This is a genomic window from Eubacterium sp. SB2 (assembly GCF_001244405.1).
In the GTDB taxonomy this organism is placed as follows: domain Bacteria; phylum Bacillota; class Clostridia; order Lachnospirales; family Lachnospiraceae; genus Faecalicatena; species Faecalicatena contortus_B.
Genome location: NZ_LN865151.1, coordinates 484,867 through 542,537 on the forward strand (window position 1 = coordinate 484,867; position 57,671 = coordinate 542,537).

The 57,671-nt window shown below is 47.5% G+C and carries 54 protein-coding genes (1 of these 54 running past the window's edge); 46 read left to right on the forward strand and 8 right to left on the reverse strand.

The window, feature by feature from the left end; all coding sequences use genetic code 11:
* Positions 1-288: 288 nt before the first annotated feature.
* Entirely contained in the window at positions 289-1,551 is a 1,263-nt protein-coding gene (gene uraA, locus BN1938_RS07010; protein ID WP_050639910.1) for a uracil permease, read from the forward strand.
* Positions 1,552-1,754: 203 nt separating this feature from the next.
* On the opposite strand, the gene BN1938_RS07015 is transcribed toward uraA, so the two are convergent.
* The gene (locus BN1938_RS07015) at positions 1,755-2,975 is read right to left on the reverse strand and encodes an argininosuccinate synthase (protein ID WP_050639911.1); all 1,221 of its coding nucleotides are present in this window, start codon (positions 2,973-2,975) and stop codon (positions 1,755-1,757) included.
* A gap of 322 nt (positions 2,976-3,297) precedes the next feature.
* Between BN1938_RS07015 and BN1938_RS07020 the strand changes: the two genes are divergently transcribed.
* The 32 genes from BN1938_RS07020 to BN1938_RS07185 all read left to right on the forward strand — a co-directional run bounded on the left by BN1938_RS07020 (position 3,298) and on the right by BN1938_RS07185 (position 33,475).
* Complete coding sequence (locus BN1938_RS07020) at positions 3,298-3,840, forward strand: sigma-70 family RNA polymerase sigma factor (RefSeq protein ID WP_050639912.1); 543 nt, start codon at positions 3,298-3,300, stop codon at positions 3,838-3,840.
* Positions 3,824-4,903 (forward strand): DUF4179 domain-containing protein, encoded by a 1,080-nt coding sequence (locus BN1938_RS07025; protein WP_050639913.1) that lies wholly within the window; start codon positions 3,824-3,826, stop codon positions 4,901-4,903. Before BN1938_RS07020 ends, BN1938_RS07025 begins: the two co-directional genes overlap by 17 nt.
* A 350-nt stretch (positions 4,904-5,253) precedes the next feature.
* Positions 5,254-6,351, forward strand: coding sequence for a helix-turn-helix domain-containing protein (locus BN1938_RS07030; protein ID WP_050639914.1), 1,098 nt, complete (start codon positions 5,254-5,256; stop codon positions 6,349-6,351).
* 85 nt (positions 6,352-6,436) lie between these two features.
* A complete protein-coding gene (locus BN1938_RS07035) occupies positions 6,437-6,640 on the forward strand; it encodes a PLDc N-terminal domain-containing protein (protein ID WP_050639915.1) in 204 nt (67 codons plus the stop codon).
* On the forward strand, positions 6,637-7,554 hold the full coding sequence (locus BN1938_RS07040; protein WP_050639916.1) for an ABC transporter ATP-binding protein: 918 nt from the start codon (positions 6,637-6,639) through the stop codon (positions 7,552-7,554). Before BN1938_RS07035 ends, BN1938_RS07040 begins: the two co-directional genes overlap by 4 nt.
* Entirely contained in the window at positions 7,551-8,318 is a 768-nt protein-coding gene (locus BN1938_RS07045) for an ABC transporter permease (protein ID WP_050639917.1), read from the forward strand. The genes BN1938_RS07040 and BN1938_RS07045 overlap by 4 nt, the downstream gene beginning before the upstream one ends.
* 436 nt (positions 8,319-8,754) lie before the next feature.
* Entirely contained in the window at positions 8,755-9,801 is a 1,047-nt protein-coding gene (locus BN1938_RS07055) for a threonine aldolase family protein (RefSeq protein ID WP_050639919.1), read from the forward strand.
* On the forward strand, positions 9,798-10,346 hold the full coding sequence (gene lepB / locus BN1938_RS07060; protein WP_050639920.1) for a signal peptidase I: 549 nt from the start codon (positions 9,798-9,800) through the stop codon (positions 10,344-10,346). Before BN1938_RS07055 ends, lepB begins: the two co-directional genes overlap by 4 nt.
* 30 nt (positions 10,347-10,376) lie before the next feature.
* Positions 10,377-11,435, forward strand: coding sequence for a hypothetical protein (locus BN1938_RS07065; RefSeq protein WP_148487141.1), 1,059 nt, complete (start codon positions 10,377-10,379; stop codon positions 11,433-11,435).
* Complete coding sequence (locus tag BN1938_RS07070; protein WP_050639922.1) at positions 11,432-11,956, forward strand: cysteine hydrolase family protein; 525 nt, start codon at positions 11,432-11,434, stop codon at positions 11,954-11,956. Before BN1938_RS07065 ends, BN1938_RS07070 begins: the two co-directional genes overlap by 4 nt.
* A 37-nt stretch (positions 11,957-11,993) precedes the next feature.
* Positions 11,994-13,181, forward strand: coding sequence for an iron-containing alcohol dehydrogenase (locus BN1938_RS07075; protein ID WP_050639923.1), 1,188 nt, complete (start codon positions 11,994-11,996; stop codon positions 13,179-13,181).
* A 27-nt stretch (positions 13,182-13,208) separates the two neighbouring features.
* The gene (locus BN1938_RS07080; RefSeq protein WP_050639924.1) at positions 13,209-13,484 is read left to right on the forward strand and encodes a hypothetical protein; all 276 of its coding nucleotides are present in this window, start codon (positions 13,209-13,211) and stop codon (positions 13,482-13,484) included.
* Positions 13,485-14,102, forward strand: coding sequence for a pentapeptide repeat-containing protein (locus BN1938_RS07085; protein WP_082202864.1), 618 nt, complete (start codon positions 13,485-13,487; stop codon positions 14,100-14,102).
* 132 nt (positions 14,103-14,234) lie between these two features.
* Positions 14,235-15,143: a helix-turn-helix transcriptional regulator gene (locus tag BN1938_RS07090; protein ID WP_050639925.1), complete on the forward strand. Its 909-nt coding sequence runs from the start codon at positions 14,235-14,237 to the stop codon at positions 15,141-15,143.
* 82 nt (positions 15,144-15,225) lie between these two features.
* On the forward strand, positions 15,226-15,681 hold the full coding sequence (locus BN1938_RS07095; protein ID WP_050639926.1) for a GyrI-like domain-containing protein: 456 nt from the start codon (positions 15,226-15,228) through the stop codon (positions 15,679-15,681).
* Between the two features lies 1 nt (position 15,682).
* Positions 15,683-16,024, forward strand: a complete 342-nt coding sequence (locus tag BN1938_RS07100; protein ID WP_050639927.1) for a TfoX/Sxy family protein — start codon at positions 15,683-15,685, stop codon at positions 16,022-16,024.
* Entirely contained in the window at positions 16,017-16,658 is a 642-nt protein-coding gene (locus BN1938_RS07105; protein WP_050639928.1) for a GyrI-like domain-containing protein, read from the forward strand. Before BN1938_RS07100 ends, BN1938_RS07105 begins: the two co-directional genes overlap by 8 nt.
* A gap of 936 nt (positions 16,659-17,594) precedes the next feature.
* Entirely contained in the window at positions 17,595-18,593 is a 999-nt protein-coding gene (gene proB / locus BN1938_RS07110) for a glutamate 5-kinase (protein WP_025657214.1), read from the forward strand.
* The gene (locus BN1938_RS07115; RefSeq protein ID WP_050639929.1) at positions 18,565-19,815 is read left to right on the forward strand and encodes a glutamate-5-semialdehyde dehydrogenase; all 1,251 of its coding nucleotides are present in this window, start codon (positions 18,565-18,567) and stop codon (positions 19,813-19,815) included. Before proB ends, BN1938_RS07115 begins: the two co-directional genes overlap by 29 nt.
* A gap of 1,126 nt (positions 19,816-20,941) precedes the next feature.
* The gene (argC, locus tag BN1938_RS07125; protein ID WP_050639931.1) at positions 20,942-21,982 is read left to right on the forward strand and encodes an N-acetyl-gamma-glutamyl-phosphate reductase; all 1,041 of its coding nucleotides are present in this window, start codon (positions 20,942-20,944) and stop codon (positions 21,980-21,982) included.
* Between the two features lie 110 nt (positions 21,983-22,092).
* Positions 22,093-22,539, forward strand: a complete 447-nt coding sequence (locus tag BN1938_RS07130) for a GNAT family N-acetyltransferase (protein ID WP_050639932.1) — start codon at positions 22,093-22,095, stop codon at positions 22,537-22,539.
* Positions 22,540-22,702: 163 nt separating this feature from the next.
* Positions 22,703-23,926: a bifunctional glutamate N-acetyltransferase/amino-acid acetyltransferase ArgJ gene (argJ, locus tag BN1938_RS07135; protein ID WP_050639933.1), complete on the forward strand. Its 1,224-nt coding sequence runs from the start codon at positions 22,703-22,705 to the stop codon at positions 23,924-23,926.
* Positions 23,927-23,958: 32 nt separating this feature from the next.
* Positions 23,959-24,861 (forward strand): acetylglutamate kinase, encoded by a 903-nt coding sequence (argB, locus tag BN1938_RS07140; protein ID WP_050640030.1) that lies wholly within the window; start codon positions 23,959-23,961, stop codon positions 24,859-24,861.
* A complete protein-coding gene (locus tag BN1938_RS07145; RefSeq protein ID WP_050639934.1) occupies positions 24,848-26,038 on the forward strand; it encodes an aspartate aminotransferase family protein in 1,191 nt (396 codons plus the stop codon). Before argB ends, BN1938_RS07145 begins: the two co-directional genes overlap by 14 nt.
* A 105-nt stretch (positions 26,039-26,143) precedes the next feature.
* Complete coding sequence (locus BN1938_RS07150; protein WP_050639935.1) at positions 26,144-26,575, forward strand: DMT family transporter; 432 nt, start codon at positions 26,144-26,146, stop codon at positions 26,573-26,575.
* 126 nt (positions 26,576-26,701) lie between these two features.
* A complete protein-coding gene (locus BN1938_RS07155; protein ID WP_050639936.1) occupies positions 26,702-27,316 on the forward strand; it encodes a helix-hairpin-helix domain-containing protein in 615 nt (204 codons plus the stop codon).
* 94 nt (positions 27,317-27,410) lie between these two features.
* Complete coding sequence (locus BN1938_RS07160) at positions 27,411-28,100, forward strand: response regulator transcription factor (RefSeq protein ID WP_025657222.1); 690 nt, start codon at positions 27,411-27,413, stop codon at positions 28,098-28,100.
* Complete coding sequence (locus tag BN1938_RS07165; RefSeq protein ID WP_167702516.1) at positions 28,057-29,529, forward strand: sensor histidine kinase; 1,473 nt, start codon at positions 28,057-28,059, stop codon at positions 29,527-29,529. Before BN1938_RS07160 ends, BN1938_RS07165 begins: the two co-directional genes overlap by 44 nt.
* 16 nt (positions 29,530-29,545) lie before the next feature.
* The gene (locus BN1938_RS07170; RefSeq protein WP_050639937.1) at positions 29,546-30,478 is read left to right on the forward strand and encodes a GerMN domain-containing protein; all 933 of its coding nucleotides are present in this window, start codon (positions 29,546-29,548) and stop codon (positions 30,476-30,478) included.
* Positions 30,475-32,742 (forward strand): DNA internalization-related competence protein ComEC/Rec2, encoded by a 2,268-nt coding sequence (locus BN1938_RS07175; protein WP_050639938.1) that lies wholly within the window; start codon positions 30,475-30,477, stop codon positions 32,740-32,742. The genes BN1938_RS07170 and BN1938_RS07175 overlap by 4 nt, the downstream gene beginning before the upstream one ends.
* Positions 32,743-32,873: 131 nt before the next feature.
* Positions 32,874-33,128 carry a type II toxin-antitoxin system HicA family toxin gene (locus BN1938_RS07180; RefSeq protein WP_050639939.1) on the forward strand — a complete coding sequence of 85 codons (255 nt, stop codon included), beginning with the start codon at positions 32,874-32,876 and terminating at the stop codon, positions 33,126-33,128.
* The gene (locus BN1938_RS07185) at positions 33,128-33,475 is read left to right on the forward strand and encodes a type II toxin-antitoxin system HicB family antitoxin (RefSeq protein ID WP_050639940.1); all 348 of its coding nucleotides are present in this window, start codon (positions 33,128-33,130) and stop codon (positions 33,473-33,475) included. The genes BN1938_RS07180 and BN1938_RS07185 overlap by 1 nt, the downstream gene beginning before the upstream one ends.
* A 111-nt stretch (positions 33,476-33,586) precedes the next feature.
* Here the strand turns inward: BN1938_RS07185 and BN1938_RS07190 are convergent, their stop codons facing one another.
* Positions 33,587-34,438: an arginase family protein gene (locus BN1938_RS07190; RefSeq protein WP_050639941.1), complete on the reverse strand. Its 852-nt coding sequence runs from the start codon at positions 34,436-34,438 to the stop codon at positions 33,587-33,589.
* 204 nt (positions 34,439-34,642) lie between these two features.
* Here BN1938_RS07190 and holA point away from each other — a divergent pair, with 204 nt between their 5' ends.
* From holA to hemW, 3 genes are read left to right on the forward strand one after another with little or no spacing between them, the layout of a single operon-like run.
* Positions 34,643-35,632 carry a DNA polymerase III subunit delta gene (gene holA, locus BN1938_RS07195; RefSeq protein WP_050639942.1) on the forward strand — a complete coding sequence of 330 codons (990 nt, stop codon included), beginning with the start codon at positions 34,643-34,645 and terminating at the stop codon, positions 35,630-35,632.
* A 21-nt stretch (positions 35,633-35,653) separates the two neighbouring features.
* Positions 35,654-37,468, forward strand: a complete 1,815-nt coding sequence (lepA, locus tag BN1938_RS07200; protein ID WP_025657228.1) for a translation elongation factor 4 — start codon at positions 35,654-35,656, stop codon at positions 37,466-37,468.
* A gap of 1 nt (position 37,469) precedes the next feature.
* Positions 37,470-38,666 (forward strand): radical SAM family heme chaperone HemW, encoded by a 1,197-nt coding sequence (hemW, locus tag BN1938_RS07205; RefSeq protein ID WP_050639943.1) that lies wholly within the window; start codon positions 37,470-37,472, stop codon positions 38,664-38,666.
* Positions 38,667-38,773: 107 nt separating this feature from the next.
* On the opposite strand, the gene BN1938_RS07210 is transcribed toward hemW, so the two are convergent.
* Together BN1938_RS07210 and BN1938_RS07215 are read right to left on the reverse strand one after the other, a co-directional pair.
* Entirely contained in the window at positions 38,774-39,328 is a 555-nt protein-coding gene (locus tag BN1938_RS07210) for a chromate transporter (protein WP_050639944.1), read from the reverse strand.
* Positions 39,325-39,870 (reverse strand): chromate transporter, encoded by a 546-nt coding sequence (locus BN1938_RS07215; protein ID WP_050639945.1) that lies wholly within the window; start codon positions 39,868-39,870, stop codon positions 39,325-39,327. The genes BN1938_RS07210 and BN1938_RS07215 overlap by 4 nt, the downstream gene beginning before the upstream one ends.
* A 1,179-nt stretch (positions 39,871-41,049) precedes the next feature.
* Here BN1938_RS07215 and hrcA point away from each other — a divergent pair.
* From hrcA to dnaJ, 4 genes are all read left to right on the forward strand, one after another.
* On the forward strand, positions 41,050-42,099 hold the full coding sequence (hrcA, locus tag BN1938_RS07225; RefSeq protein ID WP_050639946.1) for a heat-inducible transcriptional repressor HrcA: 1,050 nt from the start codon (positions 41,050-41,052) through the stop codon (positions 42,097-42,099).
* Positions 42,100-42,114: 15 nt separating this feature from the next.
* The gene (gene grpE, locus BN1938_RS07230; RefSeq protein WP_330581547.1) at positions 42,115-42,828 is read left to right on the forward strand and encodes a nucleotide exchange factor GrpE; all 714 of its coding nucleotides are present in this window, start codon (positions 42,115-42,117) and stop codon (positions 42,826-42,828) included.
* A gap of 40 nt (positions 42,829-42,868) precedes the next feature.
* Positions 42,869-44,746, forward strand: a complete 1,878-nt coding sequence (gene dnaK, locus BN1938_RS07235; RefSeq protein WP_050639947.1) for a molecular chaperone DnaK — start codon at positions 42,869-42,871, stop codon at positions 44,744-44,746.
* Between the two features lie 98 nt (positions 44,747-44,844).
* A complete protein-coding gene (gene dnaJ / locus BN1938_RS07240; protein ID WP_050639948.1) occupies positions 44,845-46,041 on the forward strand; it encodes a molecular chaperone DnaJ in 1,197 nt (398 codons plus the stop codon).
* A 323-nt stretch (positions 46,042-46,364) separates the two neighbouring features.
* Here dnaJ and glgX read toward each other — a convergent pair whose 3' ends face one another.
* The 3 genes from glgX to BN1938_RS07255 form a co-directional block, all read right to left on the reverse strand.
* Entirely contained in the window at positions 46,365-48,512 is a 2,148-nt protein-coding gene (glgX, locus tag BN1938_RS07245) for a glycogen debranching protein GlgX (protein WP_050640033.1), read from the reverse strand.
* A 62-nt stretch (positions 48,513-48,574) separates the two neighbouring features.
* Positions 48,575-49,195, reverse strand: coding sequence for a response regulator (locus BN1938_RS07250; protein ID WP_050639949.1), 621 nt, complete (start codon positions 49,193-49,195; stop codon positions 48,575-48,577).
* 3 nt (positions 49,196-49,198) lie between these two features.
* On the reverse strand, positions 49,199-50,266 hold the full coding sequence (locus BN1938_RS07255) for a sensor histidine kinase (RefSeq protein WP_050639950.1): 1,068 nt from the start codon (positions 50,264-50,266) through the stop codon (positions 49,199-49,201).
* 406 nt (positions 50,267-50,672) lie between these two features.
* Between BN1938_RS07255 and BN1938_RS07260 the strand changes: the two genes are divergently transcribed.
* The 5 genes from BN1938_RS07260 to BN1938_RS07280 all read left to right on the forward strand — a co-directional run bounded on the left by BN1938_RS07260 (position 50,673) and on the right by BN1938_RS07280 (position 56,396).
* Positions 50,673-51,602, forward strand: a complete 930-nt coding sequence (locus BN1938_RS07260) for an ABC transporter ATP-binding protein (protein ID WP_050639951.1) — start codon at positions 50,673-50,675, stop codon at positions 51,600-51,602.
* Between the two features lie 11 nt (positions 51,603-51,613).
* Positions 51,614-52,744 (forward strand): ABC transporter permease, encoded by a 1,131-nt coding sequence (locus tag BN1938_RS07265; protein ID WP_050639952.1) that lies wholly within the window; start codon positions 51,614-51,616, stop codon positions 52,742-52,744.
* The gene (locus BN1938_RS07270) at positions 52,731-53,882 is read left to right on the forward strand and encodes an ABC transporter permease (protein WP_050639953.1); all 1,152 of its coding nucleotides are present in this window, start codon (positions 52,731-52,733) and stop codon (positions 53,880-53,882) included. The genes BN1938_RS07265 and BN1938_RS07270 overlap by 14 nt, the downstream gene beginning before the upstream one ends.
* A 177-nt stretch (positions 53,883-54,059) precedes the next feature.
* Entirely contained in the window at positions 54,060-55,454 is a 1,395-nt protein-coding gene (locus BN1938_RS07275; RefSeq protein WP_050639954.1) for an MATE family efflux transporter, read from the forward strand.
* Between the two features lie 114 nt (positions 55,455-55,568).
* The gene (locus BN1938_RS07280; RefSeq protein WP_050639955.1) at positions 55,569-56,396 is read left to right on the forward strand and encodes an Mrp/NBP35 family ATP-binding protein; all 828 of its coding nucleotides are present in this window, start codon (positions 55,569-55,571) and stop codon (positions 56,394-56,396) included.
* Positions 56,397-56,469: 73 nt separating this feature from the next.
* Here the strand turns inward: BN1938_RS07280 and BN1938_RS07285 are convergent, their stop codons facing one another.
* Positions 56,470-57,165, reverse strand: a complete 696-nt coding sequence (locus tag BN1938_RS07285) for a S1 RNA-binding domain-containing protein (RefSeq protein WP_050639956.1) — start codon at positions 57,163-57,165, stop codon at positions 56,470-56,472.
* A 377-nt stretch (positions 57,166-57,542) separates the two neighbouring features.
* Here BN1938_RS07285 and BN1938_RS07290 point away from each other — a divergent pair, with 377 nt between their 5' ends.
* Positions 57,543-57,671, forward strand: the 5' portion of a protein-coding gene (locus BN1938_RS07290; RefSeq protein WP_050639957.1) for a putative manganese-dependent inorganic diphosphatase. Its footprint extends 1,524 nt past the window's final position; 129 of the gene's 1,653 nt are visible here — the first part of the coding sequence; the start codon lies at positions 57,543-57,545; its stop codon lies beyond the right edge, outside the window.

Consider the following 57,671-nt stretch of genomic DNA (forward strand, 5'->3'; position numbering starts at 1 on the left):
TTGCTGAACCCAGCGCGGGAAATCATCAGATTTCCCGTGATGTGTTCAGCGTACCCGCCTATCCGGCATCGGGTGTTCTAGAATCACTTAGCAGCATGGGTGCATATCGCAACGGCATATACAGCCCCAGCACCTCCCCGGCCTCCCTGTCATAAAGCGTCCCCATCCGTCGACTAGGCTAAAGCTAGCCGACTAAATCCCAATTTGTTGTTTTTGTATACAGAATTTTGTGGTACAATAGTAAAGATAAAAAATTTTAAAAGGAACAAGAGAGAAATGGAGGGCTATATGGAAAGTAAGAAAATTATTCAGGTAGAAGAAAAAGTACCGATTAAGATGCTGGTGCCCCTGAGCATTCAGCATATGTTTGCGATGTTCGGGGCATCAGTTCTGGTTCCATTTATATTTGGAATCAATCCGGCAATTGTACTATTTATGAACGGTATCGGAACACTGTTATTTATCTTAATTACAAAGGGGAAAGCACCGGCTTATCTTGGCTCCAGCTTTGCATTCCTGGCACCGGCGGGAATTGTTATCAGCAAATGGGGCTATAATTATGCGCTGGGCGGCTTTGTAGTCGTGGGCTTCTTTGGCTGTATCCTGGCTTTGATTATTTATAAATTCGGTTCGGACTGGATCGACGTTGTGCTGCCCCCGGCTGCTATGGGCCCTGTTGTGGCCCTGATCGGACTGGAACTGGCAGGAACGGCGGCCTCAAACGCGGGACTGCAGGATGAGGTCATTAATCCGAAAAATGTAATCGTATTCCTGGCAACGCTGCTGACGGCAGTGATCGGATCTGTGGTATTTAGAAAATTCCTGTCCGTTATACCGATTCTGGTTGCAATCATTGTGGGCTATGTGGCCGCCCTGCTCTGCGGCATCGTGGACTTTACCGAGGTGGGCGCCGCGACTTGGCTGGCCATCCCTAATTTTGCGGCTCCAAAATTCAAATGGGAGGCAATTGTGATTATTCTGCCCGTGCTTCTGGTCATTGCATCGGAGCATATCGGGCATCAGATTGTAACGAGTAAGGTTGTGGGCAGAGATCTCTTAAAGGATCCCGGACTTCACCGCTCTCTTTTTGCGGATAACTTTTCAACTATGATTTCCGGATTTATCGGTTCCGTGCCTACCACAACATACGGGGAAAATATCGGCGTTATGGCAATCACCAAAGTATACAGTGTTTATGTCATAGGAGGAGCGGCAGTGCTCTCCATCGTGTGTTCCTTCATTGGGAAAATGACCACACTCATCAGTACCATCCCGGGTCCGGTAATCGGAGGGATTTCCTTCCTGCTGTATGGAATGATCGGCGCATCCGGTATCCGTATTCTGGTAGAGGCACAGGTGGATTACGGCAAATCCAGAAACATGGCAATGACATCCGTAATTTTCGTAACAGGACTTTCCGGTATATCCGTTCAGTTTGGAAGCATCCAGCTGTCCGGAATGGTTCTTGCCTGCGTCGTGGGGATGCTGATGGGGCTGATGTTCTTTATCCTGGACAAGCTGAAACTGACAAACGACAGAGAGGAAGCATAGAGCGTGTCTGAAAAGTCATTGTCATGATATGGACTCACTCTGGCGTGTCTGAAAGGTCTTTGCCCAATATGCCTGACATCTTAGCAGTAAGTTAATAATAAAAATGATCTATAGAGAAAAAGAAGTTCTGATATGCGGGCATGCCGCCGTATCAGAACTTCTTTTCTTTTTATGTACCATAAGCTCCCGTAGGATGCCATTCTCTACAGTTTTTGCTCCTGCATCTTCATAGCGCGTACTTTAAGCGGTAGTCCAAACAGGTTAATGAATCCTTCTGCATCGTGATGGTCATATAATTCTCCGGTTGTAAAGCTTGCCAGTGATTCGCTGTACAGTGAATATGGAGAAGTCGTGCCTGCTTTGATGATATTTCCTTTATACAGTTTAAACTTCACTTCGCCGGTTACATACTGCTGTGTCACATCCACAAAAGCCTGGATTGCTTCGCGCAGAGGAGTAAACCATTTTCCTTCATATACGATCTGGGCAAATTTGTTGCCCATGTCTTTCTTAACCTCATAGGTGGCGCGATCCAGTACAAGTTCTTCCAGCTGGTCATGAGCCTCCATCAGGATCGTTCCGCCGGGAGTCTCATAAACACCGCGGGACTTCATGCCGACTACACGGTTCTCTACGATATCTACAATGCCGATACCATGCTTTCCGCCGAGAACGTTAAGCTCTGTAATAATGTCGGACACCTTCATGTCTTTTCCATTCAGGCTCTTCGGTACGCCTGCCTCAAATGTCATTGTCACATATTCCCCTTCATCCGGAGCTTTTTCCGGGGAAACTCCCAATACTAAAAGATCGTCATAATTTGGCTCGTTGGCCGGGTCCTCCAGTTCCAGTCCTTCATGGCTGATGTGCCATAAGTTCCTGTCACGGCTGTAGCTGTGCTTTGCATCGAACGGAAGATCAATTCCATGCTGATGGCAGTATTCGATCTCATCTTCACGGGACTGCATGGTCCAGACGTCTGTCATACGCCATGGTGCGATGATCTTAAGATCCGGTGCAAGTGCCTTGATGCCAAGTTCAAAACGAATCTGGTCGTTGCCTTTTCCGGTTGCGCCGTGGCAGATAGCAGTAGCTCCTTCCTTACGCGCGATTTCGACAAGTCTTTTTGCGATAACAGGACGTGCCATGGAAGTACCAAGCAAATACTTATTCTCGTATACGGCGCCCGCCTTAACGCACGGCATAATATATTCGTCACAGAATTCATCAATAATGTTCTCTATGTATAATTTAGAAGCGCCTGATAACTTAGATCTTTCTTCCAGTCCGTCCAGTTCTTCTCCCTGCCCGCAGTCGATACAGCAGCAGATAACCTCATAATCAAAATTCTCTTTTAACCAAGGTATGATCGCGGTAGTGTCGAGCCCGCCTGAATACGCTAATACAACTTTTTCTTTACTCATTTCATTTGCCTCCTAATGTATCTTGTTATATTATTGTTCACTTAATTTTTGTGATGCCCTTGTTTAAGCTAAAACATACTATACACCATATTTTATAATTATGCAATAGAAAACGTAAAAAAATTAAATATATACATTAAATACAAATAAATATGCATAAAATTGCTGTGAATATGCATGTTTTATGCATAACAGGCCCTTCTGGAGCATGAAAATGAATATATTTATTTGTAACCTTTTTCAGCACCTAAAGGTCTAACTAATGTAAAATAAAAAAGAATGCGGGAAGCTTCTTCTTTGCCGGAAAGGAAAAGGTGAACAGATGGATGAAGAGATGAGGAACACAAAGCTTGCGAAAAAGGCAGTGCGGGGAAATGCCGATGCCTATGGGCAGCTGATAACGAAATATCAGGAATATCTGTATAAAATGGCGTTTCTCTACATGAAAAATCAGCAGGATGCGCTTGATGTGGTGGGAACTACTATATTAAAGGGGTTTCAGAATATTAAAACTCTGAAGAACCCGGAATGGTTCAAAACATGGATAACCAGAATTTTAATTAATACAGCAAACGATGAATTGAAAAAGATTGTATATTTCACCGATATAGAGGACGTCAGGATATTAAAGCAGAATAAAGGTGTATCACTGGAAGAAAAGTGCGACTTGGAAAATGCCGTGAACCGTCTGCCAGAAAAATACAGGGTAGTTATAATCCTGAAATATTTTAGCGGATTGTCTGTAAATGAAATCGCATACGCCATAGAGGCGCCGGTTGGAACAGTTAAGGCATATCTGAGCAGAGGCCGTGATGAACTGAAAAAATATTTAAAGGAGGATTATTTGCATGCAGATCATATTTAACAACATAAAAGTTCCAAAAGAAGAACTAAACGCTGTAGTAGAGAAAAATATGGAGCAGATTCAGAGACAGTGCCACAGAAAAAAAGTACGAACAATCCTGGCAGGATGCAGTGCAGCAGTGATTCTGGCCGCGGCCGGCATAGGCTTTTGTGCAATGAATCCGGTCCTGGCGGAACAGATTCCATTGATTGGACATTTATTTGAAAGAGTGGAAGATAAGCAGAGATACCCCGGAGAACTCAGCAAGGATGCGGAGCCGGTCCATGAGGGTAATGTCAGTGAGTCCGGCGGGATCAAGATGACTCTGTCGGAAATATACTGCAATACAGAAGCAATCAACATATCGGTGCTGGTCGAATCAAAAGAGCCGTTTCCGGAGATCAAGCATGATGCAGACCAGACCGCCGGGGACAAGACAATCAGTTATCAGTATCTGGATCTGGAAGAGCATTTTGACTTCATGCCTGAGAGCCTGCAGGAATCCGTACAAGTGAACGGGGAGTATCTGGACGACCATACTTTTGCCGGCGGTTTCAGGATTGAATTTAATCTGGGTGAACTGAGCCAGGTGGAAATCCCCGATAACTTTCATCTGGATCTATCAGTAAACGCGATTCATATACTGAGCAATTCTCTCGAAAAAGAGGCCAGCCAACTGTCCGGGGACACACCTTGGGAATTCTCCGTAGACGTATCTAAGGACAGTGAACAGACCGTCACAAAAGAAATCAATCAATACGCACCGAATGGTTCGGGTGTCGGAACGGTTTCCAAAACACCATACGAAATCATTCTCAATGGCACCTTTAGTGAAGAACATAAAGTAACTGACGAACCGTTACAGATGGTCATTTTGGACGCGGATGGAAAATATATGCCGGACAAAGGCGGAATTATGCTGCCGATTAAGGATCATAACGTATCAAAAATAACATTATATTACTATCCAGTGGCATCAGAAGAAGAGTTTATAGCAATCCAGGAGCGGTACCGCGATGATGACTTCGAACAATTTATAAAAAGCAAAGCAACCTTCCAAATTCAAGTTGATTTTCAGGAGTGAGTGTATGTAATTGGAAGGGCGCCGCCGTCTCCGGACACAGGGGTGACTGGAGGCGGCGGATGGCTGTAAGCTGGAGTATGGCAAAAAAGAAAGAGAACAGGGGTAGCCCTGGACACATCACCTGAAGCTTTGATGGTTTGAGGTGCTGAGTCCGGGGCTGTCCCTGTTTTCCTTCTTATTTACCGTACTCCATTTAGGCAGGGGGGAATCTTCTTAACAAAATTAACTGTTGGTTAATTTTGTTCATAGAATTTAACGAGCGGTCTGTTGTGGGAGTTTGGTTGTTCTGCTATGCTATAGGAGAAATAGGAAATACTATATTATTTAAAATTTATTTGTAGGAGGCGGATATGAAAATACACGATGTGATCCGGAGTAAGAGAAAGGAAATGGGGCTGACCCAGGAGGAACTGGCCAGGTATATTGGGGTATCGGCTCCGGCGGTGAATAAATGGGAAAAGGGGCTGAGCTATCCGGATATTACGCTGCTTCCTGTTCTGGCGGCATACTTTAATCTTAGTATTGACGATCTGATTGGGTATGAGCCGCAAATGGTGAAGGAAGACATCAAGAAGCTGTACCGCAGGCTTGCGGACAGATTTGTGAAAGATCCATTTGAGGAGGTTAAGGCAGAGTGCGATGGATATATTAAAAAGTATTACTCCTGTTTTCCATTGCTTTTGCAGATGGCGCTTCTTTTAATGAATCATTATCATCTGGCGGAAAAACCACAGGAAGTTATGGATGAGATCACAGAACTGCTGGACCGTATCACTGAGGAGAGTAAAGATATACATCTCGCCAAGAATGCGGCAATGCTAAAATGTGGCTGCCATCTTATGGAGAGACAGCCCGAGGAGATTCTGGATATACTGGGGGAAGAGATTCTGCCGGTCTCACAGGAAGCGGAAATGCAGGCCCAGGCATATCAGCTGAGGGGAAACCGGGATAAAGCTTTACAGGCAGTACAGATCTCGATGTACCAGCATTTGCTCTATCTGATCGGCGATGCATCTATGCATATCGCATGGCAGCAGGAAGAATCTGCGAAGACGGAAGAGATCATAAGGCGGACACTGGCAGTAGCAGACATATTTCATATGGATCATCTGCATTTTAACACCATTGTCCAGGTATACCTTGCATCCGCCCAGTATTACTGTATTACAGCAAACTCGGAAGAAGCCATAAAAATGCTGGAACGCTACACCGACTGTGTGTATATGCAGGAAACACCGATCAAATTACACGGAGATGACTATTTTGATAAAGTGGACGGCTGGCTGTCGGAACTTGCGCTTGGAAAAGATGCTCCCCGCGGTGATGCGGCCATTCGGCAGAGCATTTATCAGGCGGTAGAGGCAAACCCATTGTTTGCATGCCTTAGGGATAACCCACTTTATAAACGGATTATGAAAAGGCTGGAGGAGTACAGCAGGGGAGATTAAGACGGTTCATGAGTACCACGGTGTTTTGGTTCCGTGGCGGCATGAATTGGAAAAACGAAGAATAACAACAAAAAGGAGTAAGAAGATGAATACTTTATATGAATATTTTCCGATTTTGCTTCCGGTGATTATTATAGAACTGATATTAATGGTGACGGCTCTGATTCATGTGCTGCGCCATCCTAATTACCGGTTTGGCAACCGGGTGGTCTGGATCGTGATCGTGGTGTTTATTCAGATTGCAGGTCCTATTGTTTATTTCTTATTTGGAAGAGGGGAAGACGAATGAATGTACTGGAAATTACCGGCTTGAAGAAAAAATTTGGTTCCCATCAGGTTTTGGATGGATTATCAATAGCAGTGCCGGAACACTCGGTTTTTGGATTTCTGGGCAAAAACGGAGCGGGAAAAACGACTACGATGAAGATCGTGCTTGGCCTGCTGCAATCCGATGGCGGAGAGGTCCGTGTGCTTGGAGAAAAGTCTGAATACGGGGAAAACGCGGCAAACCGTTTTATCGGGTATCTGCCGGATGTTCCGGAATTCTACAGCTACATGACGCCGGTGGAATACCTAAGACTGTGTGGACAAATTACCGGGATGAAAGAAAAACAGATCCGGCTCAAGACAGAAGAACTACTGGAGCTTGTAGGTCTGAAGGGCGTCAAAAAAAGAATCGGCGGATTTTCCAGGGGCATGAAGCAGCGTCTTGGAATCGCCCAGGCGTTGTTCAACGAGCCGAAGCTGCTGATCTGTGATGAACCGACCTCCGCACTGGATCCGGTTGGACGGCGGGAAGTGCTGGATATAATGGAGCAGGTCAAAGACAAGACGACCGTGATCTTTTCTACCCATGTACTGACGGATGTCGAAAGAATCTGTGACAGGGTAGCGGTATTGAACAACGGAAAGACAGTCATGGAAGGCAGACTGGATGAAATACGGGAAATGCACCGTAAAAATGCGCTGCTGATCGAATTTGAGAGAAAAGAGAGTCTGCAGAGGTTTACACATGAGCCGGCCTTCAACAAACTGCTGGCATCGTCAAGGCAGGAGGGCAGCCAGATTATCATAGAGGCGGCGGACATTGAGCAGGCCGAGTCCGAACTCATCCGGGGACTGAATGAGACCCAGATCATGCCCTCCAGACTGGAAATATTGGAGCCGTCACTGGAAGGACTGTTTATGGAGGCAATACAATGAGAGCATATACGGCATTTACAAAAAAAGAATTTACAGAGTTTACAAGAACATATAAACTGATGATTCTGGGCCTGGTATTTTTATTTTTTGGAGTCATGAGCCCTTTGGCAGCAAAGTACATGCCCGAAATCATTAGCGAGTTCATGCCTGCCGGGATGGAGATTGCACTTACCACCCCAACGGCGCTGGATGCCTGGATGCAGTTCTTCAAAAACGTATCACAGATGGGTCTGTTTGTGGCAGTCATTCTCTTTGGCGGCATCATGTCCTCAGAGTATTCCAGGGGCACACTGGTCCACATGCTGACAAAAGGACTGCCCAGAAGGACTGTAGTCCTGGCAAAGTTCACGGCCGCGTCCCTGCTCTGGACCGCAGCCTATCTGCTGTGTTTTGGAACAGCTTATGGGTACACATGGTATTTCTGGAGGGCTGATGCCGGCATGGAAGGCCTTTATGTGGCTATTGCAGCGACATGGCTGTACGGAATCTTCCTGCTGTCCATAACAATCCTGGGCAGTGTCCTGTTCAGAAATTCCTACGGATGCCTTTTGTTCACCGGAATAGCAGTTGTTCTCCAGATCCTGCTGAACATGATCCCAAAGATAAAAGAATTCAACCCTATGGAACTCATCACAGAAGGGACTCCGCTGCTGCAGGGCCAGGTCGAGTCCACCTTCTTTCTGAAACCCACGATCGTGGGATGTATAGGAATCCTCATCTGTGTCATACTGTCCTGTATCATATTTAATAAGAAGAAGCTTTAGGCGGAATTGCATTTGAATGGATGGGGGCGCTGTCCGGAATCGTAATAGGGCTCTTCTGGATGCGGAATTGTGGTGTAACAGCACTGCGAAAGACGCATCCAGAAGAGCCCTATTACGATTCCGGACAGCGCCCTCATCCAATCGGGAAAAATAACGTTCCTTACCGGCTGGAATACAGGCCGGTAACAGCGGGGCCGAACAGGCTTTCCAGCCATTTTCATCCTCCTTTTCTATTTTAAAGGATGGAAAAAGGGAATGAGGCGTAGTATAATCTATTTATCTAATTTTTTTCATGAATAAATCAAAATTAGAGGCAGCGTCGGGCGGGAAAAAATCGGTATCCCACATTGACATGGGGCCAATTTACACATCTGTATAAGATGCCTCCGTACTCTGTGAAATAACCGAGCGTAGATTGAAACAAGGAGACTGGAAGATGATTTTTTTTAATTGTGACTACACGGAAGGTGCTCATCCAAAGGTGATGGACAGGCTTTTAGAGACAAATTTGGTACAGACGGATGGGTATGGGGAAGATCCGTACTGCATGCGGGCAAGGGAGATAATACGGGGACTTTGTGGGAATCATTCACTGGATGTACATTTTCTGGTTGGAGGGACACAGACGAATCTTACCGTTATATCGGCTGCACTGCGGCCGCATCAGGGGGTTCTGGCAGCGGAATCCGGGCACGTTAATGTGCATGAGACGGGGGCAATTGAATCCTGCGGGCATAAGGTGCTGACGCTTCCCTCAGCGGACGGGAAGATTACGGCACAGCAGGTGGAGAAGTCCTATAAAGGGCATATGGAGGATGAAAGTTTCGAACATTGTGTCCAGCCGAAGTTGGTATATATCTCTAATCCAACGGAAATGGGTACGTTGTATACAAGAGCAGAGCTGGAAAGCCTGGCCGGTGTATGCAGGGAGAATGGACTGTATTTGTTTATGGATGGGGCAAGATTGGGATACGGGCTTTCTGCAGCAGGCAATGACTTGGATCTGAAAACGATTGCCGGACTGTGCGATGTATTTTACATTGGAGGAACAAAAGTGGGCGCTCTGTTCGGGGAAGCCGTGGTGATTGCAAATCCGGGCCTGAAGGAGGATTTCCGCTATATTATGAAACAGAAGGGGGCGATGCTGGCAAAGGGCAGGCTTTTGGGGCTGCAGTTCCAGGCGCTCCTGGAAGACGGGCTTTATTTTGCAATCGGAAAGCGGGCCAATGAACTGGCGGACGAGATTCGCAATGCCTGCAGGAGGGCAGGGTATCCGTTTCTGGTTGAAAATACAACCAATCAGGTGTTTGCGGTTATGCCGGATGAGAAGCTGGAACAATTGAAAGAGAAGTATGTCTTTTGTTATCAGCAGAGAATAGACGATACGCACAGTGCCGTCCGGTTCTGCACCAGCTGGGCGACAATACCGGAAAACGTGAGAGCGCTTGCGGATGACATTTCAGGAAAAGGAGAATTAGGATGAAAGAGACAGATAACAAAAAAGTATGGACCCGGAAGGAGATTATTCATGAGGTGCTGGAATACTCGAAGGTGATTATTTTTGCCGTCGCTTTTTCTTTTCTGCTGAATAAGACACTGATTACCAACGCGCAGGTTACATCTGGATCTATGGAGAATACGGTGATGACAGGAAGCCGTGTGTTAGTCAACCGTCAGGCCTATCTGTTCCAGGATCCGCAGAGAGGTGACATCATTTCTTTTTATTATCCGGATGATGGGGAAACGGAGTATATGAAGCGGATTGTCGGTTTGCCGGGAGAAACGATCGAGGGCAGAGACGGCGCCGTTTATATCGATGGAGTTATGCTGGAAGAACCCTATATACGGGAAGTATCTTATGAGGATTTTGGCCCCTATGAGATCCCGGAGGACGCTTATTTTATGATGGGGGATAACCGCACCAATTCCTGGGATTCCAGATACTGGCTGAACAAGTTCCTTCACAGAGAGGCAATTATTGGAAAGGCGGAATTTGAATACTACCCTGAGATAAAATCTTTTCACTGATTACGACTACAAAGGAGGAGTTAACGATGTTTGAATCGGAAAGGAAATGGTATGCAAGTATACTTTGATACATCTCTTTGGCTGTCAAAGAAGGGAAGACCATGTAAGGTCCGGCAGGATACGGATGCTGTATTTACAGAGGGGGGACTGACGCGCTGTGTCCCTACAGTATACTGCTTTAAACAGGGAATTGTCTTTGACATTCTCACTGTGGTAGAAGAGAAGGAAATCGCTGAATATTTTGAAAAATATAAAGGCTGGGAGAAAAAAGCTGATTCGCTCTCCGATACGCAGGTACAGCAGATCATGCAGGAAAATCCGTATCAGAACGTGGCCTTAAAGGGAATCTGGCTGAATGGAGAAAAGGAACAGGATATATCCTTCAGCAGTACGGGATATCTGCCTTTGGTCCGGGAGGAAGAGTCCCGCAGCATGATCCGGGAAATCATAGAGGCTTATTCCGATTATCTGGGGGAGGCGGCATGTTTTTTCTGTCAGCGTGTTTGTGTAAAGACAAAGCAGGATTTTACTGTCTGTACGCTAAACAGTATCAGGCTGGAAGTGGACAGGAAGCATAAGATCTATGTTCTGGACGAGGAGACCTCGGCGGCTCCGGGAGAGGAGGGATGTATGCAGTTCATCCACCCTCTTACCCATATCAGACACAGGGTCTATATTTATGATGCGAAGAAACTGGATGCTCCGGGAGTATTCGACGGCAGGCTGGAATATTCCCTTGCGACGGCGGAGATCGTGCCCGGATTGGGAAAAGACGAGCAGCTGAAGTTTGGATCATCAATGTCCTGTACGGCTTCTGATAAGAAGAAAGGGGCGGTGTCCATTGTCGGCGGCCAGTCGTCCGGGCCGGTATCCGTATTTTTTGCCGGCAGGAAGTCGGAACAGAAGAGCCGGTACGGTGGAGATATGCAGCCTTGCTTTTCCAAGCCTTACTGGAAAGACGAACGGGATTCCATGTCTGGGAAGTTCTGCTTAACAGGGCTGGAATGCCTTGTGGAAGAAGAACAGATTATAGATCTGTTTCCGGACGAGCAGCCAGGCGGGCAGGAGAGAAGAGGAGGAAGAGTATGAAAGTATTAGTGGTTATCGACATGCAGAATGATTTTATAGACGGCGCACTGGGAACGGCGGAGGCGCAGGCCATCGTGCCCAAAGCGGCAGAGAAGATCAGGGGATTTGAAGGCAGGGTTCTGGCAACCAGGGACACCCACGGGGAGGGATATCTGAACACGCAGGAAGGGGAAAAGCTTCCGGTGACACATTGTGTCCGGAATACACCAGGCTGGCAGATCCATCCGGAGATCGCCGCACTGCTCAAGGAACAGCCGGTTGATAAGCCGACATTCGGCAGCATAGGGCTGGGCCAGCTGCTGTCAGCTTATCATAAATACCAGGAACCCATAGAGAACATTACACTGATCGGTGTCTGCACAGACATCTGCGTGATATCCAATGCACTCCTCTTAAAGGCATATATGCCCGAGGTTCCGGTGATCGTGGACGCATCGTGTTGTGCCGGGGTGACGCCGGATACGCACAGGCAGGCGCTGGAGGCTATGAAAGTGTGCCAGATTGATATCGTCAATGAATAGATGATAAATGAAAAGAAATGAGAAGGAGAACCTGAATATGAACAATTTTCAATATTATACCCCAACCAAGGTTGTGTTTGGCCGGGGGACGGAGGAAGAGACGGGAAATCTGGTCCAGGCCTATGGATGCAGAAAGGTTCTGGTGCATTACGGCAGCGGGAGCGTGAAAAGGACAGGGCTGCTGGAACGGATCTGCAGGTCTCTTAAGGAGGCTGGGATCGCATATACTACGCTGGGAGGCGTCGTACCCAATCCACACTTATCCCTTGTATATGAGGGGATCGAACTGTGTAAAAAGGAAGGGGTTGACTTTATCCTGGCCGTAGGAGGCGGGAGCGCAATTGATTCGGCAAAGGCGATCGGATATGGAGTAGCGAATGAGGGCGATGTATGGGATTTTTATGACAGGAAAAGACAGGCGGCAGCGTGTCTGCCGATCGGAGCCGTTCTCACCATTGCAGCGGCCGGATCGGAGATGAGCGATTCTTCCGTCATAACAAATGAAGAAGGCTGGATAAAACGAGGGTACAGCAGCCCGTACAGCAGGCCCCGTTTTGCAGTGATGAACCCGGAACTGACAATGACGCTGCCCGAATACCAGACCATGAGCGGCTGCGTGGATATCATGATGCATACGATGGAGCGCTATCTGAACCGTGCGGAGAATATGGATCTGACGGACGGCATCAGCGAACATTTGCTGCGCACGGTTATGAAGCATGCAGCTATACTTCTGAAGGATCCGGAGAATTATGAGTCAAGGGCGGAAGTCATGTGGGCGGGAAGCCTTTCTCACAATGGGCTGACCGGCTGCGGTACGGACGGCGGTGACTGGGCCTCCCACCAGATCGAGCATGAACTGGGCGGCATGTTTGACGTTGCACATGGCGCAGGACTGGCAGCAGTGTGGGGCAGCTGGGCAAGGTACGTTGTATCGGAAAGGCCCGGGCGGTTTGCGAAGCTCGCCGTAAATGTTATGGGAGTGGCTGACTGCGGAGACGATATGCAGACGGCTTTAAAGGGAATTGAGGCTATGGAAGCATTTTACCGTTCTATAAATATGCCTGCCTCTCTGAAGGAACTGGGGATAGACCCGACCGACGCACAGATGAAGGAGATGGCGGAAAAGTGTTGTTTTTGGGGGCGGCGGACCGTGGGATGCATAAAGGCGCTGCAAGCAGAAGATGTTTATAAGATATATCAGGAGGCACGGGTAGGAAAATAATACAATAAAGAAGGCAGGAGGAATGAGATGGGCAGAACAAGAAAATTCATACCCATATGGGACAGAACCGAAGTCTTTTTTACGATGGATATGGGGGAGTTTGCAAAGGCAGAAAGGATTCTGAGCAGTCATAAGATCCCCTACCGGTCAAAGATTGTGCGCCACACCACCAGGAATAATCAGATGCTGGGGAGAATCGGAGAAAATGAAAACTGCAACGCGACTTATGCAGTGTACACAGAAAAAAAGAATGCGGAGGAGGCAAAATACCATTTGTGTCAGGAAATGGGCCGTCAGAAGTAAATGGGAACCAGTCATATTTTATCAGAAGAGATAGCCTGTGCGAGACAGGATGAGATGCCGGTTGAAAACCGGAGTTATACAGATGAGACAGTGACAGGAGCGGATATACACAAAGTAGAATTCGTGGCAGTAAAATTTGAAAGGTGCAGGTTTGTGGAATGCGACTTTACGGGGGCGGGCTTTTACCAGGCCCGCCTGGAAAAATGTGATTTTTCCAACTGTATATTCACCGGGAGTTATTGGAAAGATACGAATATCATCGAGTGCAAAGGAAACGGCAGCAGGTTTGACCGCGCCGTCTTTAAGAAAACGGGCCTGCAGGATACACAGCTGAATATGGTTAATTTCGGGCAGAGCCTTTGGGAGAACTGCTGTGCTCAGTTGTGCAGTTTTCGGGAGGCGTTTTTTTCGGAGGTCAAACTAAAGAAGACCGGTTTTTGCAAATGTGATTTCACAAAGGTAGATTTTTTCAGAACCGGGCTCAAGGGGATTGACTTCTCCGACAGTACGATTGAGGGCATCATGGTATCGGACAGTTACCGGGAAGTGGCAGGTATGAAGATCAACATGTTCCAGGCGGCGGAGATGGCAAAGCTACTGGGCGTAAAGATTGTATAAACAATGGCATTCCGTGTAACAGTTCAGGCAGGCCAGAACTGTTACGCATCCAGCCCATAGAAATTCGCCTGCGGCATAACTGATGAATAAGAAATAGCTGCAGATTAATATATAACAGAGGAGCAAAGAGAGATGAAGATAGACCGACTAATTGGAATATTATCCATCCTGCTCCAGCAGGAGAAGGTAACGGCCCCTTATCTGGCGGAAAAGTTTGAGGTATCCAGGCGGACGATCAACCGGGATATTGAGGCGCTGTGCCAGGCGGGCATTCCGCTTGTGACGACACAGGGAAGCGGGGGCGGTATCTCCATTATGGATGGGTACCGGATTGACAGGACGCTGCTTACTTCCTCGGATATGCAGGCCATCCTGGCCGGACTGAGAAGCCTGGACAGTGTGGCCGGAAGCAGCCGGTACCAGCAGCTGATGGAGAAACTGTCCGTGGGCAATTCAAGCGTGCTGAAGTCAAATCAGCATATCGTGATTGATCTGTCCTCCTGGTATAAGGTGTCTCTGGCTCCGAAGATCGAACTGATCCAGTCTGCGATTGACAGAAAAGAGAAGATTCGATTTGATTATTATGGCCCGGGCGGCGACAGCACCAGAGAGATTGAACCGTATCTGCTCGTCTTCCAGTGGGCTTCCTGGTATGTCTGGGGATACTGCCTCGACAGGGAGGATTACCGGATGTTTAAGTTGAATCGGATCCTGGAATTAAGAACCACAGGAGAGCGGTTCGAAGGGCGCACCCTGCCTGAGTTCAGGATTGAGAATGAGGCGGTTTTTCCGGCACAGCTTAAGGTAAAGGCACTGTTTGACCCGTCCATGAAGTGGCGCCTGATTGAAGAATATGGGATCGACAGCTTTCAGGTGCAGCCCGACGGAATGCTGCTTTTTCAGTTTGGCTTTATGGATCAGGAAAGCGTGTTCGGCTGGCTTTTGAGCTTCGGAGACAGGGCGCAGCTTCTGGAACCGGCCGGACTTCGCAGGAAAATGCAGGAAATGCTTGGGAGAATGTCTGAAAAATATCGGGATTAAATGAAAATCAAATATGACATATAGGTGTCATGTTCCCTGTGGTAAACTCTTATTATCAATAAAAGGAAAGAGGAAGACTAACATGGAATATGAAATCTTAGATATGAAAGAAAAGATAGCAGCAGGACTGGCTGCCAGAACGAACAATGCGTCTCCAGATATGGGAGCCGTGATCGGCGGGCTCTGGCAGCGTTTTTATGGGGAAGGGATTTATGACCTGATTCCGGGAAAAACGAATGGTAAGGCACTGGGGATTTATTCGGAATATGCGGCTGATGAAAAAGGGGACTATACGATTACGGTGGCCTGTGAAACCGACGGGACAGGGGAATTGCCGGAGGGGACATCTGTAACTGTGATTCCGGCCGGGAAGTACGCCAGATTCATTGTAAAAGGAGAAATGCACGAGGCAGTGGCAAAGTTCTGGCAGAAGCTCTGGGAAATAGATCTGCCCAGGACCTATGTCTGTGATTATGAGGAATACCAGAATAGTGATATGGAGCAGGCTGAAATTCATATGTATATAGGAGTAAAATAAAATGGCATCCAGTTTGGAATACGTAGAATATGTGGCCGGACAGATTGGCCAGGCAGGAAATATAAGTTATAAAAAGCTATTTGGAGAGTATGGGCTTTGGTGCGACGGCAAATTTTTCGGGACAGTGGAGGACAACCAGTTTTATGTCAAGATGACGCAGGCGGGGCACGAAATGCTGCCGGACGCAGAGCCTGCTGCTCCGCACGGCGGAACTCCGGGGATGTACCTGGTGGAAGATCTGGAGGATACACTGTTTTTAAAAGAGCTGGTCAGTAGAACCTGTGAGGAGCTGCCCGAACCAAGGAAAAAGACGGCAGGAAAGAAGGCGAAGAATCATGGATAAAGTAGATTATAAGAAATCCGAGAAAGAATTGTATTATCCGAAGAAAACCCCTTCTGTTATAGAGATACCTGAGATGGTATTTATTATGACGGATGGAAAAGGAAATCCGAACACATCGGAGAGTTATGCGCAGGCAATGGAGATTCTGTACGGCCTTTCCTATACGATCAAGATGAGCAAAATGAAGGGAAATCAGCCGGCAGGTTATTTTGAATATGTGGTGCCGCCGCTGGAAGGCCTGTGGAGTGTGGAAGGAGCAGAATTCGACGGATTGAATATCACGGACAAAGACAAGTTCTGCTGGACCTCCATGATACGACAGCCTGAATTTGTGACGGAAGAAGTCTTTGAATGGGCCAGGGGAGAGCTTCAAAAAAAGAAGCCGGAACTGGACTTTTCCAACACCAGGCTGGAACGGTACCGGGAAGGGCTGTGCTGTCAGGTCATGCATCTTGGGCCCTATGATGATGAGCCTGCAACGATCGTAAAGATGGAAGAATATATCCGGGATAACGGATATATTACCGACATTACGGATCAGAGACGTCATCATGAAATCTATCTGGGTGACCCGAGAAAAACAAAACCGGAAAATTTAAAGACAGTAATCCGTCACCCGGTGAGGAAAAACTAGGAAAAATGTTTGGAATTTATAACCAGTTAATAATTTTTGTGTTCACCTTGAAAACAGAATAGAGACGGCGATAGACTGGCGTTCATTTAGACTGCCTTCTAGTTTTGGGGACATGAGAAAATCCCCCAAATTCCTTGACAAATCAGGAAATGTGAGTAAAATAAAACAAAACAGGAGTAACTAACATACACACGAATGATTGGAGTTGTAGTGATGAAAGCAAAACATAACAGTCTTGACATCATGAATCAGTTTAATCAGACTCTGCCGCTTGCTGACAGCGTTGTTTTTATGCCGTGCGTTCCAAGTCCCCTTGGGGTATGCGCATAGTATAAAAATGAATAATGACAGTTAAGAGGATATCGTTGTGCTGATCGTTTGATATGGATAGAATGCAAAGGATGGGAGTATGGCAATATGCTTCCATCCTTTTTCTGTAGAGTGCCTTAGGAGAACCGAATGAGGTTTCAGGTGCGGAAAAACCTTACAGAAAAGCCATTGAACGGGAGAGACGGAAGATATATCCGGCTCTCCTTTTTTATATAATAGGAAAATGCTCTGCACTTTCCTATTATATAAAAAGCCCTCCGGGCGGGATGCACACGCCGCGATAAGGTAAATAGCCGCAAGGCGGCATCGCGGCGGCGCCAAAGCGTGCAAGCCCCTCATGAGTGAGGGGTTGGGGAGCCCCTGTGGGCTTGCCCACTTTGTTCTGATATAGGAAATTCCTCTGGAATTTCCTATATCAGAAAACCCTCAGGGGGATGCACACGCCGCGATAAGGTAAATAGCCGCAAGGCGGCATCGCGGCGGCGCCAAAGTGTGCAAGCCCCTCATGAGTGAGGGGTGGGAAGCCCCTGTGGGCTTGCCCACTTTGTTCTGATATAGGAAAATGAATAGCACTCTCAAAAAGGAAAATGAGGAAGGTTAAACGCTATGGATAGAAAAGAAATTCTGCAAAATAAGAAAAGAATCGTAATAAAAGTAGGAACGACTACGATTACGTATGATGAAACTGGTAATATTAATCTGGATAAACTGGAGAAGTTTGTGAGGATACTGATTAATCTGCGCAACAAAGGAAGGGAGGTTATCGTGGTATCTTCCGGTGCGGTTGGAATCGGAAGAAATGTGCTGGGGCTGCAGCAGAAGCCGGAGAGCGAGGCTGCCAAGCAGGCATGCGCGGCGGTCGGGCAGGGAAGACTTATGATGATTTATGAAAAACTGTTTAATGAATACAGCCAGCTGACTGCACAGGTGCTTCTGACAAAGGAATCCATTACCAATGAGGAGTGCCGCAAGAACGCCCGCCAGACATTTGACGAACTGTTCCGCATGAAGGTTGTTCCTATTGTAAATGAAAATGATGCCATATCTGTGGATGAACTTTCATATGGTAACTTTGGAGACAATGACACACTTGCGGCATATGTGGCGAAGCTGGTGGATGCAGATCTGCTCATTCTGATGTCCGATATCGATGGACTTTATACCGATGACCCCAAGAAGAACCCGAATGCAAGATTTATCCATACGGTGGTGGGCATTGATGAGGAACTGGAGAAAATGGCAAAGGGCGCCTCCAATGATATGGGTACCGGTGGAATGGCAACGAAGATCGGAGCCGCAAAGATCGCTACCGCATCCGGTGCGGACATGGTGATCGCCAACGGCAGGAATATTTATACGATCAATGACATTATGGCCGGTAAGAAGATCGGCACCTTATTTTTATCCAGAGAGCACGGGATCGAACTAAAGAATGAATTGGCCCCGGAACGGGCACAATACCGCAGGCAGGCAAAAAAACAAAAGAAAGAGAATCAGAAAGAAGACGAAACAAAATCCATGTATCATATGGAACAGGAGACTATGGGAGTATCAATGAATCTGATAGGAGGCAGTTATGGGCAGTTATATGGAAACATTGGGTAACAGGGCAAAAGCAGCATCCCGGGAGGCAGCAGCGCTGGGAACGGAGGAAAAAACCCGCGGGCTTCTGTCCGTAGCCGAGGAACTATGCCAGGAGACAGAACGGCTTTTAGAGGAAAATGAAAAAGATGTCAAAGCGGCAGAAGAGAACGGAATGAAAAGTTCTCTGGTTGACCGTCTGCGTCTGACAGAACAGAGAATTATGGATATGGCAGAAGGGCTGAGACAGATTGCGGCGCTGGAAGATCCGGTTGGTGAGGTTCTTTCTATGAAAAACAGGCCAAACGGCCTGCGCATCGGGAAAAAGAGAGTTCCGCTCGGTGTAATCGGGATTATATATGAATCCCGTCCAAATGTAACAGCAGACGCATTTGGCCTGTGTTTTAAAACAGGGAATGCGGTCATACTACGGGGCGGCAGTGATGCGATTAACTCGAATAAAGCAATCGTGCATGCCGTAAAAGAGGGTCTCAGAAAAGAGAAGCTTCCCCAGGACCTGATCCTGTTGGTGGAGGATACAGGACGGGAGACCGTCTATGAGATGATGAAGCTCCACGGATACATTGACGTGCTGATACCGAGAGGCGGCGCCGGGCTGATTGCCAGCGTTGTGCAGAACAGCACCGTGCCGGTGATAGAGACAGGCACCGGGAACTGTCATATTTATGTAGATGAGTGTGCAGATCTGAACATGGCCACAGACATTATCGAAAATGCAAAGACACAGCGCATGGGTGTATGCAATGCCTGCGAATCGCTGGTGGTCCATGACCATGTGGCAGCCCAGGTGATCCCCATGATCGTAAGCCGCTTAAAAATGCACAACGTGGAGATCAGAGGGGATGAGAAAGCATGCGGTTACAGTGCGGATATTATCCCCGCAGATGAGGAAGATTGGGGAACCGAATATCTGGACGCAGTGATTTCCATAAAAGTGGTAAACTCACTGGATGCTGCCATCCGGCATATCAATACTTATAACACAGGTCATTCCGAGTCTATTATCACCGATTGCTATGACCACGCACTTAAATTCCAGGATGAAATCGACGCAGCGGCTGTCTATGTAAATGCATCCACCAGATTTACCGATGGATTTGAATTTGGCTTTGGGGCGGAGATAGGAATCAGTACACAGAAACTGCATGCGAGAGGGCCGATGGGGCTTGAGGCGCTGACAACAACAAAATATATCATATTTGGGAACGGACAGATTCGAAACTGAATCGGATTTAGCGACGAGCTTTAGCCTCGGCGCGGATGGGGACGCTCCATAAAGGGATAGCCGAAAACCTCCCGGAGAACATCCATGTCCTTTCAAAAACGCGGCCGCGGACCTAAGAAATTCTAGGCGGGAAACAGCCCTGAAAATGGAGCACCACTGACACATCACGAGAAATCCGATGATTTCTCGCGCTGGGTCAGCTGATTTTTGGATTCGGAATCCAAAAATCTCTCCATTTTCAGGGCTGTTTCCCACCAAGAATTTCTAAGGCCCGCTTAGAGCGTTTTTGAAAGGACATGGATGTTCTCCGGGAGGCTTTCAGCTATCCCTTCATGGAGCTGGTGCATCCAACCGGCAGGAAAAGGACTCGTACCTAAGGTAGGGCCTCAAACGGGGGCAGCGTATGGATATTGAATTGGCGGGACTTTTATGTCCCCAGTAGGTGTACATAAGCAAGGGGATACGGTTCCAGTATCAAGATAATTCAATACACATCTTGAAGATGAAAAGACATGCATAGCCCATCCACATCCGCTGTCCTGGTCGGGGATCCCAACCGGTTGGCGAGCTTTCCTGCCGATTGGATGAGCCAGCTTTATGACAGGGAGGCCGGGGAGGTGCTGGGGCTGTATATGCCGCTGAGAAATGCTGGAGTGCGCTTAGTGCTTCTTGAACAGCCGATGCCGGATAGACGGGGAAAAACTTGATCTCCAAATCAAGTTTTTACTGAACCCAGCGCGGGAAATCATCAGATTTCCCGTGATGTGTTCAGTGTACCCGCCTATCCGGCATCGGGTGTTCTAGAAGCACTTTGCAGCATGGGTGCATATCTCAGCGGCATATACAGCCCCAGCACCTCCCCGGCCTCCCTGTCATGAAGCGTCCCCGTCCGTCGACAAGGCTAAAGCTTGCCGACTATATCCCAATTTGAAAATATTTCTGGATGGGGGTTGCATAATATACAATATAGATGTATAATTATGCAAGTGTTATTTTTGTTTATGCATAAGATATATACAATTTTGCAGTCGTTACGTATTTCTGATGAGAAAACGGGCAAACACTTTACTTCATTGAAAAAGTGGTATATGATTATGAACTAGAAGCGTGAAAGGAAGAGATAGATATGATTAAAGTAGGAATTATTGGATCTACCGGGTATGCGGGCGGTGAGCTTGTCAGGATTTTAACGGCACATAAAGATGCAGAAATTGTTTGGTATGGGTCCAGAAGTTATATAGACAAAAAATATGCAGATGTTTATCAGAATATGTTTCAGATTGTGGATGCGGTCTGCATGGATGATAATATGGATGAGCTTGCGGAGCAGGTGGATGTTATCTTTACCGCCACACCCCAGGGGCTGTGTGCATCGCTGGTCAGTGAGGATGTACTGTCTAAAGTGAAGATCATTGATCTGAGCGCAGATTTTAGGATTAAAGATGTATCCGTATATGAGAAGTGGTATGGGATACAGCATAAAAGCCCTCGTTTTATTGAGGAAGCGGTATACGGGCTTTGTGAGATTAACAGGGAAGATGTAAGAAAGGCCAGGCTGGTGGCAAATCCGGGGTGTTATACAACTTGTTCCATACTGACGGCCTATCCTCTGGCAAAAGAGGGGCTGATCGATATGAGTACTCTGATTATAGATGCTAAATCCGGAACCTCCGGGGCCGGAAGGGGGGCAAAGCTTCCTAATCTATACTGCGAAGTGAATGAGAACATCAAGGCTTACGGTGTGGCTGCGCACAGACATACGCCGGAGATTGAGGAGCAGCTGGGTTATGCTGCGGGAGAACAGGTGGTTCTGAACTTTACGCCTCACCTTGTACCCATGAACAGAGGGATTCTGGCTACAGAGTATGCAAAGCTTGTAAAAAATGTAACATATCAGGAGATAAAAGCTGTTTATGATACATATTATGCGGACGAGAAATTTGTCCGGGTACTCGACGAGGGGATCTATCCGGAAACGAAGTGGGTGGAAGGAAGCAATTATGTGGATATCAACTTTAAGATTGACGACAGGACAGGACGCATCATTATGATGGGGGCTATAGACAATCTCGTGAAGGGCGCAGCAGGGCAGGCGGTTCAGAATATGAATCTGATGTTCGGTCTGAAGGAATCCGAAGGACTGGAACTGGTGCCGATGTTCCCATAGGCGCATGAACGGAAGATATCCTGGATGCAAGCGATTCAGGGGGCGAAAAATGGCAGGGACAGCCAGATGATAACAGGGATGGCTCTAATAGAGATCGAGAGGAAGAAGAAATGGTACGGACAATGACAATAGAGGATTATGACGGCGTGTATGCCCTTTGGAAAAGGATCAGGGGTTTTGGACTGCGGAGCATTGACGATTCCAGAGAGGGGGTTGCCAGGTTTCTGAAGAGAAATCCCACAACAAGCGTGGTGGCTGAAGTGGACGGCCTGATCGTAGGAAGTATCCTGTGCGGGCACGACGGACGGCGGGGGTGTCTTTATCATGTATGTGTAGATGCTGCATACCGGAGGCGCGGTATTGGAAAGGCTATGGTTGTTAAGGCAATGGAAGAACTGCGCAGAGAAGAGATCAGCAAGGTTTCTTTGATTGCATTTACCAAAAACGACGTGGGGAATGCATTCTGGAACACAATTGGGTGGACAGAGCGGCTGGATTTGAATTATTATGATTTTGTGTTAAATGAGAAGAACATTACCGCATTTAATGAACAATAGAAGTACACAGTTTAATGAATAATAGACGTACACATATCAGGGTATTCGATTCATTTGACATGCCTGTTGAGCAGCAAAAGGATAAATAGCGGATTAAATAAGATAATGAATAAAAAATGAGCAGATTGTGTAACAACAAGATTACGCAGGAAAGGAAAACAGAATGGAAATAATCAAAGGCGGAGTCACCGCGGCAAAAGGATTCGAAGCAGCATCGGCTGCAGCCGGTATCAAGTATCAGGATAGGACGGATATGGCGCTGATATATAGTGAGAAGCCATGCAAGACAGCGGGGACATTTACAACGAATGTGGTAAAAGCAGCACCTGTAAAATGGGATAAAGCTATTGTGGAAAGCGGCATTAAGTCCCAGGCAGTGATCGTCAATTCCGGTATTGCCAATGCCTGCACCGGAGAAGAGGGATATGGGTACTGCAGGGAGACCGCGAACGCCGCAGCGAAGGCGCTGGGAGTGAAGGCAGATGGTGTGCTGGTAGGATCCACTGGCGTCATTGGAATGCAGCTTCCCATAGAAAAGCTCAAAGATGGGATTGTAAAGCTTGCGTCTGATAAGAATCCCGGAATCGACAGCGGGACTCTGGCAGCAAAGGCAATTATGACAACTGACACAATCGAGAAGGAAATAGCAGTTACGATCCAGGCAGGCGGAAAGACCGTCACAATTGGCGGTATGGCGAAGGGATCCGGAATGATCCATCCCAATATGTGCACCATGCTCTCCTTTATCACAACGGATGCGGCCATTTCCAGAAAGGCACTGCAGAAGGCGCTGAGCGCCGATGTGGAGGATACTTATAATATGATCTCCGTGGACGGAGATACGTCTACAAATGACACGGTTCTGCTTCTGGCTAACGGGATGGCGGAAAACGATAAGATTAAATATGGAACAAAAGACTATGAAAAATTTGCAGAAGCGCTTCATATGGTAAATGAATGTCTGGCCAAAAAGATTGCCGGAGACGGGGAAGGGGCAACCGCGCTGTTTGAAGCAAGGGTAACGGGCGCATCCACGAAGGAGCAGGCAAAGCTGCTTGCCAAATCGATCGTATGTTCAAACCTGACAAAGGCGGCCATTGCAGGGCATGATGCCAACTGGGGACGAATTCTATGTGCAATGGGGTATTCAGGGGCTCAGTTTGATCCGGAAAAGGTGGATCTGTATTTTGAGAGCAAAGCGGGAAGAATCCAGATTATAGAGAATGGAACGGCAGTCGCATACAGTGAAGAAAAAGCGACCGAGATTCTGTCCCAGCCTGAGGTTACAGCAACTGCAGATATAAAGGAAGGGGAAGAGAGCGCTGCGGCATGGGGCTGTGATCTGACCCATGGGTATATTGATATCAATGCAGATTACAGGAGTTAAGACTATGCCGTATCTGCAGTAAGGAGGAAATTATGAACGAGAATATGCAGCAGTATCTGGAAAAAGCACAGGTGTTAATCGAAGCGCTCCCTTATATACAGCGCTTTAACCGTAAGATAATTGTGGTAAAATACGGCGGAAGCGCGATGGTGGACGAGGCGCTGAAAAGACAGGTGATTGAAGATGTTACGCTCTTGAAGCTGGTTGGATTTAAGCCCATTATTGTACACGGCGGAGGAAAAGAGATCAGCAGATGGGTCGGCAAGGTGGGAATGGAGCCGCATTTTGTCAATGGCCTGCGTGTGACGGATGAGGAAACAATGGAAGTGGCGGAGATGGTGCTCGGCAAGGTGAATAAAAGCCTGGTACAGCTTGTGGAGGAGCTGGGCGTGCGCGCAATCGGTATCAGCGGCAAGGACGGCGGACTCCTGAAAGTAGATAAAAAGCTTTCCAACGGAGAGGATATCGGTTTCGTGGGAGAAGTTAAAAAGGTGAATGCAGAGATTCTCTATGACCTTTTGGAAAAAGATTTTCTCCCAATCGTCTGCCCGGTGGGAATGGACGATGAATACAATACATACAATATCAATGCAGATGATGCGGCCTGTGCGATCGCAAGAGCGATGAAAGCGGAAAAGCTGGCGTTTCTGACGGATATTGAGGGAGTGTACAAAGATCCTGATGATCCCAAGACGCTGATCTCCGAACTCCGGGTGGATGAGGCACAGCAGCTGATGAATGATGGCTATATCGGGGGCGGCATGCTGCCTAAGTTGCAGAACTGTATTGATGCTATAGAAAACGGGGTTTCCAGGGTACATATTTTGGACGGGCGGATTCCGCATTGTCTGCTGCTGGAGATCTTTACGAACAAAGGAATTGGAACCGCAATATTAAACGGAGAGGAAAGCAGGTATTATCATGGTGAACAGTAAGATACAGGCAGGGGAGGAGAACCTGCTGCATGTTTACAATCGTTTCCCTATAGCTCTGGACCATGGGGAGGGAATGTATGTTTATGACACGGAAGGCAGAAAGTTTTTGGATTTTGCCGCGGGATTTGCCGTTACAGGCCTGGGTTACAGCCACAAAAAGCTGAATGAGGCGCTGAAGGCGCAGATTGATAAGATCTACCACATTTCGAATCTTTATTACCATGAGAATTGCGGAGAGGCAGCAAGGGAGCTTAACCGCATATCAGGCATGGACCGAGTCTTCTTTACCAACAGCGGCAGTGAGGCCAACGAAGGGGCATTAAAGGCGGCGAGACGCTATGCATATACGAAAAAGACCGGCAGATACGAATTTATTGCAATGGAGAATTCGTTTCACGGTAGGAGTTTCGGGGCAGTCTCTGTTACCGGACATGATTCTTACAGAGAGCCATTTGAGCCGGTGGTTCCTGGCGTACGATTTGCAAAATTCAACGACCTGGACAGTGTGGAAGCGCTGGTAAATGAAAAGACCTGTGCCATTATCCTGGAGCCGCTGCAGGGAGAGGGCGGCATCAACCTTGCCACGCAAGAGTTTGTGGAAGGCATCCGGCGGCTCTGCGATGAGAACGGCATCCTGATGATCTTTGACGAAGTCCAGTGCGGCATGGGTCGTACGGGTAACATGTTTACCTGGCAGGGGTTTGGTGTGAAGCCGGATATTCTTACCATGGCAAAGGCAATTGGCAACGGAATACCGGTAGGCGCATTTGCGATGACACAAGAAGTTGCGGATTACTCTTTGAAACCGGGAGACCACGGAGCTACCTATGGCGGAAACCCGCTGGCATGCACCGCGGTGAAGACGGTCATAGAGATCTTTGAACAGGAGCAGATTCTGGAACACGTAAATGACATTTCCCCATATCTGATCAAACGCCTGGACGAACTAACTGATAAATGGGATTGTATTCTTCAGAGAAAAGGAAAAGGACTGATGCAGGGGCTTGCATTTGACAGACCTGTGGCAGAAGTCAATCAGAAAGCGATCGAAGAGGGGCTACTGGTGATACAGGCGGCGGGCAATGTGATCCGTCTGCTTCCCCCGCTGATCGTGGAAGAAAAGCACATTGATGAGATGGTGGAGCGGTTTGAACGGGTTCTTGCCGGACTATCCTAGAGCCCGCCATAAACCACGGAAAATAATAACATACTCGAAATAAAAACCAGTCATTGAGGACATACTATAGAAAAGCAGAAGAAAAACTGCAGGAGGTATGAGGATATGATTGGTTTTTTTATTGCACTGCTGTCAGGTGCATTGATGAGCGTTCAGGGGGTTTTTAACACACAGGTAACAAAGACGACGGGAATGTGGGTCGGCAATGCCTGGGTACAGCTGTCCGCTTTTTTGGTATGTGCGGTTGCATGGTTTATCACAGGCCGCGACAGCATTACTGCGATCGCAAAAGTAGAGCCTAAATATATGCTGCTGGGCGGCGTGATCGGCGCCGGTATTACATGGACGGTTATAAAAAGTATGTCTGCACTGGGCCCTGCAAAAGCGGCCCTTTTGATTGTCATTGCGCAGCTGATTGTTGCATATGTGATTGAGCTGATGGGATTGTTTGGGGTGGATAAGGAGCCGCTGGACTGGAGAAAAATCGGCGGGCTTGCCCTTGCGCTGATCGGAATTGCGATCTTCCAGTGGGAATAACTGCATCGGCTTAATAAAGATGTAACAAAAACGTAAAAATATGTATTGTAATTTAAACTATTATTCGTTACAATATTAATGTCCGGCGAGGGGATTCTCAAACAGTAAGAAGACTGTGAGGGAATTATGAAGGACAGATTGGTTAAAAAGTTCTGTGTATTCTTCTTAGCGGCCTGTACCGCAGGAGTGCTGGCGTCAGGATGCACAAGAGAAAGAACAGATACTTTATCGGAGTTGGAACTGGAGCAGGAGAAAATTGAAGCAGAAGAGGCGTCAGAAGAGGCCGTGCAGCGGGAAGAACCCGGTACGGTATTCGTCTATGTCTGTGGTGCTGTGAATGCTCCGGGGGTATATGAATTAGCCGGTGATGCGCGGGTATATGAGGCGATTGCACTGGCAGGCGGCTTGAATGATGCAGCTGCAGGGGAAGCTTTAAACCAGGCCAGTACAGTAACGGATGGGGAGCGCATTTATATACCGACGGCGGAGGAACTGGAAAAAGGGATTGTAGACGGCCAGACGGCAGAAGTAACAGGAACGGACAATCAGGGAAAGATAAATATTAATACGGCTGCAAAAGAGGAACTCAAGACACTGCCCGGCATCGGAGATGCCAAAGCTGACAGTATTATTTCCTACCGGGAAGCAAACGGCGGATTTCAGACCGTGGAAGAGCTGATGCAGGTTGAGGGAATCAAAGAGGGAGTATTTAATAAAATAAAAGACAGAGTAGTAAGCTGAGGTATTTGTCCACTCGGTCCGTGAGGTTTTCATGATCTTCGGGCCGTGGTGGATGAACGGATCTTCAGCATGCGGGAGTTAGGGAAAGAGGAGTATGAGCGAAAAGAAGATCTTAGTAGTGGATGATGAAAAATTAATAGTTAAGGGGATCCGTTTCAGCCTGGAACAGGACGGTATGGAGGTGGACTGCGCCTATGACGGTGAGGAGGCTCTGGAGTATGCCAGAAACTGCGAGTACGATCTTGTTCTCCTGGATGTCATGCTTCCGAAGCTGGACGGATTTCAGGTCTGCCAGCAGATCCGAGAGTTTTCCGACATGCCGGTTGTCATGCTGACAGCTAAGAGCGAGGACATGGACAAGATTCTCGGCCTGGAATACGGGGCGGATGATTATATTACAAAGCCTTTCAACATTCTGGAAGTGAAGGCGCGCATAAAGGCCATTATGAGAAGAACAGCGAAGCGGGAAGAGCCTGCAGGCAGTACGGTCATTATAAAAGGGGCCATGCGGATTGATTGTGAGAGCCGGAGAGTTTTCATCGGTGAGCGGGAGATCAATCTGACGGCAAAGGAATTCGATGTGCTGGAACTGCTGGCGATGAATCCGAATAAAGTATACAGCAGGGAGAATCTGCTGAATCTGATATGGGGATACGATTATCCGGGAGATGCAAGAACAGTGGATGTGCATATCAGGCGCCTGCGTGAGAAGATCGAGAAGAATCCGAGCGAGCCAAAATATGTACATACAAAGTGGGGAGTTGGTTATTATTTCCAGGGGTGATTTTCATTTTAATCTGAACAGTAAATTTCTAAAAAGCCTGCGGTTCTGTATTATACTGCTGCTTCTTGTCGTGTCCACTGTGCCCTGTGCTGCGGCATACAGGGGTATCATCAAGGCATACGAGGCGCGCGCAGTATCCCTTAGAACCGCGGATATACAAAATCAATGTACAATTCTAAGCAATCAGCTAAACAGCTATAATTATCTGGCGGATACTTCATCCGAGGTTATCAATGCAAGTTTGACGCAGTTAACGAATATATATAATGGGCGGGTAATGATTGTAGATAAAGAGCTGCGTGTCGTAAAGGACACATACAGCCTGGATGAAGGGAAAACAATCGTATCCGAAGATGTCATCCGCTGTATGAAAGGCAGCAGTACGAATTATTATGATAAAGCGAACCGGTACATAGAAGTGACCTCGCCGATTATGACGGGGGATACGGAAGAGATATCGGGTGTCATGCTGGCCAGCGTATCTACGGATACGATCGAAGACAGCCTGAAGATTCTGAGCACAAAAGGAAGCGCTATTCTGGGAATTGTTTTCATACTGATGCTGGGACTGAGCCTGTTTATTGCGGACCGGATTGTAAAACCGCTGCGCAGAATTACAGAATCCATTGCGGATGTATCCGAAGGGTATGATGATGAAGTGCTCCATGTGAATACATTTACCGAGACAAAGCAGCTTTCCGAAGCTTTTAACAAGATGCTGGGGAGGCTGAAGCAGCTGGATGAATCCAGGGAAGAGTTTGTATCCAACGTATCACATGAGCTGCGTACGCCGCTGACATCCATGAAAGTACTGGCAGATTCCCTTCTGGCGCAAGAAGATGTTCCAATCGAACTGTACCAGGAGTTCATGGGGGACATTGCGAAAGAGATTGACAGAGAGAATGATATTATTGCTGACCTTTTGTCTCTGGTAAAGATGGACAAGACTGCCAAGAATCTGAATATTAATACGGTTAATATCAACGAACTGATGGAACTGATCCTGAAGAGGCTCAAGCCGATTGCCGAAAAGAAGAATGTTGAGGTGGTTCTGGAAAGTTTCCGTCCGGTTACGGCAGAGATTGACGAGGTAAAGCTTACACTGGCATTCTCCAATCTGGTGGAGAATGCAATTAAATACAACCATGAAGAGGGATGGGTTCATGTCTCTATTAACGCTGACCACAAATATTTTTATATAAAAGTTGCGGATTCGGGGATCGGTATTCCGGAACAGGATCAGCAGCATATATTCGAACGTTTTTACCGGGTGGACAAGTCCCATTCCAGGGAGATGGGCGGTACCGGCCTGGGACTTGCTATAACAAGGAACGCAATCATTATGCACCGGGGATCCATCAAAGTATACAGCAGCGAGGGTGAGGGGACCACATTCACGGTACGGATCCCGCTGACCTATGTTGCTTAGAAGGAGGCAGTACAATATGAAAAGAAGAATTGCAGGCCTGTTAACTGTCTGTTTTTGTCTGCTTCTCCTTCTGTCTGCATGTTCAAAGCGGACGGCAGTGAAAGATGACAGCCCCTTTATCTATTGTCTGAATGGGGAGCGGACAGGCCTGATAAAAGTGAATTATGAGGTTAAAAACAATGACCCGCTTCAGGCGGCAGAAGCAATGCTGAAAGAACTGGCGAAGCCGTCCGAGGATATTGATTATACCGCGCCGATACCAAAAGGGGTAAAAGTGAATACCTGCAAGCTGGAAGGGGAGCTTCTGTATCTCGATTTCAACGGGCGTTATATGGATATTCCGCCGCTTGAGGAAAAGCTGGTGAGGGCAGCAGTGGTCCAGTCTCTGATCCGGATTGATGGAATCAGCGTACTCTGGATTTCGGTGGACGGCGAGGATCTTAGGGACAGTGAAGGACGTATTCTGGGATATCAGAATGAAGATGATTTTGTACAGAATACCGGATCCTCACTGAACTCCTATCAGACGGGCACGCTGACGTTATATTTTGCAAATGAGACAGGCGATAAACTGACAGAGCAGCATATGGACGTAAAATACAGCAGCAATATGTCGAAAGAGAAGCTGATCGTTGAAAAGCTGATGAAGGGACCGAAAAAGAATGCCGGATATCCCACAATCAATCCGGCCGTCAGCCTTCTCGGGGTGACAATAAAAGACGGGATCTGCTATGTGAATCTGGATGACGAATTCCTGACAGGGGGCGTGGATGTCAAACCGGAGATCACGATTTATTCCATTGTAAACTCGCTTGTAGAGGGGACAACAGCGAGTAAAGTGCAGATTACGGTAAACGGAGAGAAGAACATTTCTTACAAGGATACGGTCGATTTAACCCAGCCGCTGCAGCGGGATATGAGCTGGGTAGAAAATGCGGAGGAAGAATGATAAAAAGGCCACTTTGTGCAGCGGCAGTTCTTTTTCTCGGAATACAGACTGTCCTGGCGGGCGGGTTTCATATAGCACCTGACTGGAAACCCACCCGGCTGGAGACCGGAATCGGCGGTAAAGAAGACGTCGTGCTGGAGGGGACAATCTATCACAGGGAAGAGAAACCAAACTGCAGAGTATTATATCTTAAGGACAATCTTGTCCATCTGAAGAATCAAATCTTTCAGGAATCAAAAATTCTTGTTTATATCCAAACAGAACATTACACAGCAATCGGGAACCGAATACAGATCACAGGGACGGCGGAGGGCTTCCAGGAAGCCAGAAATCCGGGAAATTTTGATCAGAAATTCTATTACCGCAAGCAGGGGATCCATGTATCCGTATGGGCGGATGACGTAAAAATACTGGATGCAGAAGAAGATCCGATACGGGAAAATCTGGCGGTGCTCAGGGAGCGATGGAAGACGCTCCTGATAAAATGCATGGGAGAATACTACGGGAACACTATGAGCGCGATACTTCTAGGCGACAAAAGCGGACTGGACAGTGAGCTGAAAGAACTATATCAGAAAAGCGGGATTGGGCACGCGCTCGCAATTTCAGGTTTGCACATGTCCTTTTTAGGCATTGGGCTGTATAAATTATTGCGCAGGGCCGGTCTGCCCTTTTGCATAGCCGGGGGGATTGGAATCTGTTTCTTACTGGCCTATACTATGATGATTGGCTGCGGGGTATCCAGTATCCGGGCGTTTGTCATGTATTTTGTCAGAATGGGTGCAGATATAACCGGAAGAGACTACGATATGCCGACCAGCCTGGCGCTTGCGGCTGCAGTGATCGTGGCATGGCAGCCTCTTTTTCTTCTGGACGCAGGTTTTCTGCTTTCCTTCGGCGCGCTGTTGGGAATTACCGCCGTCAATCCGTGTCTTGAATATTGTTTTTTGCAGGAAAAGAAAGGCCGGAAAATCTTCAGCAGCTTCCTTGCAAGTCTATCTGTCAATCTGATATTGCTGCCGGTTATGTTGTATTTCTATTTTGAATTCCCAGTGTATTCTATTATTCTGAATCTCCTTGTAATCCCTCTGATGTCCCTGGTACTGGGGAGCGGCGTGATCGGCTCCCTGACGGCCATTGTATCCGGACAGGCAGGCGCAGTACTGCTGCAGGTCTGTAAGGGAGTCTTGTTTTTGTACGAAAAGGCCTGTTCAGCCAGTATGGAATTACCGGTAAGCAGAATTGTATCGGGGCAGCCGGAAAAAGGGGGGATTGCTATTTACTACATTCTCTTATTTTTGTTCTGTCTGGCGGCATACCGGCTGAAAAGAGAAAAAGAAAAGAATCCATCCCGCGCGACTTTATCTTTGGTGATATCAGCCCGTAAAAAGCTGCTGGGAGGAACAGCAGTCTTATTCCTTTGCGGCACGTTATTTATAACGTGTATGCTGCCCTATCATACCAGAGGAACCATTCGGATTACTATGCTTGATGTAGGGCAGGGGGACGGCTTGTACATAAAAGGACCGCAGGGAATGCGGTATTTTATAGATGGTGGGAGCAGCGATGTTTCCGCTGTAGGAAAATATCGGATCGAGCCCTTTTTAAAATCCCAGGGCGCAAAAACGCTGGACTATGTCTTTATCTCTCATGGAGATGCAGACCATATGAACGGAATCGAGGAACTGTTGGAGAACCAGCGTCTGGGAATCCGTATCCGAAATCTGGTTCTGCCGCCGGATCGAGTACAGGACGATGCGCTGAAAAAGCTGGCAGTAAAAGCATTGGAAAACAATACGAGAGTCGTTGTGATGGATGCGGGCGACAGGATGACAGAAGGAAATTTCCGGTTGTCCTGCAAAGCACCGGCAGCAGCGTACAAGGGTGAGGCCGGGAATGCTGCATCCATGGTGCTGGAGGCAGAATACGGGGAGTTTAATATGCTGTTTACCGGAGACGTGGAGGGGGAAGGAGAAAAACTTCTGGAACAAGGAGGACTCCGCCGGTATGATGTGCTGAAAGTGGCGCACCATGGGTCTAAAAATTCCAGTTCCAGGAAATTTCTTGAGCAGACACTGCCCGTTACCGCCTGGATATCATCAGGGGTTGATAACCGGTATGGGCATCCTCACAAAGAGACGATAGAAAAGCTGGGAGAAACAGGGAGCAGAATATACGGTACACAGGAATGCGGTGCGGTGACGCTGGTGACCGATGGAGAAAGCGCAGAGATTGAGGCCTATTTGAGAACGTTTCGCCGGTGAATATAGAAACGTGAGAACATCTATAAGCTATATCAAAAAAATGATAAGGTTTTCATAATTAATTCATAATTAATGCAACTAAAAAACAGTTGCAAAAACAGCTGTATTATTATATAATAAAGGAGGAAATAATGAGTAAGAGAGATAAATTAATAAAGCGGCTATATACGGTTCCCAGTGATTTTACATACGATGAGCTAAGACAGCTCCTAAAATATCTTGGGTTCCGGGAAGTAGAAACCGGGAAAACCAGCGGCTCTGCTGTAAAGTATTATAACCGGGAGTTAGGGATCCCCATCTATATACACAGGCCGCATCCGGGTAACATCGTTAAAAAATATGTTTTAAGAGAGCTAATTCGCTTATTAAGCAAGGAGGATTTGTGATGGGTAACTGCATGAAATATAAAGACTATTATGGTACGATTGAATATTCAGATGAGGATCAATGCTTTCATGGGAAGGTGCTTGGCATCAATGGACTGGTTACCTTTGAGGGCGAGAGTGTGCAGGAACTAAGAGCGTCTTTTCAGGAAATGGTAGATGAATATCTGAAAGACTGTGAAAGTAAACACATTGCTCCGGATAAGCGCTATAAGGGGAGTTTTAACATACGGATCGCCCCGGAGCTTCACAGGGAAGCGTCTTTGCGCGCAGCAAACGAAGGGATTTCCCTGAATGCATTAGTAGAGAAGGCAATTTCATTATATGCCAGCACGTCGTTTCATAAATGAAGTGCTTCCAGCCCTATCTGCTCCTGCGGATACTTGCGGACAGCATAACAAAGACTCCGGTGCGCCTTCAAAGATGCGGAGATTTCCTCTTCCTGTTTTAGTCTTTATTTGTCATTCTGTAAAAAGAGGAATTCCGGAAAACATTTTTTGCAGATTATGTTCATCAAATGGAAGATATTCAGCAACCGTAAAACCGACTACATCAGAATTTTCAGTAATAAGTTTTAGTACCTCAAATAGCTTCTCCATTGTCATCTTCCCACCGCCTGAACCGTCTCCGGATAATTCAGGGTTAGCAAAATAGGTTGAGTGAAAAAAATGTTCATCTAATACATCAATATCAAAATGAATCAATATTTGATCGAAACGCTTCATAAACGCTTTAATTTCATTGTCAGAAATAAATGCGTTCTCTTGCACCTGATACTCTACACCGACATCATTTAAAAACTTTCGCTGATAACTGTGGAGACCTTGCAAACCAATATACAGAATTTCGTCTGGCCTGAACGTTTGGTTTTGCATTAGCGCTGAAAGCTGCGGCGCTCCATACCCAAGAAGAGAACCGAGAACCATTGCGTGGGCATTTGGATAACCGTCATTTACAGTTGATATATCAGGGTGGGCATCAATCCAAATAATTCCGATATTTTCATAAAGTCCGTGAAGATAATCAAACGGTGCTAAGGACACGATACAGTTTCCACCAATAGTAATAATTCGGTCCGGTTTTTCTTCTGCGATTTTATTCTGAGCATTATTGATACCCTCTAACACTTCACTTTCAGCAAACAGCCCATTTCTGATCGTTTTTTCTTTGTTATCCGGCGGAGCAATCTCTACTTTTACAAGCTTCTGTTTATCGTTTACAGGAAGAATGTGCTGTAAAAGATTTGCTCCTAAATAATATGTTGGCAAACCGCCACTTATATAATCTGGATATAATAATCTTATCGTTTTCATATTGTCTGCTCCTTTTAAATTCTTTGTACTTATCTATTTTTACACAACAGTATTATAACATGACTCCAATTTTAAATCAGTTCTTTTCCGCCGCCCTATAATATTTTTGCCACGGATACTGATATTGTTATGCAACAAGTTATTTTACGATATGATGGAAAATATTTTGCATAATAGAGAACTTTCCTATATAATAGATACGTTATGAAGAGTTTAAATGAAGATTTAAAAACAGGACAATTCAGGCAGATATATCTTCTCTATGGGGAAGAGAATTATCTGAAGAAGCAGTATAAGGATCGGTTTACGAAGGCAATGCTCCCGGATGGGGATACGATGAACTACGCTTATTATGAAGGGAAGGGCGTAGATGTCAGGGAGGTCATTGATCTGGCGGAAACCCTGCCGTTCTTTGCCGAGCGCCGACTGCTGGTATTCGAAAACACCGGATTCTTTAAGAGCGCGGGGGCGGATCTGGCCGATTATATTAAGGATATGCCGGATACTACATTTTTTATTTTCATAGAAAATGAAGTGGACAAGCGCAGCAAGATGTTTAAAGCAGTGAAGGCGAAAGGGCATATTGCAGAGCTGCCGTTCCAGGATGAGCCAACACTGAAAAAGTGGATTCTGGGGATGGTGCGCAAGGAGAATAAGCAGATATCCGAGTCTACGGTGACCTATCTGTTGAATAAAGTCGGTACAGATATGGGGAATATACAGAAGGAGCTGGAAAAGTTATTCTGCTATACACTGGATAAAGACAGCATTCTGCCGGAAGATGTGGACGCGGTATGTGTGACGCAGATTTCCAACCATATTTTCGATATGGTCAATGCAGTGGCGGATAAGAGGCAGGAGCGGGCGCTGGAGCTTTACTATGAATTGGTGGCTCTGAAAGAACCGCCAATGCGGATTCTGTATCTGATGACCCGGCAGTATCGGATTCTGCACCAGGTTAAGGACCTGCTTAAGAAGGGATATGGCAGAAAAGAAATCGCATCCAAGGCAGGCCTGCATCCTTTTGCTGCGGGCAAATACATGGATCAGGCAAAGCACTTCAGAAGCAGCGAACTCCGCGCAATTATGGAGGACAGTGCGGATATAGAAGAACGCGTGAAAACAGGGCGTCTGACGGATGTACTGGCGGTTGAGCTGTTTATTGTAAAATACTCTTCCGTGTCAAAGAGATAAAGAAAGGTTGGAGAAATAAAAGTGTCAGTAATAGATCAGAGTAAAATTCGTAATTTTTGTATCATAGCACATATCGATCATGGAAAATCTACTTTGGCAGACCGGATCATCGAGATGACAGGACTGCTGACAAGCCGTGAGATGCAATCCCAGGTTCTTGATAATATGGATCTGGAGAGGGAACGGGGGATTACCATCAAGGCCCAGACCGTGCGTACTGTCTATAAGGCAAAGGATGGGGAGGAGTATATCCTCAACCTGATAGACACGCCGGGGCATGTGGATTTTAACTACGAGGTATCCAGAAGCCTTGCAGCGTGCGATGGAGCGATTCTGGTAGTGGATGCCGCACAGGGCGTAGAAGCCCAGACGCTGGCCAATGTATACCTCGCGCTGGATCATGACCTGGATGTTATGCCGGTCATCAACAAGATCGACCTTCCAAGTGCGGATGCGGAGCGGGTAAAAGAAGAAATAGAAGATGTAATCGGTATTGACGCCGAGGACGCGCCACTGATTTCGGCAAAGACCGGGTTGAATGTGGAAGAGGTGCTGGAGCAGATCGTGGAAAAGATTCCGGCGCCGGAGGGAGATGCTTCGGCGCCCCTGCAGGCACTGATATTTGACTCTCTTTACGATTCTTATAAGGGAGTGATCGTATTCTGCCGGGTAAAAGAGGGAAGCGTAAGAAAAGGTACACCGATCCGTATGATGGCTACCGGAGCTACGGCAGAAGTTGTGGAGGTTGGATATTTTGGTGCAGGCCAGTTTATTCCCTGTGAAGAACTGAGCGCCGGGATGGTAGGCTATATTACGGCCAGCTTGAAAAATGTGAAAGATACCCGTGTGGGAGATACGGTGACCAATGCAGAAAGGCCCTGCGAAGAGCCGCTGCCGGGATATAAAAAAGTAAATCCTATGGTTTACTGCGGTATGTATCCGGCGGACGGAGCGAAGTACCCGGATCTGCGGGATGCGTTGGAAAAGCTTCAACTCAATGATGCGGCCCTGCAGTTCGAGGCGGAGACCTCTGTTGCGCTGGGATTTGGTTTCCGCTGTGGATTCCTGGGCTTACTGCATCTGGAGATTATTCAGGAGCGCCTCGAGAGAGAATACAACCTGGATCTGGTGACCACGGCCCCCAGCGTTATTTACAAGGTGCATAAGACCAACGGAGATATCATTGACCTGACGAATCCGACAAACCTTCCGGATCCTGCCGAGATCGAATACATGGAGGAGCCAATCGTAAAAGCGGAGATCATGGTGACTTCCGAATTTATCGGCGCAATCATGGATTTATGCCAGGAACGCCGCGGAGAATACCAGGGGATGGAATACATCGAAGAGAAACGTGCGGTTCTGCATTATCATCTGCCGCTCAATGAGATCATCTATGACTTTTTCGATGCCTTAAAGTCACGATCCAGAGGATATGCGTCCTTTGATTACGAGATGCTGGGATACGTGCAGTCAGAACTTGTGAAACTGGATATCCTGATTAATAAAGAAGAGGTAGATGCCCTTTCTTTCATCGTACATGGAAGCACAGCTTACGAGAGAGGCAGAAAGATGTGCGAGAAGCTGAAAGAAGAGATACCGCGCCAGCTGTTTGAGATTCCGATCCAGGCAGCCGTTGGCAGCAAGATTATCGCCCGTGAGACTGTCAGGGCAATGCGTAAGGATGTGCTCGCTAAATGTTACGGCGGCGATATTTCCCGTAAGAAAAAACTTCTGGAAAAGCAGAAGGAAGGAAAGAAGCGCATGCGTCAGGTAGGCAGCGTCGAGATACCGCAGAAGGCATTCATGAGCGTGCTGAAATTGGATGATAAGTAATATGAAGAAAGAACTGGAGCTGTACCTGCATATCCCTTTCTGCGTGAAAAAATGCGCATACTGCGACTTCCTCTCTGCGCCTGCGAACGAGGACGCAAGGCAGGAGTATGTGGATGCGCTGCTTTGCGAAATACAGAGATATGAAGAAGCATACCACGAGCCGTACCAGGTCACGACGATATTTCTTGGAGGCGGTACGCCCTCCATGCTGACGGGAGATCAGGTTACAGCAATATTTGCCGCCCTGCATCAAAGTTTCCGGATCTCAGAGAATGCGGAAGTCACAATAGAGGCCAATCCAGGAACTGTAACAAAAGAGAAGCTAAAAGCTTGGAAAGCGGCCGGTATTAACCGTCTGAGCATCGGACTTCAGTCCGCGGATAACGAAGAGCTGAAGATGCTTGGAAGAATCCATACATGGGAAGAGTTTCTCGCAACCTACGATTTGGCTAGAAAACAGGGCTTTGATAACATTAATATCGACCTGATCTCGGCCATTCCCGGACAGACAGAGGCGAGCTGGAAAAAGACGCTTACCAAAGCCGCAAGCCTGGATCCGGAGCATATCTCCGCCTACAGCCTGATTATAGAGGAGGGAACCCCTTTTTATGAAAGGTATGGGGAAAATGCCGGACAAGGTCTGCCGGAAGGTCATGCAGCAGAGAATACATCAGATAGCATAGCGCCGCAGCTGCCAGATGAGGACGCAGAAAGAACGATCTACGAAATGACAGCAGAGATTCTGTTAGAGTACGGCTATCAGAGATACGAAATCTCCAACTATGCAAAAGAAGGATATGCCTGCCGCCATAATCTGGGCTACTGGGAGAGAAAAGAATACCTGGGAATCGGTCTGGGCGCCTCCTCTCTTATCGGCAGGAGCAGATATCACAATACAGGGGATATTCGCTCCTATATACAAAAGGTACAGGACCAAACGGACATAAAAGAGGACGTGGAACACCTGTCACTTAGAGACGAGATAGAAGAATTTATGTTTCTTGGATTAAGAGAGACAAAAGGAATTTCAATTTCCGGATTTGAAGAACTCTATAGACAGAGTATATTCGATGTTTATGGGACACAAATAAGAAAATTGATGGATGGCGGGCTGCTGGAAATGTCGGGAGATCGTATCCGGCTGACAGAAAGAGGGATCGATGTCAGTAATTTGGTGTTTTTGGAATTTATGGGGTGATTTTTTTGTGGCTGAGGGGCGCCATCGAGGAGCGAGATGCACCAGCGGCGTACGGGAAGGCTTATGCTGATTTTGGAAGCCTTCCCGTACGCCGCTGGTGCATCTCGCTATCTCAATACAATAACCCCGGCCACTGCTCCTGCGATTATCCATATGAGGGGATGGATATTTTTGAGTGGTTTGACCTGCAGCAGTATGAAGATGACTATTCCGATCAGGATGGCGGGATAGTTGAGTGAGAGGGTTTCTTTGCTGGCGTCGGCGAATGTTATTCGGACAATCTGCCATACGGCGTATCCGATCAGTGCGGCTATCATGGGACGGATCCCGTAGAAGGCGGATTTGACGTATTTGTTTTCGCTGAAGTTGGACATGAATTTGGCTATGATGATTATAATAATGAGGGCAGGACAGACCAGGCCGATGGTTGCAGTAAGCGCTCCGGGGATTCCACCTGCATGAAAGCCTGCATAGGTTGCCATGTTAATACCGATCGGGCCGGGGGTACTTTCACTAATTGCTATCATATTTGCCAGTTCTGTTGTGGTAAACCATGAATATTTTTGGGTCAGTTCCATCAAAAAAGGTACGGTTGCCATTCCTCCGCCAATAGAAAAAAGCCCGATTTTAAAGAATTCTATAAATAAGGTAAGATAGATCATGCTCTTTTTTTCTCCTTCAGTATATTTACAATGATGCCGGTTCCAGCGGCACAGATGACCAGTATAATAGTAGGAATCGGAGAGAATGTGGCGAGTAGAAAACCGGCGAGGAAGATAAGCAGTCCCAGCTTATCACGGATGCCCGATCTGGCCAGCGAGATAACGGTATTGATCATTAGGGCGCAAACCGCAATCCGAATGCCGGCCAGTGCATGCAAAACGGCCGGGATGTCCATAAAACGGCTCAAAATACTGGCTATCAGACAGATAATAATAACAGAAGGGCTTACCATCCCCAAAGTACCAAAAACAGCTCCCGGAACACCAGCCTGTTGATATCCGATATAAGTAGAGGTATTAACCGCAATAATACCCGGAGTACACTGTCCGATAGCATAGATATCCAGAATCTCCTCATCTGTAGCCCATTTCTTTTTCAGCACAACCTCACGCTTTAACATAGGCAGCATAGCCATGCCGCCTCCAAAAGTAAGTCCACCTACACGAAAAAAGGTCACATACAATTCCCATAATTTCTTCATCAGAATCCTCCTATACAAATATAACACTCCGGTACTTCATGCATTTCTTCCTATAGAAAATCATATCATTCTATATATTCTACGACTTTTCATAAAAAGATTCAATCAAACCTATGTAAAATCGGGATTCAGTTGACAGGCTTCAGTCCTGTCGACGGATGGGGACGCTTCATGACAGGGAGGCCGGGGAGGCGCTGGGGCTGTATATGCCGTTGCGATATGCACCCATGCTGCTAAGTGATTCTAGAACACCCGATGCCGGATAGGCGGGTACGCTGAACACATCACGGGAAATCTGATGATTTCCCGCGCTGGGTTCAGCAAAAACTTGATTTGGTGATCAAGTTTTTCCCCGCCTATCCGGCATCGGCTGTTCAAGAATCACTAAGCGCATTCCAGCATTTCGCAACGGCATATACAGCCCCAGCACCTCCCCGGCCTCCCTGTCATAAAGCTGGCTCATCCAATCGGCAGGAAAGCTCGCCAACCGGGTGGGATCCCGGACCAGGGCAGCGGATGTGGATTGGCTATGCGTGTCTTTTCATCTTCAAGATGCGTATTGAATTATTTTGATACCGGAAGCGTATCCCCTTGCTTTTTACACCTACTGGGGACATAAAAGTGCCACCAATTCTATATCCATACGCTGCCCCCGTTTGAGGCCCCTCCTTAGAAACGAGCTTTTTCCTACCGGTTGGATGCGCCAGCTCCATGAAGGGATAGCCGAAAACCTCCCGGAGAACATCCATGTCCTTTCAAAAACGCTCAAAGCGGACCTTAGAAATTCTTGGTGGGAAACAGCCCTGAAAATGGAGAGATTTTTGGATTCCGAATCCAAAAATCAGCTGACCCAGCGCGAGAAATCATCGGATTTCTCGTGATGTGTCAGTGGTGCTCCATTTTCAGGGCTGTTTCCCGCCTAGAATTTCTTAGGTCCGCGGCCGCGTTTTTGAAAGGACATGGATGTTCTCCGGGAGGTTTTCGGCTATCCCTTTATGGAGCGTCCCCATCCGCGCCGAAACTAAAGCTCGTCGCTAAATCCCGATTTTGTATAAAAAATATATAAAGACTGTTGACAAAAATTATCCATGGTGCTATCTTAGTATACGTAAGGTGTTAGCACTCAAAACTAAAGAGTGCTAATAAGCAAAAGGCTGAATCAAAAAGGAGGGTCCGGATATGGCAGCAGTTACTGAAATGACTGACAGGAAGCTAGTGATTTTAAAAGCAATTATCCGGAATTATCTGGAGACGGGCGAACCGGTAGGTTCCAGAACCCTTTCGAAATATACGGAATTGAATCTGAGTTCAGCTACTATTCGAAACGAGATGGCAGATCTGGAGGATCTGGGATACATATTCCAGCCCCACACATCTGCAGGGCGCATTCCTTCAGACAAAGGCTATCGGCTGTATGTGGATATGCTGATGGAGGAGAAAGAGCAGGAGATCACAGAACTGAGGAACACAATGCTTGAAAAGACAGACAAAGTTGACAAGATATTGCAGCAGGCAGCCAAAGTTCTAGCAGCGAATACAAATTATGCGACTATGGTTTCGGCCCCGGTCAACAGCAGGAACACATTGAAGTTTATCCAGCTTTCACAGGTGGATGAAGAACAGATTGTGGCAGTGATCGTGATGGGCGGCAACGTCATCAAGAATAAAATTATTGATGTCGGTGAAACTTTAAGTAGTGAGACTCTGCTGAAGCTGAATATGCTGCTGAATACGACCCTGAACGGGATGTCCATAGAAGAGATTAACCTCGGCCTGATCGCAAGGCTGAAGGAACAGGCTGGGATTCACAGCCAGGTGATCAGTGATGTTCTGGATGCTGTGGCAGAGATCATCCATGTGGATGAGGATATGGAGATTTATACCAGCGGTGCCACGAATATTTTTAAGTATCCGGAGCTTAGCGATAAGCAGAGCGCACAGGAAATTATCAGTGCATTTGAAGAAAAGCAGCAATTGGCCGATCTCGTTACCGAGACACTGGCCAGTGAAGATAATCATGGAATTCAGGTATACATTGGAGATGAAGCACCGGTGAAGACCATGAAAGACTGCAGTGTTGTGACAGCAACCTACGAATTGGGCGAAGGCATGAAGGGTACTATAGGTATCATAGGTCCAAAGCGTATGGATTATGAACATGTCATGAAGACGCTGAAGACTCTGCAGAATGAGTTGGATGCAATTTATTACAAAGACCCAAAAGAATAGGAAGGTGAATAGCTGGTGGAAGAGAAGATGAGCAAAGAAGATATGGTAAGAGAAGCCGTAGAGGAAGCCAAGGCTAAGGCCGCAAAGGAAGCGGAAAAAGAAAGAGACGAAAACCAGTCTGAGTCCGAAGCCGGGCCGGAAGCCTGTGAGGATGTACAGGAAGAAACAGAGTGCACAGACAACGGTGAGGATGCCGAAGAAGCCGAAGAGAATGAAGAACCGGATGCGGCTGAGGATGAAGAAGACAAATCCGGTAAAGAAAAGAAGCGCTTCGGCAGAAAGAATAAAAAAGATAAAAAAGACGAGAAGATCGAAGAACTGACTGACAGGCTTACCCGTCAAATGGCAGAGTTTGATAACTTCCGCAAGCGTACGGAAAAGGAGAAATCCCAGATGTACGAGATAGGTGCGAAAGATATCATAGAAAAGATTCTTCCGGTCGTGGATAATTTTGAACGCGGCCTGGCAGCTGTGCCGGAGGAAGAACAGTCCAATCCTTTTGCAGAGGGAATGGAAAAGATTTATAAACAGCTGATGACTACACTAGAAGAGGTCGGTGTGAAACCGATCGAGGCGGTTGGAAATGAATTTAACCCGGACTTCCATAATGCAGTCATGCATGTGGAGGATGAAGAACTTGGCGAAAATATCGTAGCCGAGGAGTTCCAAAAAGGCTACACATACCGCGACAGTGTAGTAAGACATAGTATGGTAAAAGTAGCAAACTAATTTCTCATTCAAAATCAAAATATTTTAGGAGGAAATGATTATGGGCAAAATAATTGGTATTGACTTAGGTACAACAAACAGCTGCGTAGCTGTTATGGAAGGTGGACAGCCGACTGTCATCGCAAATACAGAGGGGGCAAGAACAACTCCGTCCGTAGTAGCATTTACAAAGACAGGAGAGCGTCTTGTGGGAGAGCCTGCAAAACGTCAGGCAGTAACGAATGCAGACAAAACAATCTCTTCCATTAAAAGAGAGATGGGAACCGATTATAAAGTAACAATCGATGACAAAAAGTATTCTCCTCAGGAGATTTCTGCTATGATTCTTCAGAAAATGAAAGCGGATGCAGAAGGATACCTTGGTGAAAAAGTAACGGAAGCAGTTATCACTGTACCGGCTTACTTTAACGATGCTCAGCGCCAGGCAACAAAGGATGCAGGTAAGATCGCAGGGCTGGACGTGAAGCGTATCATCAACGAGCCTACAGCAGCAGCGCTTGCATATGGCCTTGACAATGAAAAAGAGCAGAAGATCATGGTATACGATCTTGGCGGCGGTACTTTCGACGTATCAATCATTGAAATCGGCGACGGAGTTATCGAAGTATTATCTACAGCAGGAAATAACAGACTCGGCGGAGACGATTTTGACCAGAAGATTACTGATTATATGCTGGCTGACTTCAAGGCAAAAGAGGGCGTAGACTTATCCGGGGATAAGATGGCTCTTCAGAGACTGAAAGAAGCCGCTGAGAAGGCAAAAAAAGAGCTTTCATCTGCAACAACAACCAACATCAACCTTCCGTTCATCACAGCTACATCCGAAGGACCGAAGCATTTCGATATGAACCTGACAAGAGCGAAGTTCGATGAACTGACACATGATCTTGTTGAAAAGACAGCGGAACCGGTAAGACGTGCGCTGTCAGATGCAGGCATCTCCGCATCTGAGCTGGGCCAGGTACTGCTGGTTGGTGGTTCCACACGTATTCCTGCAGTTCAGGAAGAAGTAAAACGTCTGACAGGCAAAGAGCCAAGCAAGTCTCTGAACCCGGACGAGTGTGTTGCACTCGGCGCTTCTGTACAGGGCGGTAAGCTGGCCGGAGACGCAGGCGCAGGCGATATCCTTCTGCTGGATGTTACACCACTGTCACTTTCTATCGAGACAATGGGCGGCGTGGCAACAAGACTGATCGAAAGAAACACAACGATTCCTACAAAGAAGAGCCAGATCTTCTCCACGGCAGCAGATAATCAAACAGCAGTTGATATCAATGTTGTACAGGGAGAAAGACAGTTCGCAAGAGACAACAAGTCCCTCGGACAGTTCAGACTGGATGGAATTCCGCCGGCTCCGCGTGGAATCCCGCAGATCGAAGTAACATTCGATATCGATGCAAACGGTATCGTAAATGTATCAGCGAAAGACCTCGGAACAGGCAAAGAGCAGCACATCACAATTACTGCGGGCTCCAACATGTCAGATGATGACATCCAGAAGGCGGTTAAGGAAGCTGCTGAATTCGAGAGCCAGGATAAGAAACGTAAAGAGGCGATTGACACCAGAAATGAAGCCGACAGTATGGTATTCCAGACCGAAAAAGCAATTCAGGAAGTAGGCGACAAACTGGATGCTACAGACAAAGCAGCCGTAGAGGCTGACTGCCAGGCATTGAAAGATATCCTTGCAAAATCTACTCCGGAAGATACTTCAGACGCTCAGGTTGCTGAGATCAAGGCAGCTAAGGATAAGCTGATGGAAAGCGCTCAGAAGTTATTTACAAAGATGTATGAGCAGGCAGGAGCTGGCGCTGGAGCAGGAGCAGGCTTCTCAGAGGGACCGGGACCGGAAGCAGGTCCGGCGCCGGAAGGCTACCAGGGAGATGATGTAGTAGACGGGGATTATAAAGAAGTATAAAATCCGTTGGCAGAAAGGTTCTACGAAGCCGCGAAATGCGGCCTCGTAGAATTTCTTTGTTGACAGAATTAAGCAGACAGATGAAAGGGTAGAGTGTTATGGCAGAGTCAAAAAGAGATTATTACGAGGTGCTTGGCGTAGGCAGGGATGCAGATGACGCGGCAATTAAAAAGGCATACCGAGTTCTGGCCAAAAAGTACCATCCGGATATGAATCCCGGAGATGCCGAGGCCGAAAAAAGGTTCAAAGAGGCATCGGAAGCGTATGCAGTACTTAGCGACCCTGATAAACGCCGCCAGTATGACCAGTTTGGACACGCAGCATTTGAAGGTGGGGCCGGCGGAGCAGGCGGCTTCGGCGGATTTGATTTTAACGGTGCTGATTTCAGTGATATATTTGGCGATATTTTCGGAGATTTGTTTGGCGGAGGCGGACGCAGAGGCGGCAGGGCCAGCAACGGTCCGATGAAGGGGGCAAATATCCGCAAGAGTATTAGAATCACATTCGAGGAAGCAGTCTTTGGATGTGAAAAGGAATTGGACGTTGCATTAAAAGATCCATGTACAGCATGCAACGGAACAGGGGCAAAACCGGGCACATCTCCTGAGACTTGCCCGAAGTGCGGAGGAAAAGGCCAGGTGGTCTACACATCCCAGTCCTTCTTCGGCACAGTACAGAATGTCCAGACCTGTCCGAACTGCGGCGGTTCCGGAAAAGTCATTAAGGAAAAGTGTCCGTCTTGTTCCGGAACAGGATACACATCCAGTAAAAAGCATATTTCAGTCATTGTGCCTGCCGGCATAGACAGCGGGCAGAGCGTACGTTTACGGGAAAAGGGCGAGCCGGGGGTTAACGGCGGACCGAGAGGCGATTTGCTGGTAGAAGTAAATGTAAGCAGACATCCGATCTTCCAGAGGCAGGATATGCATATCTTTTCAACCGTACCGATTACATTTGCACAGGCAGCGCTGGGTGGGGATATCAGAGTTCCTACCGTGGACGGAGACGTTTTATATACCGTAAAAGCAGGCACCAAGACAGATACAAAAGTGCGCTTAAAAGGAAAAGGTGTTCCGTCCCTTCGTAATTCTCAGGTGCGGGGAGACCATTATGTAACATTGGTCATCCAGACTCCGGAAAAACTTAGCCCGGAGGCAAAGGAAGCATTGAAGCAGTTTGATAAATTATCGGGGAATTCACTGAACCAGAATGTGGAACCGGAAGAGGAAAGCAAACCTCAAAAGGGGAAGAAAAAAGGGTTCAGAGGGAAAGTGAAGGATGCGGTGGATGAGTGAAGGAGAGGGCGCTTAGCGAAGGGACGCTTAGTGAAACCTCGGAACGGCCGTCCCCCCGGGAATCGGATATAGGCGCAGTCGGAGAGACGGGTTTTGACTGTAAGCTGGAGTAAAGCAAAAGAGAAGAAAAACCAGGGCAACCTGGCCACATCACGAGAAGCCTTGATGACTTCTCGCGCTGGGGCCAGGGATTCTTGTGATTTGTGATCACAAGAATCACCCTGGTTTTTCTTCTCTTTTTCTTAACTCCAACTAACAGCCAAAAGACGCTTCCGACTGCCCCTATATCCGATTCCCGGGAGGACGGCCGTTCCGAGGCTTCACTAAGCTGGGGCGTCCAAGGCGGGAGGTACGCTGCGGGATGGGGAAACGGCTGTCAGGCAGATGATTGAGCGGCCTCCCAGGAGTATGGCTCCAGTTGCCTTGGGGGCAGTGTTTTCGTCGTAAAGCATTTGTGACGAATCGCCGGTGTTTACTGCTATGTGCCAGCTGTAATCCGGCGGGAGTTCGGGGAGGGTTAGCTCTAGTGTTCGCCAGTAGGGGTTCACTGCCAGGTATACGATATCATCTTTTTTGGTTTCTTCGTCGTATCCGGCGAACATGATTCCTATGGTCCTGGATTCGGGAGTGTAGTCTGGTGCCCAGGGGGTCAGGCCGTGTTCACTGGTGCAGGGGAAACCTGTATGGCTGGGAGCCAGGTTTTTTCGGATTGCGGGATGGCTTCTCCGAAAGGCGGTCATGTAGCGGAAAAACTGGAAGAGATCTTTGTTTTTTTCTAAGAGACGCCAGTCCAGCCAGGAGATGAGATTGTCCTGGCAGTAGGGGTTGTTGTTGCCAAAACGGGTATCCCCGAACTCGTCTCCGGCGAGGAACATGGGGGTTCCTCTGCTGCACATTAAGACCGCACAGGCGTTGCAGATCATGCGGAAGCGGAGTGTATTGACTTCAGGATTGCCGGTATCGCCTTCTACACCGCAGTTCCAGCTGTTGTTGTCATCCGTTCCGTCGGTATTGTCCCAGCCGTTGGCTTCGTTGTGCTTCTGATTGTAGGAGTACAGGTCGTAGAGGGTGAAGCCGTCATGGCAGGTCAGGAAGTTGACAGAGGCATTCAGGCCTCTGGAATCCGGATCATATAGATCAGGCGAACCCAGGATTCTCATGGCGGCGGCTCTGGCCATGCCGGCATCTCCTTTTAAGAATCTGCGGAGGTCATCCCGGTATTTGCCGTTCCATTCCGCCCAGCGCTTCCAGGATGGGAAGGAGCCTACCTGGTATAACCCGCCCGCATCCCAGGCCTCTGCGATCAGCTTTACATTGCCAAGAATGGGGTCGAAGGCAAGGCTGCGCAGCAGCGGAGGCTGGCTCATGGGGGAGCCGTCGTCGCTGCGGCCGAGGATGGACGCCAGGTCGAAGCGGAATCCGTCAACCCGGTAATCCGTCACCCAGTAGCGCAGGCAGTCCAGGATCAGCTGCTGGACGACCGGGTGGTTGCAGTTCAGTGTATTACCGCAGCCGCTGAAGTTATAGTAATAACCATCGGGGGTCAGCATGTAGTAGATATGATTATCAAACCCTTTGAAACAAAAGCAGGGGCCGTATTCATTACCCTCGGCCGTGTGATTGAATACAACATCCAGAATCACATCAATGCCGTTATCGTGTAGGGCTTTGATCAGTTCCTTGAGTTCCCTGCCCTCCTGGTTATATTCCACGGAAGAGGCGTAACTGGTGTTTGGGGCGAAGAAGCTGACCGGATTGTAGCCCCAGTAGTCCAGCAGCTGATTATTGTCCAGCAGCCGGGCATCGCGCATCTCATCGAACTCAAAGATAGGCATCAGCTCCACGGTATTGATGCCGAGCTGCTTCAGGTATGGAATTTTTTCTTCCAGCCCCCGGAAAGTGCCGGGATGTTTTACCCGGGAGGAATCATCTTTTGTAAAGCCTCTGACGTGGGTCTCATAGATGATCATATCTTCCATGGGGATCTGAGGCTGGCGTTCCCGTCCCCAGTCGAAATTGTTGCGCACAACGCGAGCCCGGTAGCCGTGCTGTACGCAGTTCATGCAGCCCCATTTGCTCTGGCCGGTGACGGCCCTGGCATAAGGATCCAGCAGGATCTTTGTTTTATCAAAACGGAGGCCTTTCTTCTCGTCATAAGGCCCGTCCAGGCTGTATGCATATTCGAAATCTTCGATGTCCAGCCCGAATACAATCATAGAATAGACAAACCCGATCTTATAATGTTCAGGAAAAGGAATCACTGCGAAAGGTTCTTCCGCTTTCCTATGGAAGAGAAGCAGTTCGCAGGAATAAGCCTTATGGGACTGAATTGTAAAATTGACCCCTCCGGGGATGATGGTTGCCCCGAAAGTATTAAAAAATCCAGGGCGGACGAGAAAACCGCTGATCATGTCGAGCGGTTCCAGCTGACCGTTGGGGACAAGAGACATATCGGTAGTCTGTAATGGCATAAATATCAGATCCTTTCTTTTTAGTGCTGATAATATTTTGGCTGTTATTTTGTGTGCCGGCATTATTTGTGCTGATAATAAAAGACGGCAACCTGGGTCCGGTCCCTCAGCTCCAGTTTATCGAGAATAGAACTCAGGTAATTCCGTACAGTTCCTTCGCTCAGATACAGAGCAGAGGCAATCTCCTTATTGCTCAGCCCGTCGGCTATGAGCCGGATGATTTCCAGCTCTCTGTCATTGATATCACAGGAAGCGTAGTCAAAGGCCGGGGGCCTCTGGAGAAGTGAAGGAATCTTCGATACTATGGCATCTCCGAACACGGTCTGGCCCGAATACACGGCCCGGATGGCAGGCACGATATTTTGGTAGTCCTGTTTCAGGAGGTACCCCTTTGCACCCAGCTTCAGCGCTTTGATAATATATTCATCGTCAGAAAATGTGGTAAGAAGCAAGATTCTTGCTTCCGGAAATTCTCTGAGTATTTCCGCTGAAGCATCCAGTCCGTTCATATCTTTCATACGGATATCCATGAGAAGAACATCAGGCCGGTGCTGCCTAAACAGCGCAGCTGCCTCACTTCCGTCACTTCCGCAGGCCGGTACATGAAAGTCTTCCTGCGTCTCAAGTATCGTTTTCAGGGCTCCTGCCACGAGAAAATCATCGTCTACGATCAAAATGTTCATACTTTAAATCTCCTTTGGTATGGTAATAAATATTTTGAAACCTTTGTCCGTCTGAATCTGTATATTGCCTTTCAGGGACTGTATCCTGTCTTTCATGTTGACAAGCCCGATCCCGGAACCGGAGGGGGAAAGGGCTGTTCCGTTGTCCTCAATTAAGAGCTGGTAAAGTGCCGGATGCTCACGCATAATAATCGTTACATGTGTAGCATTGCTGTGTTTTATTACATTGGAGAGCGCCTCTTTTGTAATACTGATAAAGGAGTACTTGATTTCCCGAGATAAGTCACGCCCCATGTCATATTCAAATGACACCATGCAGGCTGTAAAATCTTTGAGCAGGCTGTTCACCGCCTCTTCTAAGTCTATGGCATCATCATGGAGGTCATGCACGCTGTTGCGAATGGTGTTCATGGCAGAATTCAGAGTAGAATCCAGGATCTCCAGCGGCTCCGACAGTGCAGGCTCCTTATGAACGGCACGCAGGGCCCCCACCATGAGAATGGAGCGGGAAAGAAGATGTCCGACATTATCGTGAATCTCACGGGCAATCCGGTTGCGTTCCCTCAGAGTGGCGGCGTAGATCTCGTAATCCTGTTTTTCCAGCAGTGCATGGTTCTTTTCCGTGAGAAGAAGATTCAGCTCCGTACTGTCATCTCTCGTCCGCTTATACAGGCTGTCCAGCTGCTCATAGGTTCCTGCGCTTCTTTGGAGCAGAAAGGCAAGCATCACCCCGAAGATTCCAAGACATAGAAGGAACAGGTCTGCTTCCCGGATGCCATATGCCCAGATATAAAGGCAGAGGCCTGCGGCGGCCGGAATATAGCGCTTATGGTGCAGAAGCACATAAGCACATGCCGGATAAAAATAAAGCAGCTCAGGAAGCAGTATGGATACGAGCAGATACAGGAGGAAGATGGGCAGGAGCAGCTTATTCAGCTCCAGAAAATAATCGGCGCAGCAGAAAATCAGCGCCGTTAAAAAACCAAATACGTAAACAATATCCGGTGAATCATGAAATAAAGTGAAAAAGCAAAATACAATCAATAATCCAGTGTCTCTGAAAAAATTCATGGGAACCTCTTTCTGTGCGGAAGAATCATCACAGTCTGTTATATTTTCTATTATATCATGAATCTAAGATTCATGACCGCCAAACGCCGTTCGGAAAATGTACAGACACACTTTCCAAACTAACGATCATTATATCATAAAATGGCTGGATACGTAACTAATATGGAACAGTTCTGGCAGGCCTGAACTGTTATGCTGTGGTTACTATTCACGGACATAGGCCGCGCATAGTAATGTACCGTTAATGTGCACACCCTGAGGGCGCACATATTAACAAGGTGACATTTGTCACATGAAGATCATGACGTATGACACTACCGGAAGGAAAGAAAAGAAAGTATACTGAGACTATAAAGAACAAGGCCGCCGCGCGGCTAAGGAAAATAAAGTCAGAGGAGGCTTTGGAATGATAAAAATAGAAAACCTGGTAAAGCGTTATGGAAAACTTGTGGCACTGGATCATTTAAATCTGGAGATAGAGGAAGGGGAGATATACGGACTGCTCGGTCCAAACGGATCCGGAAAAACAACGGCGATCAGCTGTATGCTGGCACTTTTAAAATACGACAAAGGCACGGTAAGTATTTTCGGCGAAGAGATGAGTCCGGATAATTATGGTATTAAACAGCAGATTGGAATCGTCCTTCAGAATGTGGCAGTCTTTGATGAGCTGACCGTTTATGAAAATATCGACTATTTCTGCGGACTGTATGTGAAAGACAGAGAGAAAAGAAAAAAGCTGGTTGTGGAAGCCATCCACTTTGTGGGGCTGGAGGACTATATAAAAATGCGGCCAAAGAAGCTTTCGGGAGGCCTGCTCAGACGTCTGAATATTGCATGCGGCATTGCACATAAACCCCGCCTTATTATCATGGATGAGCCGACCGTAGCGGTAGACCCGCAGAGCAGAAACCGGATTCTGGAGGGGATACAGGAATTAAACAGACAGGGATCTACCATCATCTATACATCCCATTACATGGAGGAGGTAGAACAGATCTGCACCAAAATCGCTATCATGGATCATGGCAGAAGCATTGCGGTTGGAACAAAAGAAGAACTAAAGGGCATGATTAAGACCGGGGAAACGGTTACCATAGAGGCAGCTGCCCTGGATTCGGATCAGATCAAGGATATCCGCCTTCTGCCCCATGTTTTCGATGTGAAATATGAAGAACAGATCCTAACAGTGCGCTGCACAGGGGCAAAACACAATCTGATACGTATATTGAACTATTTACAGGAAAATGAAATACCATTCGGCAGGGTATTCTCGGAGCTTCCGACACTGAATGACGTTTTCCTCGAAATCACGGGAAAAGAGCTGAGAGACTAGGAGGGGATCACATGCTGCATTTAATGAAATATGATGTCAAAGTAAAGCTGCATAATTTTAATATGCTGTTTTGGCCCTTCTTTTTTCCGCTTTTGCTGGCTACCTTCTTTTACTTTGCGTTCGGCAAAATAGACGAGGCTGATTTTGAGACAGTGCCGGCTGCGGTTGTAGAGGAGAAGGGGCAGGCTGCGGATCAGGAATTTTTGGGATTTCTGGATATGATGGAGCAGGATGATTCCAAACTGATCCATATAGAAACTATGGATGAAAAAAAGGCACTCCATGCTCTGAAAGGGAAGGAAATATCCGGGATATTCTATGTAGGGGAGACCCCTGCCCTTACCGTTGGGGGTGTGGGAATGGGGGAAAGTATCCTGCAGTCCCTGCTGGAAAGCTATTTGGACGGGAAGCAGACGATGATGACGATCGCAGCAGAACACCCGGAGGGAATCCGTAATGCAGCCGCCCAGATGTCCGATTATCAGGAGATGGTAAAACAGGTTTCTTTGGGCGGCAAGACAACAGACGGAAACTCACAATTCTTTTATGCGCTCATCGCAATGGGCTGCCTGTACGGCTGCTTTATCGGATTTGGTTCCGCACTCACCCTGCAGGCCAACCTGACCGCTCTGGCGTCCAGAAGATGCGTTACGCCAACCCATAAACTGAAACTGATCCTGTCAGAGATGCTGACCTCATTTGGTATGCATTTTATGAATATCATCATCCTGCTTTTATATCTGAGGTATGGGCTTCAGTTGGAATTCAGAGGGGAAATGCCGCAGATGCTGCTCGTATCATTCATAGGCTGTCTGATTGGTGTTTCCATGGGGATCTTTATCAGCAGTATCAGCAAGTTTGGCGAAGGCATCAAGATAGGGATACTTCTTGGAATCTCCATGGTGTGCAGTTTTCTGGCAGGGCTGATGAACTCGGAAATGAAATATACGGTAGAAAGATACTGCCCGATTATAAACCGCATTAACCCGGCGGCTCTGATATCAGATGCATTCTATTGTATCAATGTCTATGATGATCCGGTGAGATTCAGGCGCAGCCTTCTTATCTTAACGTTCATGTCAGTGGTGCTGATCCTGGGATCATTCTTAGCAGTCAGGAGGGAACGTTATGACAGTATTTAAAGGTTATATGAAAATTGTAAAAGCAAATGTGGGGCTGATCCTGATGTATCTGGCTATCTTTTTCGGTATCACGATGATGATCCAGGCTGTTACAAAAGATACAGGGAGCGGCAGCTACAGTGCGGAAAGTGTACGTGTAGGCATCGTGGATGAGGACGGGGGCGCTCTGGCGAAAGGGCTGAAGGAGTATCTCGGACAGTTCCATAACCTGACCATGATAGATAATAACAAAGAAAAGCTGCAGGAAAGCCTGTTCTACAGAGAGTTAGAGTATATAGTAAAGATTCCCGACGGCTTTGAAAAAGAGTGTCTGGAAGACGGGGAGAAGCTGGAGGTGACGAAGGTGCCCGGCTCGTACACCAGTTTCTATGTAGACCAGCAGATTACCAGTTTTCTGAACAGTGTGAAGACCTACTATGCTGCCGGATATTCTGCATCGGATGCAGTTGATGCGGCTCTGGATAGGCAGGAGGCAGAGATCACCATGCTGGATATCAACGGCAACGCCGGAGAATTACCAGGTTATACTTATTATTTCAGATACATTCCATATTTGATGATGAGTGTCCTCTGCTATGTGCTGGGTAATATCTTATCCGCCTTCCATAAAGGAGATATCCCCAAAAGAATGCAGGCATGCGCAGTGTCAAACCGGAGGCAGAACCTGGAAGCGCTTCTGGCTGCCGGGCTGCTGGGGGGAGCGTTGTGGGCGGTATGCATGCTGGGCAACCTGGTGCTCTATGGCAAAGCGTTCCTCAAGAGCAGTTCCATTCCCTACTATCTGCTCAACTCGCTGGCGGTTCTGCTCGTGGTTCTGGCGCTGGCATATCTGGTGGGAATGCTGACCAATAATACAAATGCACTCAACGGCATTGTCAATACGGTGTCGCTTGGCATGTGCTTCCTGTGCGGGGTCTTTGTACCGCTGGATGTCCTGAATAAAGGGGTAATAACAGTTGCACAGTTCCTGCCGGTTTACTGGTACGAAAAAGCCAATGATACGCTGGCGGAATTTGGAAATATTACAGGCGGCGTGCGTACAGAAGTGCTGCAGGCGGTTGGTATCCAGCTGGTTTTTGCAGCGGCTATCCTGTGTATTGCTATGGCAGTGTCCAAAAAGAAGAAGATGGGGGCATAAACTGTAAAAACAGGGCTGTACCTTTCTGGGAATATATGTTAGAATCTAAAAAAGATGTTCTCCGCGCAGTGCGGAGAACATCTTTTCTGGGATTGAAAGAAAAAGCGTTACTGCCCACGGGCAAACCTGTAGACGGTAACGATAAATTTTACTGACTGAGGAGAGGTACGGGACTATATGACATTCATGAAACGAATATTATTTGGAGATGACGGATTGGGAATTGACTGGGGAAAGTTTTATCGGAGTGTTTTTGCTCTTGTAATTCCTATGGCCCTGCAGAACCTGATTAATGTGGGGGTAACCGCCGCCGATGTAATTATGCTGGGGAGAGTGGGAGAAAAGGCGCTTTCAGGAGCGTCCCTGGCGGGACAGGTGCAGTATATCATGGTACTTTTTCTGTTTGGGCTGACCTCCGGCGCCACAGTGCTGACGGCACAGTACTGGGGGAAGGGCGACAAGAAAACGATAGAAAAGATTCTGGGGCTGGGGATGAAAGCGGCCATTATTGTCACTGCCATATTTACGGTGGCGGCCCTGATGATCCCGGATCTTCTGATGCGGATATTTACAAATGATCCTGCGGTCATTTCCGAGGGGATAAAGTATCTGAGAATTGTTGCCTTTTCCTATGTTTTGATGGGAATTACCCAGGTTTATCTTTTCATCATGCGCAGCGTGGAACGGGTGGTAGTCGCAACGGTTGTATACCTGGTCTCTCTGATCTGCAATGTCATACTGAATGCCATCTTTATCTTCGGACTTCTCGGCTGTCCTGCAATGGGAATCCAGGGAGCTGCGCTGGGTACGCTGGCAGCACGGTTTGTGGAACTGATACTTGTGTTCGGTTATGCCAGGCTCTTTAATAAGGACATTAAGTTCCGTTTCCGCTATCTTATGCGGACAGACAGACTGCTGGTGAGGGATTTTCTCCGGTATGCCCTGCCGGTGGTGATGAATGAGGTGATGTGGGGGCTTGGAACGGCGGCGAACACCGCGATTCTTGGACATATGGGCAGTGCGGCGGTGGCGGCCAATTCCGTGGCGCAGGTGGCCAGGCAGCTGGCTACGGTAGTCGCATTCGGACTGTCCAGCGCGACAGCGATCTATCTGGGCAAGACGATAGGAGAGAAGAAGTTTGAGCATGCAAAAGCCTATGCACACCGCTTCCTTCTTCTAAGCGTGGTGATGGGGGCGATCGGCGGCGTGATTATTCTTGTGGCAGCGCCGGTAACAGCGGCTCTTCTTTCACTGACACCGGCGGCAAAGAGCTATCTGAAGTTTATGTTCTTTGTTATGTCTTATTTCGTGATTGCCCAGTCGTTCAATACGACGATGGTGGTCGGGACGTTCCGCTCCGGCGGAGACACGAGGTTCGGACTGATCATGGATGTCGCTACAATGTGGGGATGCTCCATACTCTTTGGTTTCCTGGCGGCCTTTGTGTTCCACTGTGGCGTGCCCGTTGTCTATATCATACTGATGAGCGATGAACTGATTAAAGTACCCATTACATGGATCAGGTACCGCAGCTATAAATGGCTGAAGGACGTAACCCGGGAGTTGGATTAGTTTTCCCCCATGGGTGTACTTTTTTTTAGAGTGTGGTATAATAGGAACAGTGGGCCGGCGTTCAGGACAAAGGCCCGGATTTGGTATCATGAAAGAAAGAGAAGGTAGAGTATTATGGCAGAAGAGTACAGCAATGGCTGCAGTGAACAATCCTGCTCCGGATGTTCACATGCCGGGACATGCGAAAGTAAAAAAGAAGATTTTAGGGTCCCTGCAAATGCATATTCACAGGTAAAAAAAGTAATCGGCGTTATCAGCGGAAAGGGCGGCGTGGGCAAGTCTCTTGTGACCGCTTCACTTGCCAGAATGATGCGTGAAAAAGGATATACGGTAGGTATTCTGGACGCCGACATTACAGGGCCGTCCATACCCAAAATGTATGGCGTGCACGAGATGGCAAAGGGCAGTGAAGACGGAATGTTCCCCTGCATTGCAAAGGATGAGACGAGGATTATGTCCGTGAATCTGCTTCTGGAGGAAGAAGACACGCCAGTGATCTGGAGAGGGCCGGTCATAGCAGGCGTTGTCACACAGTTCTGGACCGATGTTATGTGGGGAGATTTGGATTATCTGTTTGTAGATATGCCGCCGGGAACCGGTGATGTTCCTCTTACCGTATTCCAGTCCCTGCCGGTAGACGGCGTAGTAATCGTGACCTCTCCCCAGGATCTGGTACAGATGATCGTGAAAAAAGCCTACAACATGGCGAAACAAATGAATATTCCGGTACTGGGAATCGTAGAGAACTACAGTTATTTAAAATGTCCGGACTGCGGCAAGGAGATCAGTATCTTCGGCGAGAGCCACATCGATGAGATCGCGGCAGACCTGGGACTGCCTGTCCTTGGCAAGATGCCAGTCGATACAAAGATCGCAGAAGCAGTAGAACAGGAAAAATTCTACGAGACGGAGAATCCGTATCTCAAAGATATCGAACTTTAGAGCGTGTCGGAAAAGAAAAGGCATCATCCGCTGTGAATACTTCATACGGATGATGCCTTTTAAAAAGCGGTTATTAAAGTTTGATATTCTTGAAGAGGTCTCCGAGACTGGTTCCAATGTTCTCACTCTTCGGAATCTCGACTCTTTCTTCCACTTCTTCCTGATGTTCTTCCAGAGCTTTCATGCTCAGGCTGATCTTTCCTTCTTTGATGCCGATTACTTTCACTTTCACAGTGTCGCCCACTTTCAGCACTTCGCCAGGGGTTTTAATACGCTTCTGGGAAATCTGGGAAATGTGGACAAGACCGGACAGCCCGTTGTCAAGCTTAATGAATGCCCCATAGTTCTGCAGCGTCTCTACGGTTCCTTCCATAACAGTGCCGGTCTTAATGCTGGCAATCTGTTCTGCACGTGCCTGCTGTTCTTTTTCCCTCAGGATCTCACGTGCGGACAATACAAGGCGGTTATTCGCCTGATCCACATCAATCACGCGGACTTCAATGTCTTTCAGTAAATATGTTTCAAGATCTTCAATATATGAAAGAGAAAGCTTGGATGCAGGGATAAATCCTCGCAGCCCTTCTACCATGGCTATAGCACCGCCATTGACAATGCCTTCTACCTTAACTGGCAGAACCGTTTTCTTTTCCATATAATCCATCACTCTGTTCCATGGGTTGGCATCATCAAAATGTTCCTCGTAATCTGCCATTGTCTCAACCGGTTCATCGTTTGTCTGTAACTCTTCTGTTCTCAATTCTTCACTCATCGTCGCACCTCAACTTATCTTTTATAATTCATGTAGTCCATATGGTATAAGTATAGCATATTTGTGACCAAAAAAACAACAGGTCTTGTAACATTACTGAATTTAGAGTGCGAGTTTTTTGGGGGAAGGGGGACGCCTTGCGGGTGACTGGAGGGGAAACGAGGGCAGGGGATGAGATTGGGGGAAGATTGGTAGTTTTTGGGGACAAATAGACCAGTCAGGAGAAAGGGGGATTAGGAGAGCGAAGTGAGGCGCTGGCTGGGGTTTGGGTAGCTTCTGTTGTAAAAAATGATGAGAATGTTGAAAATCTGGTTGACGAAAACTTAAAAAGGTGGCAATCTACTATTATGTGAATTTATGGTTAAAGGGGATATAAAATGGATAATGGAGTTAATAAACGAAAAGTATATGTAGTCGGCCATAAGAATCCTGATACGGATTCTATTTGTTCTGCGATTGCTTATGCAAGGCTTAAGACGATCGTGACAGGGGAGGACCATACCCCT

What these genes read in the sequence shown, in the direction of transcription:
- BN1938_RS07175 (WP_050639938.1), top strand. Translation starts at nt 30,475, where the DNA reads ATGATAAAAAGGCCACTTTGTGCAGCGGCAGTTCTTTTTCTCGGAATA.
- uraA (WP_050639910.1), top strand. Translation starts at nt 289, where the DNA reads ATGGAAAGTAAGAAAATTATTCAGGTAGAAGAAAAAGTACCGATTAAG.
- argB (WP_050640030.1), top strand. Translation starts at nt 23,959, where the DNA reads ATGAACGAGAATATGCAGCAGTATCTGGAAAAAGCACAGGTGTTAATC.
- BN1938_RS07045 (WP_050639917.1), top strand. Translation starts at nt 7,551, where the DNA reads ATGAGAGCATATACGGCATTTACAAAAAAAGAATTTACAGAGTTTACA.
- BN1938_RS07155 (WP_050639936.1), top strand. Translation starts at nt 26,702, where the DNA reads ATGAAGGACAGATTGGTTAAAAAGTTCTGTGTATTCTTCTTAGCGGCC.
- BN1938_RS07210 (WP_050639944.1), bottom strand. Translation starts at nt 39,328, where the DNA reads ATGATCTATCTTACCTTATTTATAGAATTCTTTAAAATCGGGCTTTTT.
- BN1938_RS07115 (WP_050639929.1), top strand. Translation starts at nt 18,565, where the DNA reads ATGGGCAGTTATATGGAAACATTGGGTAACAGGGCAAAAGCAGCATCC.
- BN1938_RS07030 (WP_050639914.1), top strand. Translation starts at nt 5,254, where the DNA reads ATGAAAATACACGATGTGATCCGGAGTAAGAGAAAGGAAATGGGGCTG.
- BN1938_RS07090 (WP_050639925.1), top strand. Translation starts at nt 14,235, where the DNA reads ATGAAGATAGACCGACTAATTGGAATATTATCCATCCTGCTCCAGCAG.
- lepB (WP_050639920.1), top strand. Translation starts at nt 9,798, where the DNA reads ATGAAAGAGACAGATAACAAAAAAGTATGGACCCGGAAGGAGATTATT.
- BN1938_RS07130 (WP_050639932.1), top strand. Translation starts at nt 22,093, where the DNA reads ATGGTACGGACAATGACAATAGAGGATTATGACGGCGTGTATGCCCTT.
- BN1938_RS07100 (WP_050639927.1), top strand. Translation starts at nt 15,683, where the DNA reads ATGGCATCCAGTTTGGAATACGTAGAATATGTGGCCGGACAGATTGGC.
- BN1938_RS07075 (WP_050639923.1), top strand. Translation starts at nt 11,994, where the DNA reads ATGAACAATTTTCAATATTATACCCCAACCAAGGTTGTGTTTGGCCGG.
- BN1938_RS07285 (WP_050639956.1), bottom strand. Translation starts at nt 57,165, where the DNA reads ATGAGTGAAGAATTGAGAACAGAAGAGTTACAGACAAACGATGAACCG.
- BN1938_RS07180 (WP_050639939.1), top strand. Translation starts at nt 32,874, where the DNA reads ATGAGTAAGAGAGATAAATTAATAAAGCGGCTATATACGGTTCCCAGT.
- BN1938_RS07025 (WP_050639913.1), top strand. Translation starts at nt 3,824, where the DNA reads ATGCAGATCATATTTAACAACATAAAAGTTCCAAAAGAAGAACTAAAC.
- BN1938_RS07145 (WP_050639934.1), top strand. Translation starts at nt 24,848, where the DNA reads ATGGTGAACAGTAAGATACAGGCAGGGGAGGAGAACCTGCTGCATGTT.
- BN1938_RS07035 (WP_050639915.1), top strand. Translation starts at nt 6,437, where the DNA reads ATGAATACTTTATATGAATATTTTCCGATTTTGCTTCCGGTGATTATT.
- dnaK (WP_050639947.1), top strand. Translation starts at nt 42,869, where the DNA reads ATGGGCAAAATAATTGGTATTGACTTAGGTACAACAAACAGCTGCGTA.
- BN1938_RS07255 (WP_050639950.1), bottom strand. Translation starts at nt 50,266, where the DNA reads ATGAATTTTTTCAGAGACACTGGATTATTGATTGTATTTTGCTTTTTC.
- hemW (WP_050639943.1), top strand. Translation starts at nt 37,470, where the DNA reads ATGAAGAAAGAACTGGAGCTGTACCTGCATATCCCTTTCTGCGTGAAA.
- BN1938_RS07080 (WP_050639924.1), top strand. Translation starts at nt 13,209, where the DNA reads ATGGGCAGAACAAGAAAATTCATACCCATATGGGACAGAACCGAAGTC.
- BN1938_RS07215 (WP_050639945.1), bottom strand. Translation starts at nt 39,870, where the DNA reads ATGAAGAAATTATGGGAATTGTATGTGACCTTTTTTCGTGTAGGTGGA.
- BN1938_RS07055 (WP_050639919.1), top strand. Translation starts at nt 8,755, where the DNA reads ATGATTTTTTTTAATTGTGACTACACGGAAGGTGCTCATCCAAAGGTG.
- BN1938_RS07280 (WP_050639955.1), top strand. Translation starts at nt 55,569, where the DNA reads ATGGCAGAAGAGTACAGCAATGGCTGCAGTGAACAATCCTGCTCCGGA.
- proB (WP_025657214.1), top strand. Translation starts at nt 17,595, where the DNA reads ATGGATAGAAAAGAAATTCTGCAAAATAAGAAAAGAATCGTAATAAAA.
- BN1938_RS07040 (WP_050639916.1), top strand. Translation starts at nt 6,637, where the DNA reads ATGAATGTACTGGAAATTACCGGCTTGAAGAAAAAATTTGGTTCCCAT.
- BN1938_RS07015 (WP_050639911.1), bottom strand. Translation starts at nt 2,975, where the DNA reads ATGAGTAAAGAAAAAGTTGTATTAGCGTATTCAGGCGGGCTCGACACT.
- dnaJ (WP_050639948.1), top strand. Translation starts at nt 44,845, where the DNA reads ATGGCAGAGTCAAAAAGAGATTATTACGAGGTGCTTGGCGTAGGCAGG.
- BN1938_RS07170 (WP_050639937.1), top strand. Translation starts at nt 29,546, where the DNA reads ATGAAAAGAAGAATTGCAGGCCTGTTAACTGTCTGTTTTTGTCTGCTT.
- BN1938_RS07265 (WP_050639952.1), top strand. Translation starts at nt 51,614, where the DNA reads ATGCTGCATTTAATGAAATATGATGTCAAAGTAAAGCTGCATAATTTT.
- BN1938_RS07190 (WP_050639941.1), bottom strand. Translation starts at nt 34,438, where the DNA reads ATGAAAACGATAAGATTATTATATCCAGATTATATAAGTGGCGGTTTG.
- BN1938_RS07185 (WP_050639940.1), top strand. Translation starts at nt 33,128, where the DNA reads ATGGGTAACTGCATGAAATATAAAGACTATTATGGTACGATTGAATAT.
- BN1938_RS07105 (WP_050639928.1), top strand. Translation starts at nt 16,017, where the DNA reads ATGGATAAAGTAGATTATAAGAAATCCGAGAAAGAATTGTATTATCCG.
- BN1938_RS07260 (WP_050639951.1), top strand. Translation starts at nt 50,673, where the DNA reads ATGATAAAAATAGAAAACCTGGTAAAGCGTTATGGAAAACTTGTGGCA.
- BN1938_RS07165 (WP_167702516.1), top strand. Translation starts at nt 28,057, where the DNA reads ATGTACATACAAAGTGGGGAGTTGGTTATTATTTCCAGGGGTGATTTT.
- BN1938_RS07270 (WP_050639953.1), top strand. Translation starts at nt 52,731, where the DNA reads ATGACAGTATTTAAAGGTTATATGAAAATTGTAAAAGCAAATGTGGGG.
- BN1938_RS07020 (WP_050639912.1), top strand. Translation starts at nt 3,298, where the DNA reads ATGGATGAAGAGATGAGGAACACAAAGCTTGCGAAAAAGGCAGTGCGG.
- BN1938_RS07250 (WP_050639949.1), bottom strand. Translation starts at nt 49,195, where the DNA reads ATGAACATTTTGATCGTAGACGATGATTTTCTCGTGGCAGGAGCCCTG.
- BN1938_RS07275 (WP_050639954.1), top strand. Translation starts at nt 54,060, where the DNA reads ATGACATTCATGAAACGAATATTATTTGGAGATGACGGATTGGGAATT.
- BN1938_RS07095 (WP_050639926.1), top strand. Translation starts at nt 15,226, where the DNA reads ATGGAATATGAAATCTTAGATATGAAAGAAAAGATAGCAGCAGGACTG.
- hrcA (WP_050639946.1), top strand. Translation starts at nt 41,050, where the DNA reads ATGGCAGCAGTTACTGAAATGACTGACAGGAAGCTAGTGATTTTAAAA.
- argC (WP_050639931.1), top strand. Translation starts at nt 20,942, where the DNA reads ATGATTAAAGTAGGAATTATTGGATCTACCGGGTATGCGGGCGGTGAG.
- BN1938_RS07085 (WP_082202864.1), top strand. Translation starts at nt 13,485, where the DNA reads ATGGGAACCAGTCATATTTTATCAGAAGAGATAGCCTGTGCGAGACAG.
- BN1938_RS07150 (WP_050639935.1), top strand. Translation starts at nt 26,144, where the DNA reads ATGATTGGTTTTTTTATTGCACTGCTGTCAGGTGCATTGATGAGCGTT.
- BN1938_RS07160 (WP_025657222.1), top strand. Translation starts at nt 27,411, where the DNA reads ATGAGCGAAAAGAAGATCTTAGTAGTGGATGATGAAAAATTAATAGTT.
- BN1938_RS07070 (WP_050639922.1), top strand. Translation starts at nt 11,432, where the DNA reads ATGAAAGTATTAGTGGTTATCGACATGCAGAATGATTTTATAGACGGC.
- holA (WP_050639942.1), top strand. Translation starts at nt 34,643, where the DNA reads ATGAAGAGTTTAAATGAAGATTTAAAAACAGGACAATTCAGGCAGATA.
- glgX (WP_050640033.1), bottom strand. Translation starts at nt 48,512, where the DNA reads ATGCCATTACAGACTACCGATATGTCTCTTGTCCCCAACGGTCAGCTG.
- argJ (WP_050639933.1), top strand. Translation starts at nt 22,703, where the DNA reads ATGGAAATAATCAAAGGCGGAGTCACCGCGGCAAAAGGATTCGAAGCA.